The sequence below is a fragment of the Nocardia exalbida NBRC 100660 genome (assembly GCF_000308575.1).
In the GTDB taxonomy this organism is placed as follows: Bacteria; Actinomycetota; Actinomycetes; order Mycobacteriales; family Mycobacteriaceae; genus Nocardia; species Nocardia exalbida.
In genome coordinates this window covers 171081-214912 of the sequence record NZ_BAFZ01000007.1, presented here as the reverse complement: position 1 = coordinate 214912, position 43832 = coordinate 171081, and the positions used below count along the sequence as shown (strand labels likewise).

The 43832-nt window shown below is 67.6% G+C and carries 50 protein-coding genes (1 of these 50 only partly in view); 24 read left to right on the top strand and 26 right to left on the bottom strand.

The genetic code is table 11. From position 1 onward, the window contains the following. From ON29_RS03575 to ON29_RS03550, 6 genes are all read right to left on the bottom strand, one after another. The coding region (locus ON29_RS03575; RefSeq protein WP_040864645.1) for an MCE family protein at window positions 1–993 on the bottom strand (993 nt) is incomplete at its 3' end. Continuing rightward, window positions 990–2204 (bottom strand): MCE family protein, encoded by a 1215-nt coding sequence (locus ON29_RS03570; protein WP_083863206.1) that lies wholly within the window; start codon window positions 2202–2204, stop codon window positions 990–992. The genes ON29_RS03570 and ON29_RS03575, both read right to left, overlap by 4 nt. Window positions 2205–2208: 4 nt before the next feature. Then, window positions 2209–3060, bottom strand: coding sequence for an MlaE family ABC transporter permease (locus ON29_RS03565; RefSeq protein WP_040864644.1), 852 nt, complete (start codon window positions 3058–3060; stop codon window positions 2209–2211). A 4-nt stretch (window positions 3061–3064) separates the two neighbouring features. Beyond that, on the bottom strand, window positions 3065–3829 hold the full coding sequence (locus tag ON29_RS03560) for an MlaE family ABC transporter permease (RefSeq protein ID WP_040864643.1): 765 nt from the start codon (window positions 3827–3829) through the stop codon (window positions 3065–3067). Window positions 3830–4121: 292 nt separating this feature from the next. Then, the gene (locus ON29_RS03555) at window positions 4122–5024 is read right to left on the bottom strand and encodes a 3-oxoacyl-ACP reductase (RefSeq protein ID WP_040864642.1); all 903 of its coding nucleotides are present in this window, start codon (window positions 5022–5024) and stop codon (window positions 4122–4124) included. Between the two features lie 43 nt (window positions 5025–5067). Next, window positions 5068–5256, bottom strand: a complete 189-nt coding sequence (locus tag ON29_RS03550; RefSeq protein ID WP_040864641.1) for a ferredoxin — start codon at window positions 5254–5256, stop codon at window positions 5068–5070. A 207-nt stretch (window positions 5257–5463) separates the two neighbouring features. On the opposite strand from ON29_RS03550, the gene ON29_RS03545 reads away from it, so the two are divergent. Together ON29_RS03545 and ON29_RS03540 are read left to right on the top strand one after the other, a co-directional pair. Beyond that, entirely contained in the window at window positions 5464–6657 is a 1194-nt protein-coding gene (locus tag ON29_RS03545; RefSeq protein ID WP_040864640.1) for an acyl-CoA dehydrogenase family protein, read from the top strand. Window positions 6658–6676: 19 nt separating this feature from the next. Next, window positions 6677–7771, top strand: a complete 1095-nt coding sequence (locus ON29_RS03540) for an acyl-CoA dehydrogenase family protein (RefSeq protein WP_040864639.1) — start codon at window positions 6677–6679, stop codon at window positions 7769–7771. Between the two features lie 61 nt (window positions 7772–7832). Here the strand turns inward: ON29_RS03540 and ON29_RS35570 are convergent, their stop codons facing one another. Together ON29_RS35570 and ON29_RS03535 are read right to left on the bottom strand one after the other, a co-directional pair. After that, complete coding sequence (locus ON29_RS35570; protein WP_157172639.1) at window positions 7833–7994, bottom strand: hypothetical protein; 162 nt, start codon at window positions 7992–7994, stop codon at window positions 7833–7835. 20 nt (window positions 7995–8014) lie between these two features. Next, window positions 8015–8602, bottom strand: a complete 588-nt coding sequence (locus tag ON29_RS03535; protein WP_040864638.1) for a TetR/AcrR family transcriptional regulator — start codon at window positions 8600–8602, stop codon at window positions 8015–8017. Window positions 8603–8703: 101 nt separating this feature from the next. Here ON29_RS03535 and ON29_RS03530 point away from each other — a divergent pair, with 101 nt between their 5' ends. The 3 genes from ON29_RS03530 to ON29_RS03520 all read left to right on the top strand — a co-directional run bounded on the left by ON29_RS03530 (window position 8704) and on the right by ON29_RS03520 (window position 10824). Beyond that, window positions 8704–9891 (top strand): FAD-dependent monooxygenase, encoded by a 1188-nt coding sequence (locus ON29_RS03530; protein ID WP_040864637.1) that lies wholly within the window; start codon window positions 8704–8706, stop codon window positions 9889–9891. 118 nt (window positions 9892–10009) lie between these two features. Continuing rightward, window positions 10010–10474, top strand: a complete 465-nt coding sequence (locus ON29_RS03525) for a hypothetical protein (RefSeq protein ID WP_040864636.1) — start codon at window positions 10010–10012, stop codon at window positions 10472–10474. Then, complete coding sequence (locus tag ON29_RS03520; RefSeq protein WP_040864635.1) at window positions 10471–10824, top strand: hypothetical protein; 354 nt, start codon at window positions 10471–10473, stop codon at window positions 10822–10824. The genes ON29_RS03525 and ON29_RS03520 overlap by 4 nt, the downstream gene beginning before the upstream one ends. A gap of 69 nt (window positions 10825–10893) precedes the next feature. Here ON29_RS03520 and ON29_RS03515 read toward each other — a convergent pair whose 3' ends face one another. Then, window positions 10894–12543, bottom strand: coding sequence for an acyl-CoA synthetase (locus ON29_RS03515; protein WP_040864700.1), 1650 nt, complete (start codon window positions 12541–12543; stop codon window positions 10894–10896). Between the two features lie 60 nt (window positions 12544–12603). Between ON29_RS03515 and ON29_RS03510 the strand changes: the two genes are divergently transcribed. Further along, entirely contained in the window at window positions 12604–13386 is a 783-nt protein-coding gene (locus ON29_RS03510) for a crotonase/enoyl-CoA hydratase family protein (RefSeq protein WP_040864634.1), read from the top strand. Window positions 13387–13451: 65 nt separating this feature from the next. Here the strand turns inward: ON29_RS03510 and ON29_RS03505 are convergent, their stop codons facing one another. Then, window positions 13452–13871, bottom strand: a complete 420-nt coding sequence (locus tag ON29_RS03505) for a VOC family protein (protein ID WP_040864633.1) — start codon at window positions 13869–13871, stop codon at window positions 13452–13454. 183 nt (window positions 13872–14054) lie between these two features. Between ON29_RS03505 and ON29_RS03500 the strand changes: the two genes are divergently transcribed. Then, the gene (locus ON29_RS03500; RefSeq protein WP_040864632.1) at window positions 14055–15053 is read left to right on the top strand and encodes a sigma-70 family RNA polymerase sigma factor; all 999 of its coding nucleotides are present in this window, start codon (window positions 14055–14057) and stop codon (window positions 15051–15053) included. Window positions 15054–15160: 107 nt separating this feature from the next. Here ON29_RS03500 and ON29_RS03495 read toward each other — a convergent pair whose 3' ends face one another. Together ON29_RS03495 and ON29_RS03490 are read right to left on the bottom strand one after the other, a co-directional pair. After that, entirely contained in the window at window positions 15161–16699 is a 1539-nt protein-coding gene (locus ON29_RS03495; RefSeq protein ID WP_040864631.1) for an acyl-CoA synthetase, read from the bottom strand. A gap of 82 nt (window positions 16700–16781) precedes the next feature. Continuing rightward, entirely contained in the window at window positions 16782–17819 is a 1038-nt protein-coding gene (locus ON29_RS03490; RefSeq protein WP_040864630.1) for an LLM class F420-dependent oxidoreductase, read from the bottom strand. Between the two features lie 130 nt (window positions 17820–17949). Between ON29_RS03490 and ON29_RS03485 the strand changes: the two genes are divergently transcribed. Genes ON29_RS03485 through ON29_RS03465 form a run of 5 tightly spaced genes read left to right on the top strand, consistent with a single transcriptional unit; the run spans window position 17950 to window position 22448 of the window. Then, window positions 17950–18900: a Zn-ribbon domain-containing OB-fold protein gene (locus ON29_RS03485; RefSeq protein ID WP_245548810.1), complete on the top strand. Its 951-nt coding sequence runs from the start codon at window positions 17950–17952 to the stop codon at window positions 18898–18900. A gap of 12 nt (window positions 18901–18912) precedes the next feature. After that, complete coding sequence (locus tag ON29_RS03480) at window positions 18913–19950, top strand: thiolase family protein (protein ID WP_040864628.1); 1038 nt, start codon at window positions 18913–18915, stop codon at window positions 19948–19950. Continuing rightward, entirely contained in the window at window positions 19947–21113 is a 1167-nt protein-coding gene (locus tag ON29_RS03475) for a thiolase family protein (RefSeq protein ID WP_040864627.1), read from the top strand. The genes ON29_RS03480 and ON29_RS03475 overlap by 4 nt, the downstream gene beginning before the upstream one ends. Window positions 21114–21118: 5 nt before the next feature. Next, window positions 21119–22003: a TIGR03619 family F420-dependent LLM class oxidoreductase gene (locus tag ON29_RS03470; RefSeq protein WP_040864699.1), complete on the top strand. Its 885-nt coding sequence runs from the start codon at window positions 21119–21121 to the stop codon at window positions 22001–22003. A 25-nt stretch (window positions 22004–22028) separates the two neighbouring features. Next, complete coding sequence (locus tag ON29_RS03465) at window positions 22029–22448, top strand: nuclear transport factor 2 family protein (RefSeq protein WP_040864626.1); 420 nt, start codon at window positions 22029–22031, stop codon at window positions 22446–22448. 54 nt (window positions 22449–22502) lie between these two features. On the opposite strand, the gene ON29_RS03460 is transcribed toward ON29_RS03465, so the two are convergent. Next, complete coding sequence (locus ON29_RS03460) at window positions 22503–23804, bottom strand: cytochrome P450 (RefSeq protein WP_051174827.1); 1302 nt, start codon at window positions 23802–23804, stop codon at window positions 22503–22505. 102 nt (window positions 23805–23906) lie between these two features. On the opposite strand from ON29_RS03460, the gene ON29_RS03455 reads away from it, so the two are divergent. Together ON29_RS03455 and ON29_RS03450 are read left to right on the top strand one after the other, a co-directional pair. After that, window positions 23907–25070: a steroid 3-ketoacyl-CoA thiolase gene (locus ON29_RS03455; RefSeq protein ID WP_040864624.1), complete on the top strand. Its 1164-nt coding sequence runs from the start codon at window positions 23907–23909 to the stop codon at window positions 25068–25070. Window positions 25071–25429: 359 nt separating this feature from the next. Then, the gene (locus ON29_RS03450) at window positions 25430–25846 is read left to right on the top strand and encodes a helix-turn-helix domain-containing protein (protein WP_011207048.1); all 417 of its coding nucleotides are present in this window, start codon (window positions 25430–25432) and stop codon (window positions 25844–25846) included. Window positions 25847–26137: 291 nt separating this feature from the next. Here ON29_RS03450 and ON29_RS03445 read toward each other — a convergent pair whose 3' ends face one another. The 5 genes from ON29_RS03445 to ON29_RS03425 form a co-directional block, all read right to left on the bottom strand. Then, window positions 26138–27148, bottom strand: a complete 1011-nt coding sequence (locus ON29_RS03445; protein WP_040864623.1) for a hypothetical protein — start codon at window positions 27146–27148, stop codon at window positions 26138–26140. Then, the gene (locus tag ON29_RS03440) at window positions 27145–27660 is read right to left on the bottom strand and encodes an ImmA/IrrE family metallo-endopeptidase (RefSeq protein WP_040864698.1); all 516 of its coding nucleotides are present in this window, start codon (window positions 27658–27660) and stop codon (window positions 27145–27147) included. Before ON29_RS03440 ends, ON29_RS03445 begins: the two co-directional genes overlap by 4 nt. 11 nt (window positions 27661–27671) lie before the next feature. Further along, window positions 27672–28850, bottom strand: coding sequence for a TrbL/VirB6 family protein (locus ON29_RS33575; RefSeq protein WP_051174826.1), 1179 nt, complete (start codon window positions 28848–28850; stop codon window positions 27672–27674). Window positions 28851–28983: 133 nt separating this feature from the next. Beyond that, the gene (locus tag ON29_RS03430; RefSeq protein ID WP_040864622.1) at window positions 28984–29895 is read right to left on the bottom strand and encodes an SDR family oxidoreductase; all 912 of its coding nucleotides are present in this window, start codon (window positions 29893–29895) and stop codon (window positions 28984–28986) included. Between the two features lie 239 nt (window positions 29896–30134). Further along, window positions 30135–30917: an SDR family oxidoreductase gene (locus ON29_RS03425; RefSeq protein ID WP_040864621.1), complete on the bottom strand. Its 783-nt coding sequence runs from the start codon at window positions 30915–30917 to the stop codon at window positions 30135–30137. A gap of 63 nt (window positions 30918–30980) precedes the next feature. Here ON29_RS03425 and ON29_RS03420 point away from each other — a divergent pair, with 63 nt between their 5' ends. The 5 genes from ON29_RS03420 (at window position 30981) to ON29_RS35565 (ending at window position 35202) form a co-directional block, all read left to right on the top strand. Then, a complete protein-coding gene (locus ON29_RS03420) occupies window positions 30981–31745 on the top strand; it encodes an enoyl-CoA hydratase family protein (protein WP_039794869.1) in 765 nt (254 codons plus the stop codon). 12 nt (window positions 31746–31757) lie between these two features. Next, window positions 31758–32633: a CoA transferase subunit A gene (locus tag ON29_RS03415; RefSeq protein ID WP_083863205.1), complete on the top strand. Its 876-nt coding sequence runs from the start codon at window positions 31758–31760 to the stop codon at window positions 32631–32633. Continuing rightward, the gene (locus tag ON29_RS03410; protein ID WP_040864619.1) at window positions 32633–33391 is read left to right on the top strand and encodes a CoA-transferase subunit beta; all 759 of its coding nucleotides are present in this window, start codon (window positions 32633–32635) and stop codon (window positions 33389–33391) included. The genes ON29_RS03415 and ON29_RS03410 overlap by 1 nt, the downstream gene beginning before the upstream one ends. Further along, window positions 33388–34482 carry an NAD(P)H-dependent flavin oxidoreductase gene (locus ON29_RS03405; protein ID WP_040864618.1) on the top strand — a complete coding sequence of 365 codons (1095 nt, stop codon included), beginning with the start codon at window positions 33388–33390 and terminating at the stop codon, window positions 34480–34482. The genes ON29_RS03410 and ON29_RS03405 overlap by 4 nt, the downstream gene beginning before the upstream one ends. 255 nt (window positions 34483–34737) lie before the next feature. Then, window positions 34738–35202 (top strand): YbhB/YbcL family Raf kinase inhibitor-like protein, encoded by a 465-nt coding sequence (locus ON29_RS35565; protein WP_051174825.1) that lies wholly within the window; start codon window positions 34738–34740, stop codon window positions 35200–35202. A gap of 218 nt (window positions 35203–35420) precedes the next feature. Here the strand turns inward: ON29_RS35565 and ON29_RS03395 are convergent, their stop codons facing one another. From ON29_RS03395 to ON29_RS03375, 5 genes are all read right to left on the bottom strand, one after another. Continuing rightward, entirely contained in the window at window positions 35421–35645 is a 225-nt protein-coding gene (locus ON29_RS03395; RefSeq protein WP_157106555.1) for a hypothetical protein, read from the bottom strand. Continuing rightward, on the bottom strand, window positions 35621–36340 hold the full coding sequence (locus ON29_RS03390) for a hypothetical protein (protein WP_157172638.1): 720 nt from the start codon (window positions 36338–36340) through the stop codon (window positions 35621–35623). Before ON29_RS03390 ends, ON29_RS03395 begins: the two co-directional genes overlap by 25 nt. Window positions 36341–36597: 257 nt before the next feature. Then, window positions 36598–36945: a hypothetical protein gene (locus ON29_RS03385; protein ID WP_217999075.1), complete on the bottom strand. Its 348-nt coding sequence runs from the start codon at window positions 36943–36945 to the stop codon at window positions 36598–36600. Window positions 36946–37213: 268 nt separating this feature from the next. Then, window positions 37214–38602, bottom strand: coding sequence for an MFS transporter (locus ON29_RS03380; protein ID WP_040864614.1), 1389 nt, complete (start codon window positions 38600–38602; stop codon window positions 37214–37216). Window positions 38603–38652: 50 nt separating this feature from the next. After that, complete coding sequence (locus ON29_RS03375) at window positions 38653–39495, bottom strand: NAD(P)H-binding protein (RefSeq protein WP_040864613.1); 843 nt, start codon at window positions 39493–39495, stop codon at window positions 38653–38655. Between the two features lie 111 nt (window positions 39496–39606). On the opposite strand from ON29_RS03375, the gene ON29_RS03370 reads away from it, so the two are divergent. Continuing rightward, window positions 39607–40089 carry a MarR family winged helix-turn-helix transcriptional regulator gene (locus tag ON29_RS03370; protein ID WP_040864612.1) on the top strand — a complete coding sequence of 161 codons (483 nt, stop codon included), beginning with the start codon at window positions 39607–39609 and terminating at the stop codon, window positions 40087–40089. Window positions 40090–40265: 176 nt separating this feature from the next. On the opposite strand, the gene ON29_RS03365 is transcribed toward ON29_RS03370, so the two are convergent. Genes ON29_RS03365 through ON29_RS03355 form a run of 3 tightly spaced genes read right to left on the bottom strand, consistent with a single transcriptional unit; the run spans window position 40266 to window position 41576 of the window. After that, window positions 40266–40466, bottom strand: a complete 201-nt coding sequence (locus ON29_RS03365) for a DUF397 domain-containing protein (RefSeq protein ID WP_040864611.1) — start codon at window positions 40464–40466, stop codon at window positions 40266–40268. A gap of 19 nt (window positions 40467–40485) precedes the next feature. Then, a complete protein-coding gene (locus ON29_RS03360) occupies window positions 40486–40692 on the bottom strand; it encodes a DUF397 domain-containing protein (protein ID WP_040864610.1) in 207 nt (68 codons plus the stop codon). Next, the gene (locus ON29_RS03355; RefSeq protein ID WP_040864609.1) at window positions 40689–41576 is read right to left on the bottom strand and encodes a helix-turn-helix domain-containing protein; all 888 of its coding nucleotides are present in this window, start codon (window positions 41574–41576) and stop codon (window positions 40689–40691) included. Before ON29_RS03355 ends, ON29_RS03360 begins: the two co-directional genes overlap by 4 nt. Window positions 41577–41831: 255 nt before the next feature. Between ON29_RS03355 and ON29_RS03350 the strand changes: the two genes are divergently transcribed. From ON29_RS03350 to ON29_RS03335, 4 genes are all read left to right on the top strand, one after another. Next, the gene (locus ON29_RS03350; RefSeq protein WP_063825235.1) at window positions 41832–42353 is read left to right on the top strand and encodes a hypothetical protein; all 522 of its coding nucleotides are present in this window, start codon (window positions 41832–41834) and stop codon (window positions 42351–42353) included. Between the two features lie 138 nt (window positions 42354–42491). Further along, window positions 42492–42842, top strand: a complete 351-nt coding sequence (locus ON29_RS03345) for a DUF4254 domain-containing protein (RefSeq protein WP_245548809.1) — start codon at window positions 42492–42494, stop codon at window positions 42840–42842. Window positions 42843–43178: 336 nt separating this feature from the next. Continuing rightward, window positions 43179–43787 (top strand): DUF3558 domain-containing protein, encoded by a 609-nt coding sequence (locus ON29_RS34425; RefSeq protein ID WP_157172637.1) that lies wholly within the window; start codon window positions 43179–43181, stop codon window positions 43785–43787. Window positions 43788–43796: 9 nt separating this feature from the next. Then, window positions 43797–43832: the start of a hypothetical protein gene (locus tag ON29_RS03335; protein ID WP_083863202.1), read on the top strand. 345 nt of this gene lie beyond the right edge of the window; the window shows 36 of its 381 coding nt (coding positions 1–36); its start codon is at window positions 43797–43799; its stop codon lies beyond the right edge, outside the window.

Sequence of the window (43832 nt, the reverse complement as noted above, 5' to 3'; positions counted from 1 at the left end):
CCCGGGCATGTTGATCTTCATCGTCTGTCCGTTCGGGCCGTCCACCAGGAAGTTCGTCGAGCAGACGTAGAGCTGGAGGAAGGAGCCGTAGGAGCCGATGCGGATCAGCTGGCGATAGGTCGACGGCAGCCGTTCCAGGACCCACTGCACCGTGTCCGAGCCGGCGTCGAGGTTCGTGGCCAGTCGTCCGGTCTGCTCGATGGTGCCCCGCAGATCGGGGCGGGCCTGGGCGAGCAGGTCGGTCAGGTCGCCGGTGGCCCCGGCGATTCGCGGGATCGCGTCACCGATCTGGTCCTTGTCGGCCGCGAGTCCGCTGATCAGGCGCTGTAGTTCGGCGATCGTGGTGGCGAACTGGTCGCCGCGCTGATCGATGGTCTGCAGCACCGTGTTCAGGTTGTTGATCACGCTGCCGATCAGCGCGTCCCGGTCGGCGAGCGTCTTGGCGAACGAACCGCCGCTGTTGAGCAGGGACACCAGCGTGCCGCCCTGGCCCTGGAAGATCTGCAACAGCGCGTTGGTCAGGTCGTTCACCTGGCCGGGGTCGAGGCCGCGCAGCAGCGGCCGGAAACCGCCGAGCAGCATGTCCAGGTCGAGTGCGGGCGCGGTCTGTTCCTTGACGATGGTGCCGCCGGGCTGCAGGACGCGGTTCGAGCCGGGCCCCTCGGTCAGCTCGAGATAGCGGTCGCCGACCAGGTTCTCGTACTTGATCGCCGCCCGGGTGCTGGTGAGCAGCCGGTACTTGCGGTCGACGTCGAACTCGACGTGCGCCAGATAGTCCTTGCCCACCTTCACCGAGGTGACCGAGCCGACCGGCACGCCGGCGATGCGCACCTTCGCCCCGGGCAGCACGCCCGAGGAACTGGTGAACACGGCGTGGTAGCCGTTCTCCCTGGCGAACCGCATCTGGCTGAACACAACCGCCAGACCGGCGAAGATCAGCGCCATCACCAGCGTGAAGATCGCCAGTTTGACGGTGGTCGCGGTATTCCTCACGGGCGCGGCACCCCCGGTAGTCCGGCGAACAGGAGCTGGAAGATCTTCGGCGGGTTCACACTCAGCGTCGTCGACGGTGTGTACACGTGGCCTTCCGAGGTATCGGTGACGACATAGTCCGAGTGGCTGCCCGGCACCCGGTCCAGGATGCCCCCGCATTGCGGGCCGCCGGTCGCGTTGACCTTGGGCAGATCCTCCGGGTAGGTATACGGCTTCGCGCCGTACATGAAGCCGGTGTTCAGCGCGACGCCTTCCTGCAACCCGCCGAAGACCGCCTCACCCAGGGGCAGCGCCTTGCCGAGGCCGCCGATGAGGCAGTACAGCGCGGGCGCGTACTCGTCGAGCAGCCCGGTGGTCGGGCGCAGCAGATCCAGCGCGGTGCCGAGCTGATTCTCGTTGTCGCGCAAGACCGAGCCGGTGGTGTCGGCCAGGCCGGTGAGGTTCACCAGAACGTTGTCCAGGCTGTCCTGCTCCTGGGCCAGGGTCTTGCTGGTGACGGTGAAGTTGTCCACCGTGCGCAGCAGGTCGTTCACCGTGTCCGCGTACAGGTCGGTGACCTCGCCGGTCTTCGCCAGATCCTGTCGCAGCGTCGGCAGATACGGGTTGATGTCGCGCAGGTAGGCGTCGCTCTGCGTGAGCAGGTCACCGAGTTTCTGCCCGCGGCCCTGCAGCGCCGTACCCAGCGCGGACAGGGTGGCGTTCAGCTTCTCCGGCTCGATCTTGGCCAGCACGTCCGACAGGTGCTGGAACAGGGTGTTGAACTCGACGGTCACCCGCTGCGCGGTCACGGTCGCGCCCGGCCGCAGCGGGGTGGACGACGGCTGCTGCGGAACGATGAAGTTGATGTACTTCGCGCCGAACACCGTGGTCGACCGGATGTCGACGTCCGCGTTGGAGGGGACCAGTTTCAACAGGTCCGGGTCGAGGGCCAGTTTCAGCCTCGCGCCCTCGGTGGTGTGGTCGACGGACGCGACGCGGCCGATCTCCACCCCGCGCACCTTCACCTTGGCGTCCGGGTCAAGGACCAGGCCGCTGCGCGGCGCGTCCACCGTCACGGTGGCCGTGGGCGTGAACCCGCCGACGAACATGATCATCGCGACCGCGAAGATCGCGACCAGCGCGAGCACCATCGTGATACCGGCCAGTTTCAGGCCGAGCCCGCCGCGCAGCGCCCGCCCCAGGCGGCTTTCCGTTTGCTTCGATTCCGCCATGTCGCTATCCGGAGAGGTGGAAGTTGCCGGAGGTGCCGTAGATGGCCAGCGAGACCAGCAAGGTCACCGTGACGACCGCGACCAGTGAGGTCCGCACCGCGTTGCCCACCGCGACACCCACGCCGACCGGGCCGCCCGCGGCGTTGTAGCCGTAGTAGGTGTGGATCATCATGATCGCCAAGGACATGAGAATCGCCTGGGCGAACGACCACAGGATGTCGGTCGGGATGAGGAACGTGGAGAAGTAGTGGTCGTAGACGCCCGCCGACTGGCCGTAGATGACGACCGTGGCGAACCGGCTGGCCAGGAACGACGCGATCACCGCGAGCGCGTAGAGCGGGACGATCGCGATCATCCCGGCCAGCACGCGGGTGCCGACCAGGTAGGGCACCGGCCGGATCGCCATCGACTCCAGCGCGTCGATCTCCTCGGCGACCCGCATCGCGCCCAATTGCGCGGTCGAGCCCGCCCCGATGGTGGCCGCCAGGCCGATGCCGGAGATCACCGGCGCCGCGATGCGGACGTTGATGAAGGCCGCGAAGAAGCCGGTCAGCGCCTCGACGCCGATATTGCCCAGTGAGCTGTAGCCCTGCACGGCGATGGTGCCGCCCGCGAACAGGGTGAGGAACCCGACGATCACCACCGTGCCGCCGATCACCGCCAGCGCGCCGGTACCCATGCTGATCTCGGCGATCAGCCGGATGGTCTCGGTGCGGTAGTGCACCAGCGCGCGCGGCAAGGACCCGAGCGCCTGGGCATAGAACACCGCGTGCTTGCCGACCGAATCGAGCGAGTCCGACATCCTGCGCATTCGCCGGACCGTGCGGGGAAAGCGGGATTGGATTACAAAGGCCATCGCGTCACCGCGCCGTGAACTTGATGCCGACGGCGGTGACCACCACGTTCACCACGAACAGGGCCATAAAAGCGAAGACTACGGTCTGATTCACCGCATCACCGACACTCTTGGGTCCGCCTTTGACATTCAAGCCCAGATAGCAGGCGACCAGTCCGGCGATCAGCCCGAACAATCCGGCTTTCACCTCCGAAATGATCAGCTCGGGCAGATGGGTGAGCAGCGTGATGCCATTGACGAACGCGCCGGGGTTCACATCTTGCAGATACACCGAGAACAGAAATCCGCCGACGATGCCGATGGTGCACACCAGGCTGTTGAGCATCAGCGCGACGAACATCGACGCGAGCACCCGGGGCACCACCAAGCGCTGTACCGGATTGATGCCCAGCACCCGCATGGCGTCGATTTCCTCGCGAATGGTGCGCGCGCCCAGGTCGGCGCAGATCGCGGTGGCGCCCGCCCCCGCGACGATGAGCACGGTGACGATCGGCCCCACCTGGGTGACCGCGCCGAATGCCGCGCCCGCCCCGCTGAGGTCGGCCGCGCCGATCTCCCGCAACAGAATGTTCAACGTGAAGCTGACCAGAACGGTGAACGGAATGGCCACCAGCAATGTCGGCACGATCGAAACTCGCGCGATGAACCAGGACTGGTCGATGAACTCCCGCCATTGAAAGGGCCTGCGCACGCTGGCGCGTGCGACATCAGCGGTGAGTTCGAAGAATCCACCGACGGCCCGCAACGGCACGGCAAGGACCTCGTTCATCCACGATCCTCCTTGCTCAACCGGCGTACACAGCCCACGGCGCGAATCTCCACCGTGGCCGCACCGCCGGAACGATTAGAACACGTTCACCGTGTTGCCGGTAGCACTTTTCATACTTTTGAAGTGCAATTTCCCGAAAAGTCGGCATATAAATTTGGAACCGGTGTCATCGGGTGATGATCCCACCTTTGTGAGGTAGGACATAACCCGTCCCTATGTCTACCAAGCGCCGATCCCATGATCAACAGTTGGACAACTGATCAGTAGCGGGTCCGCGGCGAGCCTCCGCGGCTCACCCCAGCTCTGCCAGCGAAGACGCCGAGAAGGTGCGCCCATCCGGGCGATCGGCGAAGTAGCCGCCCAGCGTGTCGGCCAGATCCTTGGCCGACCACTCCCCCGCGGCCGCGTCGAACCGGCGTTCGACAACCGGCGCCGCCATGAGCGCCACCATTCCCCCGTAGACGACGAACAGCTGTCCATTGACCGCCTCGGCCGCAGGCGAGGCAAGGTAGGCGACCAGCCGGGCCACGTGATCGGGTGACAGCGGGTCGGCCTCGCCCTCCGGGGCCGGGCTGAACACCGCCTCGGTCATCGCGGTGCGCGCCCGCGGCGCGATCGCGTTGGCGCGCACACCGAAGCGCGACAGGGCCCGCGCGGCCGAGAGAGTCAGCGCGGTGATGCCCGCCTTCGCGGCACCGTAGTTGGCCTGCCCCTCCGGGCCGAGCAATCCGGCCTCCGAGGAGGTATTGATCAGCCTGCCGTAGACCGGCGCGCCCGCCTGCTTCGACTTGCCGCGCCAATAGGCGGCGGCATTGCGCGAGAGCAGGAAGTGGCCGCGCAGATGCACCGCGAGCACCGCGTCGAAGTCCTCGTCGGACATGTTGAACAGCATCCGGTCGCGGGTGATGCCCGCGTTGTTGACCACGATGTCGACCGATCCGAACGACTCCTCGGCGGTGCGGATCAGCGCGTCGGCGGTCGCGCGCTCGGCGATGCTGCCCGCGACGAACTCCGCCTTGGCGCCCAGCGCCCGGATCGAACCGAGCGTGCTCGCGACCGCCTCCGACTCCGCGAGGTCGTTGACCACCACCGACGCACCGGCTCCGGCCAGCGCGAGCGCTTCGGCCCGCCCAAGTCCGGCGCCGCCGCCGGTCACGATCGCTACACGGCCCGCAAGGCTCAGATCATTGCTCACGCGGCCGACTCTAGAACGTGTTCCAACTTACGGCAAGCATCGCTCACTGCAACCGCAACGCCGCCTTCGGACATTGCGCGACGGCGTCCTCGACATCGGCGAGCCGATCGGGGGGCACGTCCGCGTTCGCGATGTGCAGGACGTCCTCGTCATCGAGTTCGAACACGTCGGGGGCGATTCCGACACAGATTCCATTCGCTTCGCACTGGTCTGGATCGACACTGATCTTCATGGCAACTCCTTTACCACCACTCTGGCCGAAGCCTAACAAGCCGATCCGCTCCACCGGGGCGTCATCGGGGGGATTCAGTATCAATACTGGAACATGTTTCAGTCCATATGCAATGATCGGGGAAACCCGATTCGACGAAGACTCGTCCCACCCACCCCGCCGACTCCGCCAGCCCGGTCGGCCGACCATCCCCCAAGAGGTTCTGCCATGCGCATTGCGTACACGCCGCAACAGGAGCAGCTGCGCGCGGAGTTGCGCGACTACTTCGCGCGACTCATCACCCCTGAGCGCAGGGAGGCCCTGAGCGCGCAGACCGGCGAGTACGGCCAGGGCAATGTGTACCGCGAGGTGGTGCAGCAGATGGGCCACGACGGCTGGCTGGCGCTGGGCTGGCCCGAGGAATACGGCGGCCAGGACCGCCCCACCATGGACCAGCTGATCTTCACCGACGAGGCGGCGATCGCGGGCGCGCCGGTGCCGTTCCTGACCATCAACTCCGTCGCGCCCACGATCATGCACTACGGCAGCGCGGAGCAGAAGAAGTTCTTCCTGCCCAAGATCGCGGCCGGTGAACTGCACTTCTCCATCGGCTACTCCGAGCCGGGCGCGGGCACCGACCTGGCCAGTCTGCGCACCACCGCGGTGCGCGACGGCGACGACTACGTGATCAACGGCCAGAAGATGTGGACCAGCCTGATCGCCTACGCCGACTACGTCTGGCTGGCCGTGCGCACCGATCCGACCGCCAAGAAGCACAAGGGCATCAGCATGCTCATCGTGCCGACCACCGCCGAGGGCTTCTCGTGGACGCCGGTGCACACCATGGCGGGGCCGGACACCAGCGCCACCTACTACCAGGACGTTCGCGTACCCGCGAGCGCGCTGGTGGGCCAGGAGAACGGCGGCTGGGCGCTGATCACCAACCAGCTCAACCACGAGCGGGTCGCGCTCACCTCGGCCGCGCCGCTGGCGCTGGCGCTGCGCCAGACCGCCGAATGGGCGCGCGAGACCAAGGCGAGCGACGGCTCCCGCGTGATCGACCGCGAATGGGTGCAGCTCATCCTGGCCAAGGTGCACGCCAAGGTGGAATACCTCAAGCTGCTGAACTGGGAGATCGCCAGCCGGGCCGACGCGGGCGGTGACGCGGCTCCGCGCCCGTGGGACGCCTCCGCCTGCAAGGTGTACGGCACCGAGCTGGCCACCGAGGCCTACCGGTCGCTCATGGAAGTCCTCGGCCCGCAGGCCTACCTGCGCCAGGACTCCCCCGGCGCGCAATTGCGCGGCCGCCTGGAGCGGATGCACCGCGCCGCGCTCATCCTCACCTTCGGCGGCGGCACCAACGAGGTGCAGCGCGACATCATCGCCATGACCGCCCTGAAGCAGCCCGCCGCCGCGCGCTGACGAAAGCTGAGAGACCACCATGGATTTCACCCCCACCGAAGCCCAACTCGATCTCCGCCGGCTGACCGGCGAGGTGTGCGGGAAATTGGTCACCGCGGACCGGTTGCGCGAACTCGATACCGCCGAAGAGCGATTCGACCGGCCGCTGTGGAGTTCGCTGGCCGAGACCGGCGTGCTCGCGGCGGCGCTGCCCGAATCGGTCGGCGGCAGCGACCTCGGCTCGCTCGAGCAGACCGCCGTCCTGCGCGAGCTCGGCAAGCACCTCGCGGCCGTGCCGTACCTGTGGTCGATCGTGCTCGGCGCGGGTGCGCTGGCACGATTCGGCGATGCGGCGCAACAGGATCTGGCGACCCGGGCGGGCGCGGGCAGCGTCATCCTCACGGTGGCGCTGGCCGAGGAGCGCAACTGGGAACCCGCCGCGCCGACCACGAGCGCGGTCGAGACCGGCGACGGCTGGCGGCTGACCGGCGCCAAGACCACCGTGCCCTTCGCGAACCGGGCCGAGCGGATCCTGGTGCCCGCCACGGTCTCCGGAACCACCGCGGTGTTCCTGGTCGATCCCGCGGCGGCGACGGTGACCGCGCAACAGGTGGTCGACCGCAGCCCGGAGTTCGCGGTCGAGCTCACCGATGCGCCCGCCGAACTGATCGGCGCCGTGGCCGACGGGGCGGAGATCCTGGACTGGATCCTCACCCGTGCCTGGCTCGGCCTGAGCGCCCTACAGCTCGGCACCCTGGAACGGGCGCTCGAGCTGGTCGCCGAGTACGCCAGGGAGCGCGAGCAGTTCGGCAAGGCGGTCGGCAGCTTCCAGGCCGTCGCCCAACGGCTCGCCGACGCCTACATCGACGTGCAGGGCCTGCGCCTGGCGGTCACCCAGGCGGCGTGGTTGCTGTCGGAGGACCTGCCCGCCGCCGAGGCGGTGCACACCGCCAAGTTCTGGGCCGCCGACGCGGGCCATCGCGTCGCCCACACCGTTGTCCACGTGCACGGCGGCGTCGGCATCGACCGCGACCACATCGCGCACAACTACTTCACCGCCGCCAAACACAACGAGTTCGCCCTCGGCGCGAGCACCGACCACCTGCGCGCCCTCGGCGCGCTGCTGGCCACGTAACCGCACCCGAGCACATTCGGCCCGCACGGCACCATGCCCTGCGGGCCGAATCGCGTTGCGCTCAGACCAGTCGCCGGTTCAGTTCGCCGCTGACCCGCAACACATGCTCGGCCGCGTCTTCGAAAGCCGCGCGGCGCGCGTCGATCGTATTCGTGCCGGTGTCCTGAACGCGGGCGTAGCCGTCTCGCCGCGGCGCGGCGTAGCGGGGATCGAGGTCGGCCATGAGTCGAACGTACCGCGCTTTCAATCGGCCGGGATCGACGTCAGGTAGCGCTGGAGGGTGGGGCCTACCTCGGCGATGATCTGGTCGCGGGTCAGGGCGACGACCGGGGGCAGGCGCAGGACGTAGCGGCACAACGCGAGGCCGAGCATCTGGGTGACGATCAGGCCGCCACGGCGGGGGGCGTCGGCGGGATCGCCGAAACGCAGGACGGCGGGCAAGATCTGCTCGGCGAAGATGGCGCGGACGCGGTCGGCCACCGCCTCGTCGGTGATCGATGAGCGCAGCAGCGTCAGCAGCACCTCCTTGTTCGGCTGCTCTTCCCAGATCTCGAAGAAGCGGCGCACCAGCAGCTCGCCCAGGCTGTCCGGCTGCGCGGAGCCGAGGTCGGGCAGATCCAACCGGACGTCGACCGCGGCCGCGAAGAGTCCGTCTTTGCTGCCGAAGTACCGCATGACCATCGATGGGTCGATTTCCGCGTCGGCGGCGATGGCGCGAATGGTCGCCTTGCGGAATCCCTCGGCGGCGAACCGTGCGCGGGCCGCGTCCAGAATCGCCGCACGCGTCGCGTCCGAGCGGCGAACGGGGGCTCGAGCAGGATCTACGGTCATGCCAACAAGTGTAGGCCAACAACTGTTGACTTCCTAGCCCGAGCGGGACTACGGTTATGCCAACAAACGTTGGCCTACAAACGTTGACATGAGGAGTTCCGATGAACGCCACACCGAACCCGCTGCCCGCCACCACTTCCATCGTGATCGTCGGCGCAGGACCCGCCGGGCTGACCGCCGCCATCACGCTGGCCGACGCGGGTGTGGATTTCGTCCTGCTCGACCGGCAGAGCGAAGGCGCGAACACCTCCCGCGCGGCGGTCGTGCACGCCAGGACGCTCGAGGTGCTCGAGGAACTCGGCATCGCCGACGAGTTGGTCGCGGCGGGCGACATCGTCGCGCGCTTCACCGTCCACGACGGCGGCAAGACCTTGGCCACCATCGACTTCGACGGTCTCCCGACGCGCTACCCCTACACCCTGATGACGCCGCAGGACACCACCGAGGCGGTGCTGCTGAAGCGGCTGCGGAAGGCGGGCGGTGACGTGCAGCGGCCCTACCAGGTCGGCCGGGTCGCCCAGGATGGCGACGGCGTCACGGTGGAATACACCGACGCCACGGGCGCCGCCGGCAGCATCCGCGCCGACTACGTGGTCGGCACCGACGGCATGCACAGCGTCGTCCGCGAGCAAGCGGGCATCGGATTCACCGGCGCGTCGTACCCGGAATCCTTCGTTCTCGCCGACGTGCGGATGGACTGGCCGATCGCGCGCGACGAGGTGGCCCTGCACCTTTCACCGGAGGGCGTCACCGTGGTCGCGCCGCTGCCCGACGAGGCCGAGCCGAACCGCTACCGCGTGGTCGCCACCCTGGAAACCGCGCCCGAGCACTCGACCGCGGAACAGATCCAGGCCCTCCTGGACGCCCGCGGCCCCGGCGGCGCGGTGCGGGTTCGCGAGGTGCTGTGGAGTTCACGCTTCCGCGTGCACCACCGAGTCGCCGACCATTACCGCAACGGCCGCATCCTGCTCGCGGGCGACGCCGCGCACGTGCACAGCCCGGCGGGCGGGCAGGGCATGAACACCGGCATCCAGGACGCCGCCACCCTCGGCCCGTTGCTGGCGCGAGTCCTCGCGGGCGAGCCCGACACACTGCTGGACGAGTACGAGACCACCCGCCGCCCCGTGGCCCTCGGCGTCGTCTCGTTCACCGACCGCATGACCAAGATGGCGACCCTGCGCCGCCGCCCCGCCCGCACAGCGCGCAACCTGATCCTCACCACCGTCTCCCGCATCCCCGCCTTCCGCCACCGCCTCGCCTATCAGCTGGCCGAACTCGCCAACCGCTGAGGTTGCGCGAGCCCCAGCGAGCCGAGTCGGACAGCGCTCCGACAGTTGCACAGCAACTCGTATTTGCCATCGGTTCCGGATAACTGAACTACTTCAGAACTAGGCGTAAGATGGTCCCGTGACCTCGAAAAGCTTCCCGTTCAGCGACTTGATCCGTAAACAGACGTCGGTGTTTCCCGCATTGGACGACGCCGACGTCATCCTGGAGCGCCGGGACGCGGAGAATCTGGTGCTGTCTCGCTCCGAGCGATTCGAGGCCAAGGAGACGGCGACGCGACTGCTCGCCCGCACTCTCGCCATCATCGCCCGGTCGAACAGATCCCTCGCAGAGGAGGTCTTCGCCGAAGAACTCCCGTGGCTGAAATGGTTGCCCGAGACCGGTCGCACCGAGGCAGTGACCGAACTGCTGGATCAGTTGATCGCAGGGGCTGATACCGGACTGTTCATCCCGTTCGCCCGCGATCTGATCGCCTGGCGCAGCACCGCCGAGATCTACGCCCAACCGGAACTCGCGCGCCGACTGACCGGGCCGTTCGACCCGGAGGAATTCACCGAGGTCTCCCGGCCCGGAACAGCCGGATGAAGCTGCACCGTGGCGATGAGATACCGCGACCCAATCCCTGGCGTGTGGTCGTGCACAGCCTGAATGCCGCGCGAGGGTGGGCCGAGCTACTCGCTCAGGCACCCGGAAATCTCGACCGCGCATGGGTCGATATCACCAGTGACCCTCGCAGCACGGCGAATCCGTCCCGGCAGCACCGCCTGAAATATGACCTCGAATCGGTCAAACTCGGTGGCGCGGAATTGGAGCAATGGCAGTACGAGATCACCGGAGGCGGCCGGATCTGGTACGCGATCGATGACGCCAACCGGACGCTGTACCTGACACTCGCCGGTACCGGGCATCCCCGGCAGACCGATCGGCGGCGCTGATATCCCGGCGGATGCCTTCATGGTCGGCCACTGTCCGGGGAACGGGGGCCGACACATGAGGCCGGGTTGCTACTTCGCGCTCGCCACCGCGTGGTCGTCGGCGGGGCGGGACTGGGTTTGCTCCTTGGCCCAGCGATAGTCGGGCTTGCCCGCCGGGGAGCGCTTGATCTCGTCGACGAACCACAGGCTGCGGGGCAGTTTGTAGGACGCGATCTCCTGGGTGAGCATGGGGCGCAGTTCCTCCAGGGTGGGGCGGGACGCGCCGCGGCATTGCACGACCGCGACCACCCGCTGGCCCCAGCGCTCGTCCTCGATGCCCACCACCAGCGCGTCGAAGATCTCGGGGTGCGTCTTGAGCGCGCCCTCGACCTCCTCGGGGTAGATCTTCTCGCCGCCGCTGTTGATGCTGACCGAGCCGCGGCCGAGCATGGTGACCGTGCCGTCCTCCTCGACGCGCGCGTAGTCGCCGGGGATTGCGTAGCGGATCCCGTTGAACTCCTTGAAGGTCGCGGCGGTCTTCGCCTCGTCCTTGTAGTAGCCGAGCGGGATGTGCCCGCGACGGGCCAGGATGCCGACCTCACCGGAGCCGGGCCGCACCGGATTGCCGTTCTCGTCGAGCACATCGGTGGAAGCGTCGATCTTCACCCGCGGTCCCCCGGTGTGCGTCGCGCCCTTGGCCACGATGGCGATACCGCCGAAACCGGTTTCCGAGGAGCCGATCGAATCGGAGATCATCCGGTTGGGCAGCAGCTCGAGGAACTGGTCCTTGAGCGAGGGCGAGAACAGCGCCGCGCTGCTGGCCATCACGTACAGGCTGGAAAGGTCGTAGGGCTGACCGGTCTCCGGGTTGCCTTCGATGAGCGCGTCGAGCATCGGGCGCGCCATCGCGTCACCGGTGATGAAGATCAGGTTGATCTTGTGCTTGTCGATCGCCCGCCACACGCCGTGCCCGGAGAACTCCGGGATCATCACGGCTTTACCGCCGCCGAACAGGCTGTGGAACGTGGCCCACTGCGCGCCGCCGTGGATCATCGGCGGGATCGGGAAACGCACCATCGGCGGGCTGCCCGCGCCGACCTTCGCCAATTCCCACTCGTCCTGGACGTATTCGCCGGTGATGAAGTTGATGCCCGCGCCGAGCACGCGCCAGACGTCCTCCTGACGCCACATCACGCCTTTGGGCATGCCGGTGGTTCCGCCGGTATAGACCATGTACAGGTCGTCCGGGGAACGTTCGCCGAAGTCGCGCTCGCCCGAGGACTGCGCGAGCACTGTCTCGTAATCCACCGAATCGGCTGCGGTGGCGATCGTGCCGGTCGTATCGTCGTCGACGACGACGACCGTGCGCAGCTGCGGCGTCTTCGCCCGGACGGCAGCGACCTTGTCGCTGTAGCGCCGCTCATGGATCAGCGCGACCATGTCCGAGTTGTCGAAGATGTACTGCAACTCGTTCTCGACATATCGGAAGTTCACGTTGATCATCACGGCCCGTGCCTTGAAGATCGCGACCATGGCCTCGACGGCCTCGATCGTGTTGCGTGAGTAAATGCCTACCTTGTCACCCGGCCGGACTCCCTGTTTTTGCAGGTAGTGAGCGAGTTTATTGGCCCGCTCCTCCAACTGGGCGTAGGTGACCTCGCGGCCGTCGTCGGCCAGCGCGACGCGGTCGGGCATCAGGTCGACGGCATGTTCGACAAGGTCCGCTATGTTGTAGCTCACAACCATAAAAATAGAACGTGTTACTGTTTCTGACAAGGCTCGAAGTCAGGAGAATCAGCGATGCCGCACTGTCTCGTCGAGAAGCGCGACCATGTCCTCATCGTCACCATGAACCGGCCCGAGGCGCGCAACGCGCTGTCGGGGGAGATGATGGCGATCATGAAAGACGCCTGGAGTCAGGTGGACGCGGACCCGGAGATCCGGGTCGCGATCCTGACCGGCGCGGGCGGGGCGTTCTGCGCGGGCGCCGATCTCAAGGGCATGACCTCCGAGCACCCCGGCGACACCATCGAGGGCGGCGGCTGGAATCCGGCCAAGCTGGAGGCGCTGCTCAAGGGCCGCAGGCTGACCAAGCCGCTGATCGCGGCGGTCGAGGGCCCGGCCATCGCGGGCGGTACCGAGATCCTGCAGGGCACCGACATCCGGGTGGCCGGGGAGAGCGCGAAATTCGGTGTGTCCGAGGCACGGTGGGGCCTGTTCCCGCTGGGCGGCTCGGCGGTGCGGCTGGTCCGCCAGATCCCCTACACCGTGGCCGCGGAAATCCTGCTCACCGGCCGGCACCTCACCGCCGCCGAGGCCAAGGAGATCGGCCTGATCGGCCACGTCGTCCCGGACGGCACCGCACTGGACAAGGCGCTGGAGATCGCGGGGCAGATCGCCGCCAACGGACCCCTCGCCGTGCAGGCCATCCTGCGCACCATCCGGGAGACGGAGGCCATGCCGGAGGAGGACGCCTTCGAGATCGACGCCAAGCTCGGCATGTCGGTGTTCCGCTCGGCGGATGCCAAAGAAGGGCCGCGCGCGTTCGCGGAGAAGCGCAAGCCCTCTTTCAACGGAAACTGAGAATCCCGGCGGAGCCCAACGCCCCCCGATGCGCTCCCGCATCCGGGGGCGACCCCTCGCCGGGCTCAGTCGGCGCCCGGGTAGTCCATCCAGAACGGCTCCCACTGATGGCCGTCCGGGTCGATGAAGGTGCGGCCGTGCATGCCGACCTGCGCCTCCTGCGCCCGCTTGTCCTCGTTCACCTCTTCGGTCGCGCCCGCCGCGACAGCGGCTTCGGTCAGGCTGTCGACCTCTGCGGCGCTGCCGAGCGCGAGCGCGTACGCGGCGTTGATCGCCGTCTTGGTATCGGCCACCGGCCGCTTGCTGAAGGTGGTGAAGAAATCCTTGATGAGCAGCATCAGGCAGATGTTGTCGTCCACCACGATGCAGGCGGCGTTGTCGTCGGTGAATTCCTGGTTGACCTTCCACCCCAGCGCCTCATAGAACGCCATCGACCGGTGTAGATCCGCGACCGGGAGATTGATGAAGATCATCTTGCTGCTCATGGCCTCTTCCTCTCGAGCAAGTCCGTTCGTGTCACTGGATAGGACGTGCCCCGGACGGCGAACTCATCGCGGAAGCGTCGGTGTCACATCCCACACGCCGGGCAGGTTTAACGATCTTGATCAGCGCCGCCCTCGAGTTCGCGGTCCTGTTCTGTGTCGGTGGCCTGTGGCATGGTGACACCCATGAACGACTCGCCCGGCTCCTCCGCCGGCCTCGCTCCCGAGGTGCTCGCCGCGTTCGAGACCCATCGCCGAGAGCTGTGCGCGTACGCCTACCGCATGCTCGGTTCCTCCTTCGAAGCGGAGGACGCGGTGCAGGAGACCCTGACCAGGGCGTGGAAGTCCTACGACTCGTTCGAGGGCCGCGCCAGCCTCCGCTCCTGGCTGTACAAGATCACCACGAACGTCTGCCTGGACATGCTCGACGGCCCGCAGCGCCGGGCGAGGCCGATGGACCTGTCCGGTCCGTCGCGGCCGGATTCGCCGCTGCCCGCACCGCAGCCGGACTACGTGTGGATCGAGCCCATCCCGAACGCGCTGGCCTTCGGCGCCGATCCGGCCGATCACGCCAGCGCGAAAGACACCCTGCGCCTGGCCTTCGTCGCGGCCTGCCAGCATCTGCCCGCCACCCAGCGCGCGATCCTGATCATGCGCGAGGTGCTGCGGTTCTCCGCCAACGAGACCGCCGAGGCGCTCACCATGTCGCCCGCGTCGGTCAACAGCGCGCTGCAACGGGCGCGCGCGACCATGTCCAAGGTCCAGCCCGCCGCCACCGACACCTTCGACGAGTCCGACGAAGATCAGCGCAGACTGGTGGACAACTTCGTCAAGGCGTTCGAGTCCTACGACATGGACACCCTCACCACCCTGTTGAAAGCGGATGTGGCGCTGTCCATGCCGCCGATCGAGCTGTGGATCTCGGGCCCGGAGAACGTGGCCGCGTTCATGCTCGGCCACGGAAGCGCTTGCCGCGATTCGCGACTGGTCCGCCTGGAGGGCGCCAACGGCTTGCCCGCCTTCGGCCACTACAAGCCGGGCGACGAGCCGGGGGTATGGGTGCCGTGGTCGATCACCGTGCTGGAACTCGATGGCGACACCATCGCCGGGCTGAACTTCTTCCTCGACACCGAGAAGCTGTTCCCGCTCTTCGGCCTCGCGCCCGAACTGCGCGAGAGTATCTGACCCCGAACGCGCGAATGCGCCCTTCGTGAAGGGCGCATTCGCTTTCGGCGTCGTCGCGCGGCCGGGCCGCAGCCCCAGCAGACCGGCTACACGGCCGCCTCGTCTCCTCAGGACGCGGGGATGTACCGCTCACGCAGCTTGCGCTTGTAGAGCTTCCCGTTCGGGTCGCGCGGCAGTTCCGGCAGATAGTCGATCGACTTGGGCATCTTGTACTTCGCCAATTGCGTGGCGGCGAAGGCCAGCAGTTCCTCGGTGAGCGCGTCGCCGCCCTCCGCTCCGGCGGCCGGCTGCACGACCGCCTTCACCTCCTGGCCCCAATCCGGATGCGGCACACCGAAAACCGCCACGTCGACGACCTTCGGGTGGGTGATCAAGACGTTCTCGACCTCCGCGGGGTAGATGTTCACGCCGCCGGAGAGGATCAGGTCCGAGCGCCGGTCGTGCAGGTAGAGGTAGCCGTCCTCGTCGAGGTGCCCGATATCCCCCACGGTGAACAGGTCACCGACGCGCGAGTCGTCGGTCTTGGCCTTGTCGTGGTGGTACTCGAAACTCGAAGCGCCCATCCGCATGTACACCAGGCCGGTCTCGCCGGCAGGCACCTCGGAGCCGTCTTCCTCGCTGAGCACCTTGATCACCGACCACGGCCACGCCTTACCGACCGAGCCCGGCTTGCGCAGCCACTCGGCGCCGTTGATCACCGTGCCGCCGCCCTCGGTGGCCGCGTAGTACTCGGTGACCGTCGGACCCCACCACTCGAGCATCTGCCGCTTGGTCTCCTGCGGGCAGGGCGCCGCGCCGTGCACCATGCTGCGCAGCGAGGACACGTCGTACTTGGCGCGCACCTCCTCCGGCAGGGCCAGCAGGCGGTGGAACTGGGTGGGCACCATGTGGCTGTGCGTCACCCGGTGCTTGTCGATCAGCCGCAGCATGTCCTCGGCGTCCCAGCGATCCATCAGAACGAGCTTGTGGCCCAGCTGGATCGAGATGGTGGCGAAGTTCAGCACCGCCGTGTGGTACAGCGGCGAGCCGCAGATGTGCACGTGGTCGTCGTAGGGCGCGAGCTCGAACAGGCCGAAGAACGCGGTGGTGTGCGGCGGGACGACATCGGGGTCCGCGCCGGTGAGCGGCCGCCGTACTCCCTTGGGCCGCCCGGTGGTTCCGGAGGTGTAGAGCATGGGCGCGCCCGTGCTGCGGTCGGACGGACGCCCGGTGTCCGCGGCGCCGAGCCAGGCCACCGACTTGAAACCCTCGATCTCGCCCACCGCGAAGCGCGCCGTCGCGGGCAGCCCCGCCTCGTCGGCGGCGGCCTGGGCGGCGGCGGCGAAGCGATCGCTGGCGATGAACGCCTTCGCCTCGCTGTCGGCCAGGATGTAGGCGACCTCCGGACCGGTGAGATGCCAGTTCACCGCGACGATGTACAACCCGGACTGGTAGGCCGCGAAATACGCCGCGATCGCCTCCACGCAGTTGTGCACCATGCTCACCAGCACGTCACCGGTTTGCAGGCCGAGCCCGCGCAGGCCGGTGGCGTAACGATTGGCGAGCGTGGCCAATTCGCGATACGTCACCTCCCGGCCCGAGGGATCGACCATCGCAATCCGATCGGGCTCGGCTTCGGCGATGTTCCACAGACCGAGAATTTTCACTGACTCCTGCGCGGGGGGATGGTGAGGAGGCGGAGCCGACGGGGCGGGTGAGGCAGTCACCCCATTGAATCTAGAACGTGTTCTACTGTTCGACAAGGGGGGCCAGCCGATGCAATTGCGCGACATCGGGAACCGACACCAGCATCATGGTGACGCCCGCGGACTCCCAGACCCGCAGCTGCTTGCGGACATGCTCCTCGTCGCCGATGATCGCGGTGTCCAGAATCAGCTCGTCCGGCACCACCGCCGCCGCCTCGGCCTTCTTGCCGGACTGGAACAGCCGGCCGATCTCGTCGACCTCGCGCTCGTACCCCATCCGCCGGTACACCTGGGCGTGGAAGTTCAGCTCGGGCGCGCCCATGCCGCCGATGTAGAGCGCCATGATCCAGCGCATCCGCTCCAGCTCACTCGCCGGGTCGTCGGTGATCACCACCTGACAACTGGCGGCGATCTCGAAATCGTCGCGGCTACGCCGCGCCCCTGCCCGCGCGAAGCCCTCGTCGAGCCAGTCGTTGTACATCCCGGCCAGCCGTGGCGCGTAGTAGATGGCCAGCCAGCCGTCGGCGATCTCGGCGGTGAGCGCGACGTTCTTCGGCCCCTCTGCGCCCAGCCAGATCGGCAGATCCGCACGTAGCGGATGCACGATCGGCTTCAGCGGCTTACCGAGCCCGATCGAGCCCGGCCCGGTATAGGGCAGCGGGTAGTGCGGGCCGTCGCTGGTGACCGGCGCCTGCCGGGCCAGCACCTGACGCACGATCCCGACGTACTCGCGGGTGCGCTGCAACGGCTTGGCGAACGGCTGGCCGTACCAGCCCTCCACCACCTGCGGACCCGAGACGCCCAGGCCCAGGATCGCGCGGCCGCCGCTGAGGTGATCGAGGGTGAGCGCGTGCATGGCCGTCGCCGCGGGCGTGCGCGCCGACATCTGCACCACCGACGTGCCGAGGCGCACCCGCCGCGTCGCCGAGCCCCACCAGGTGAGCGGGCCGAAGGCGTCCGACCCCCACGATTCGGCGGCGAACACGGCGTCGAACCCGGCTTCCTCGGCCGCCGCCACCAACTCCCCCGCGTTCGCGGGCGGCTGGGCCATCCAGTACCCGAGTTGCAATCCGAACTTCACGCCGGACCCCTTTCCAGTCAACTGCTTGCCACCAGAGTTAGAACCTGTTCTACTCGATATCGTGACTCAGGGGAATACTGCATCCACGGCAATCGCTGGTGGTAGCGGCACGGCATTGAACACAGCGGCCGTGCCCGATGTACTCAGCGCGCCCCTACGGGTGCGTTTCGATTACACCCGCTCCGTCGGCTCCACCATCGGGACGTTTCTGACGCGGTTGCGCGATCACAAAATCGTCGGCGCGCGCGGCTCGGACGGACGGGTGATCGTGCCGCCGCCGGAATACGATCCGATCACCGCCGAACCGCTGACCGAATTCGTCGACGTCGCCGACACCGGCACCGTCGAATCCTGGACCTGGGTGCGCGAGCCGCTGCCCGGCCAGCCGTTCGACCGCCCCTTCGCCTGGGCGCTGATCCGATTGGACGGCGCGGACACGACGCTGCTGCACGCGGTCGACGTGGCCGGGCCGGAGGACATCCGGAAAGGCTTGCGGGTCACCGCCCGGTGGGCCGAGCAGACCGAGGGCAGCATTCGCGACATCGTCTGCTTCGAGCCGGGCGAGAAGCCCGCCGTGCCGGTGGCGTCCGCCGGGGCCGATCCGGTCACCATGCTCGTCACGCCGGTCGATCTGTCCTACAAGCACACCGCCTCGCCGCAGGAGACCGTCTACCTGCGCGGACTCGCCGAAGGCAAGCTGATCGGCGCGCGCACCGACGCCGGGGGCAAGGTCTACTTCCCGCCGCGCGGCGCGAATCCGACCGACGGCAGGCCGACCGACGAGTACATCGAGTTGTCCGACCGCGGCACGGTGACCACCTTCTGCATCGTCAACGTGCCGTTCCTGGGGCAGCGGATCAAGCCGCCGTACGTCGCGGCCTATGTGCTGCTGGACGGCGCGGACATCCCGGTGCTGCACCTGGTGCTCGGCTGCGACGCGAGCGAGGTGCGCATGGGCATGCGGGTGGAGGCGGTGTGGAAGCCGCGCGAGGAGTGGGGCTACGGCCTGGAGAACGTGGACCACTTCCGTCCCACCGGCGAGCCGGACGCCGATTACGAGACCTACTCCCATCACCTCTGAGAGAGGCGCACGTTGACTGACAACGCCACCGACATCGCGGTCGTGGGTTTCGCCCACGCGCCGCACGTGCCGGAGACCTTCGGCACCACCAACGGTGTCGAGATGCTGGTGCCCTGCTTCCAGCAGCTCTACGGCCGGCTCGGCATCACCAAGTCCGATATCGACTTCTGGTGCTCGGGCTCGTCCGATTACCTTGCCGGACGGGCCTTCTCGTTCATCTCCGCGATCGACGCCATCGGCGCGGTGCCGCCGATCAACGAATCGCACGTGGAGATGGACGCGGCATGGGCGCTGTACGAGGCGTGGGTGAAACTGCGTTCGGGACAGGCGAAGACGGCGCTGGTGTACGGCTTCGGCAAGTCCTCCGCGGGCACGCTGCGCCAGGTGCTCACCATGCAGCTGGACCCGTACGTCGTCGCGCCGCTGTGGCCGGACGCATGGTCCATCGCGGGCCTGCAAGCGCGCGCGGGCCTCGACGCGGGACGCTGGACCGAACGGGACATGGCGGCCGTGGTCGCCGGGGCGTCCGGTGACGCGGACAGCCTGCTCGACCGGCCCTATGTCGCCGATCCGCTGCGCGCGCACGACATCGCGCCGATCACCGACGGCGCGGCCGCGATCGTGCTCGCCGTCGGCGACCGCGCTCGCGAACTGTGCGAGCGCCCGGCGTGGATCACCGGCATGGCGCATCGAATCGACACTCCCGTGCTCGGTGCGCGCGACCTCACCGTCTCGCCGTCGACGGCGGCCGCGGCCAAGGCGGTCACCGGCGGTGACGTCAGCGATTTCGACGTCGCCGAGTTGCACGCGCCGTTCAGTCATCAGCAGCTGATCCTCGCCGAGGCGATCGGGCTGAAGAACGGCACGAAGGTGAATCCGTCCGGCGGCGCGCTCGCGGCCCACCCGATGTTCGCCGCGGGCCTGGAGCGCATCGGCTTCGCGGCCGAGGCGATCATCGCGGGCTCGGCGGATCGTGCGTTGGCCCATGCCACCAGCGGCCCCGCGCTTCAGCAGAACCTTGTGACCGTCTTGGGATCGGAGAACCGATGAGCTTGCCAGCGGCGGTGCTCGGCACCGGACAAACCCATCACGTGACGAAACGGACCGACGTGTCCATGGCGGGGATGTGCCGCGAGGCCATCGATCGTGCGCTCGCCGACGCCGGTCTCACCATCGCCGATATCGACGCGGTCGTGGTCGGCAAGGCGCCGGACGGATTCGAGGGCGTCATGATGCCCGAGCTGTTCATGGCGGACGCGCTCGGCGCCACCGGAAAGCCGCTGCTACGGGTGCACACCGCCGGTTCGGTGGGCGGCTCCACCGGCATCGTCGCGACCAATCTGGTGCAGGCGGGCGTGCACAAGCGCGTGCTCGCGGTGGCGTGGGAGAAGCAGTCGGAGTCGAACGCCATGTGGGCGTTGTCGATTCCGGTCCCGTTCACCATGCCGGTCGGCGCGGGTGCGGGCGGGTACTTCGCTCCGCACGTGCGCTCCTACATCCGGCGCTCCAACGCACCGGGCCATATCGGCGCCATGGTCGCGGCGAAGGATCGCCGCAACGGCGCCAAGAATCCGCTCGCGCATCTGAAGCAGCCCGACATCACGATGGAATCGGTGCTCGCCTCGCAGATGCTGTGGGATCCGATCCGCTTCGACGAGACCTGCCCCTCCTCCGACGGCGCGTGCGCGATCGTGCTCGGCGACGCGGAGGCCGCCGAAGCGGTCGAGGCCACCGGCCGGAAGGTCGCCTGGGTGCACGCCACCGCGATGCGCACCGAGCCGACCACCTTCGCCGGGCGCGACCAGGTCAATCCCCAGGCGGGCCGGGACGCGGCCGCCGCGCTGTGGGAGGCGGCGGGTATCACCAACCCGCTCGAAGAGATCGACGTGGCCGAGATCTACGTCCCGTTCTCCTGGTTCGAGCCGATGTGGCTGGAGAACCTCGGCTTCGCGCCGCAGGGCGACGGGTGGAAGCTCACCGACAAGGGCGAGACCGAGATCGGCGGCGCTCTTCCGGTCAATCCGTCCGGCGGCGTGCTCTCGTCCAACCCGATCGGCGCCTCCGGACTGATCCGGTTCGCCGAGGCCGCCAAGCAGATCATGCAGCGGGCCGGGGACTATCAGGTCGAGGGCGCGCGTAAAGCGCTCGGCCACGCCTACGGCGGCGGGTCACAGTACTTCTCGATGTGGGTGGTCGGATCGGAGCGGCGGTGATGCCGCTGAAGTTCACCGTCGGCATCGCGCTGAGTCCACTGGACCAGCTGACCGAACTCGCGAAAACCGCCGAGGAGTGCGGCTTCTCGTCGATCGCGCTGCCGGATTCGCTGTTCTACATGAAGTCGGCGGCGGCGAAGTACCCCTACACCGCCGACGGCAGCAGGTTCTGGGGCCCGGACACGCCGTGGGTCGACCCGCTCATCGGCGCGACCGCCATGGCGGCCGTCACCAGCCGCATCCGCTTCTACACGAACGTGCTCAAGCTGGGTTCCCGCAATCCGCTGCTGCTGGCCCGGCAGGTCGGCTCGGTGGCCAACCTGTCGGGTAACCGCTTCGGCTTCGGCGTCGGAATCGGCTGGGCGCCCGAGGAATTCGAGTGGTGCGGGGTGCCCTTCGCGCGGCGCGGCGCCCGGGTGGACGAGATGATCGAGGTCATCAAACTGGTACTGGCCGGTGGCATGGCCGAGTACCACGGCGAGTTCTTCGACTTCGATCCGTTGCAGGTCAGCCCGGCGCCGAGCGAGCCGGTGCCGTTCTACATCGGCGGGCACACCGACGCGGCACTGCGGCGCGCGGCGCGGGTGGGCGACGGCTGGACCTCGGCGATGATGACCTACGAGGAGCTGCGCGGCACCATCGGCAAGCTCGACGCGCTGCGCGCCGAGTGCGGCCGATCCGGCGAGCCGTTCGAGATCCAGGCGGTGTGCGTCGACCGGTTCGGGCGCTCCGGCTATCAGGACTTGGCCGACGCGGGCGTCACCGACGCGATCGTGGTGCCCTGGCTGGCCGACGGCATCGGATTCGACGGCGAACTGTCCGCCAAGCAGGACTCGCTGCGCAAATTCGCCGAGCAGTACATCGCCGAACCCGTCCTTGCCGAACGATGACGACCCGCTGGCCGAGGGAGGCCGTATGACCACCGCAACCGAGCATCCGGCCAGGGCTGCCGGCCTGGCCTCACAGGCCGCCGTGCGAGCGCGGGACAAACAGGCCTGGGTCGCGCTGTTCGCCGAGGACGGCATCGTGGAGGACCCGATCGGCCCGTCCGGCTTCGATCCGGAGGGCAAGGGCCACCGCGGCACCGACGCCATCGCCGCGTTCTGGGACATGGCCATCGCGAAGACCGAGCTGATCGAGTTCCTGTTCGGCGACTCGTTCGCCTGCGGCAACGAAGTCGCCTTCACCGGCACCATCCGCAGCACCATCGGCGGTCACCTGATCGACGCCGACGGCGTGTTCACCTACCGGGTGGACGACGACGGCAAGATCACCGCGCTGCGCGCGTTCTGGGAGGTCGATCGCGCCATGAAGACCGCGCGTCCGGTCGGCTGAGGTCATACGAAAAGGCCCTCGCACCGTGCTGGTGCGAGGGCCTTTTCTCGTGTCTCAGTGTGCGACCGGGCAGGTCTTGTACTCGACCGGGAACTCCTTGATCCCGTTCAGCCAGCCCGAACGCAGCCGCTTCGCGTCGGCGACCTTGCTGATGTCGGGGAGGTGATCGGCGATGGCGTTGAAGATCAGATCGATCTCCAGCCGGGCGAGGTTCGCCCCGATGCAGAAGTGCGCGCCGGTGCCGCCGAAGGCCAGGTGCGGGTTGTCCGTGCGCATGATGTCGAACTTCTCCGGGTGGTCGAAGACGTCCTCGTCGAAGTTGGCCGAGCGGTAGAGCATGACCACCCGCTGGCCCTTCTTGATCTGCACGCCGCCGAGCTCGGTGTCCTCCAGCGCGGTCCGCTGGAACGAGGTGACCGGCGTGGCCCACCGGATGATCTCGTCGGCGGCCGTGGCCGGGCGCTCCTTCTTGAACAGCTCCCACTGGTCGGGGTTCTCCAAGAACGCCATCATGCCGTGCGAGATGGCGTTGCGGGTGGTCTCGTTGCCCGCGACCGCGAGCATGATCACGAAGAAGCCGAACTCCTCCTCGCTGAGCTTGTCACCGTCGACATCGGCCTCGATCAGCGTGGTGACGAGGTCGTCGGCCGGGCACTGCTTGCGGGAGGCCGCCATCTGGTAGGCGTAACCCAGGATCTCGGCGGACGCCGCGACCGGGTCGGCGGTGCTCTCCGGGTCGTCGTAGCCGGTCATGTCGTTCGACCAGGTGAAGACCTTCATCCGGTCTTCCTGCGGGACGCCGATCAGCTCGGCGATGGCCTGCAGCGGCAGTTCGCACGCGATCTGGGTGACGAAATCACCGGAGCCCGCCTCGGCGGCCGCCTTCACGATGGATTCCGCGCGGGCCGACAGCTCCGCGCGCAGGCCGTTGATGGCGCGCGGGGTGAAGCCGCGCGAGATGATCTTGCGCAGCTTGGTGTGCTCGGGCGCGTCCATGTTCAACAGGACGATCCGCTGCAGTTCGATCTGCTCCCGGGCGATGTCGTCGTTGAAGCGCGGGATCGCGGTGTTCTCGTAGCTGGAGAACACATCGCTGCGCCGCGAGACCTCCTTGACGTCGGCGTGCTTGCTCACCACCCAGAAGCCCTCGTCGTGGAAGCCGCTGACGTCCGGCGATTGCGGGTTCCACCAGATCGGCGCCGTCCGGCGCAGTTCGGCGAACTCTTGGACCGGAACACGCTCGGCGTAGATGTCGGGGTCCGTAACGTCGAACCCGTCCGGGAGATTCGGCCGGGCATTCCGAGTGTCTACCACCAGATGTCTCCTTCGACAAACTGAAACACGTTCTATAATCATTGAAGCACAGGAGCGAGAATGAGGAAAGAAACCGGACAGATCCGCCCCTGGCAAGTGCTATGAACGCGTTTCAGTTTTCTGTCCCGTAAAGAGAGGTTGGACATGGGCACACCCGTGATCGTCGAGGCCGCACGCACCCCGATCGGCAAGCGCGGCGGCTGGCTGTCAGGGCTGCACGCGGCCGAACTGCTGGGCGCGGCCCAGCGCGGGCTGCTCGAGCGCGCACATCTGGACCCCGCATCGGTCGAACAGGTCATCGGCGGCTGCGTCACCCAGGCCGGCGAGCAGTCCAACAACGTCACCCGGGTCGCCTGGCTGCACGCGGGCCTGCCGTGGCAGGTCGGCGCCACCACGATCGACACCCAGTGCGGATCGGCCCAGCAGGCCAACCATCTGATCGCGGGCCTGATCGCGGCCGACGCCATCGAGATCGGCATGGCCTGCGGCGTGGAGGCGATGAGCCGGGTTCCGCTGGGCGCCAACGTCGGCGAGAACGCCGGGCCGCGCAGGCCCGCCTCGTGGAACATCGACCTGCCCAACCAGTTCGAGGCAGCCGAACGAATCGCCAAGCGGCGCGGCATCACTCGCGCGGATGTGGACGCGTTCGGCGCGCGCTCGCAGCGCCTGGCCGGGCAGGCATGGGCGGAAGGCCGGTTCGATCGCGAGGTGCTCACCGTCACCGCGCCCGCCGTCGACAAGGAAGGCAACCCCACCGGCGAAAAGCTCGATGTGTCGCGAGATCAGGGCCTGCGCGAGACCACCGTCGAGGGCCTGGCGAAGCTGAAGCCGGTACTGGAGGGCGGCGTGCACACCGCCGGATCGTCCTCGCAGATCTCCGACGGCGCCGCCGCCGTGCTGCTGATGGACGAAAAGGCCGCGCAGCGAGCCGGATTGCGGCCGCGAGCGCGGATCGTCACCCAAGCGGTGGTGGGCGCGGAGCCGGAGTTCCACCTCGACGGCCCGGTGCAGGCGTGCAGCAGGCTGCTGGAGCGGTCCGGCATGAATATCGGCGACATCGACCTCTTCGAGATCAACGAAGCGTTCGCGTCGGTCGCACTTTCGTGGGCCTCTGTACACCAGCCCGACATGGACCGGGTTAATGTCAACGGTGGTGCCATCGCCCTCGGACATCCGGTCGGCTCCACCGGATCGCGTCTCATCACAACGGCTTTGCACGAACTGGAGCGCTCCGATCGCAGTACCGCAATGGTTCTCATGTGTGCCGGTGGCGCACTCGCGACAGGAACGATCATCGAACGTTTGTGACTTCAACCATTTCGCGCGCGTTGGTTGAACGTTCATCCCCCACGGGCGCAAACGTGTCGTACGCCACACAAACCCATGTACCGCCCAGTTCATGAGATGTCAGCTATCTTGCGGCTATCAAGACCCCCTCTCCCGAGACCGCAGCGACGGGCCAGAACCGGTTCGTACCGCGGGTTCTCGAGAGGCCTTGGGGTGACCCGCAAACCCGACCGTCCCAGCCCCTTCGCCGCCATCCGACCTAGAAGCTTCAAGGAAATCCGGAATCAGGCGTAGGTTTTCAGTTACTGAGCCGCTAATATCAATGATACGTATCCGAGATAACGACTGTTAGTACAGCGAAGGGAATTGGGCGGCTCACAATGGCTGATTTCGCGGCGCGGCTGAACAAGCTGTTCGAAACCGTGCATCCCCCGGGGCGTAAGCCGCACACCAACGCGGAGGTTGCGGCGGCGCTGACGGCCTCCGGACATCCGATCTCGAAACCGTACCTGTCGCAGTTGCGGTCGGGACAACGGACGAACCCGTCGGATGAGACGGTGGCCGCCCTGGCGAAGTTCTTCAAAGTCAAGCCGGACTACTTCTTCAACGACATCTATGCCGCCAAGATCGATCACGATCTGGAGCTGCTGTCCCAGCTGCAGGGCTATGGACTGCGACGGCTGTCGAGTAGAGCGTTCGACTTGTCCGAAGAATCACAGAATCTACTCACGTCTATGGCGGAGAAGTTGCGGGCAAGCGAGGGCTTGCCCGAAATTCCTCCGGACGGCACCGAATAGGTTCTCCTGCACGGCAGCACAGTGCGGCCCCCAGGGTCGCACTGTGCTGTGTTATGCGCGCGTAAGCGGGCACAGCACACAACCGGCGCGCGTCGGTGCCCCGAGAAATTGGGGCGCGGACGCGCGTCGGTTAGTGCTGCGCTTCGGATCGGGCGTCGGATAAGTACATTCGGGGGTGGTTCGTCGGCCGCGCTTAGCCCTGAAGGAGATTCCCGATCCAACCGGTCTGTCCGAATAGTCCGATCGGTCGCGCGCATTTGCGTCAGATTGATCGGATTCGCGCGAAGTTGATCAATTTCGCGCGGGTGCGGATGCGCTCGCCCGATAGGCCCGTGCTACGGCCTGGACCCAGCCGCGGGGACTAATGCCTTCGGGCGGAGCAATCCACCGTGCGTCTACAAGGGTCTCCCCCGCCGGGTCGTGCGCCCACCGCGCCACCCGGGCGGCCCGGTCGGCCACCGAGGAAGGCGGCGGCGCCAGTTCCGCGAGCACGAGACCGCCGCCGGACTGTAGATACAGTGCGTCGATGATCTGCGCCACCTGGTCGGAAGCTTTGAGCTGCGTGGAGAATCCGCTCTGTTCGTGGGCGACCACCTCGGGGAAGCGACCGACCATGGTCCGGTGCAGCGAGCGGATCCGGCGCAGCAGCACCCGCGCGCGCACCCAGAGTTCCACCACGATCCACACCGCGCCGAGCGCGATGAGCAGGCTTGCGAGCCCCCAGAGCGGCCATGCCCAGGCGGGATTACCGGGCGCGGCCGGGGGCGCGTGCTGGAACGCGCGCCGGACCCGACCTGCCGCGAGCAGCGCGACCACCGCCGTGCCCGCCGTGTAGAGCGCGATACCGCGGCCGAGCGCGGTCCAGTCCAGCGTGCGCAGACCGGTGACGACGACGAACACGCTGCCCGCGGCCACCGCCGACCACCCGAAGGTGTACGACCAGGTCAGCATGACCATCGCCGCGCAAAGGCCGACGCCGTAGACGACCAGGGCGACCTGCCGCAGGTTGCGCCGCGACACCACCGGCCAGGCGGCCGAGGCGACCACCGAGGTGGCCGTGGTGAACGCGATCCAGCTCGCGGTGACGACGCCGTCCGACAGTCGGCCCGCGGGCACGCCGTCCGGGGCGAGATCGTCCAGCGCGACAGCGATCTCGGGCACCGCGACGGTCGCGGCGAGCGCGACGGCGGCGACCGCGACGACGATGGCCACCCGGGCCGTGGTCGCGGGCTTGACCAGGACGCGACCCACCCGAGCGCCGGCGGCCATCCAGACCAGCAGAGCCGTCGACCACAGGATCATCCGAGCGCCTCGTCGAATCGGAGAACCGAGACGCCCGCGCCCCGGCTGTTGAACACGCGCAATCGGGTCATCAGCATGGCGGCGAACGTCTCGGCCTCCCATTCGGCGAGCTCGTCGGCGCCGTCGTCGACGATCCGCTGATGCGCGCGCTGGCTGAGCATGTAGGCGATCAGGTCGTCGCTCGCCTCCAGCGTCACTTCCGGCGCGGGGGCGCCTTCGTGGTCGAAGACGATGTGACCCAGTTCGTGCGCGAGGGTGTGCTCGCGGCTCGGCAGTGTCTCGGCGAGCACGATCACGTCGCGGTCGGGGTAGAGCCGGCGCTGCCCGCATATGCCGGGACCCAGTCGCGCACTGGCGATTTCGATGTCACGACGCCGCTCGCCCGCGATCGCGTGCACGACTTCGTCGAGGGTGGTCGCGTCGAAGTCGGCCGCCACCGCGCACACCGCGTCGACGGCGGCGGCGACTCGGCGGTAGGACCGCAGGTCACCGCGTATGCGGCTCACGCTCATCGGCTGCCCCCTCACGGCCTCGGGAAGAACTGGGCGCGGGCGGCGTCGATCCTGGCTTGCGCGGCCGCCGCGCTCTGGAAGCTGATCACGCCGGACCCCGCTCCCGCGAGGCCGAGCGCGATCAGGCCGCCGATCACCGGCAGTAGTTTCGTCGCGGGAAGGGCGTCGGTGGAGCCGGTCGGAAGGACCGCCGGAGTCGCGGGCTGCTGCGGCGGCGCGGCGAGATCAGACGCCGGGGCGGCGAGATCGGGCTCCCGCGCGGCGAGCGGTGGAAGTGTCGACACGGCGATCGGAATCGGCGAGGTCCCCGGTGTCACCGGGGCGGGCGCCGGAGGAACGGTCACCGGTGGCAGCGCGGGGGCGGGCGGAGCGGTCACCTGCGGGAGCGGAATCAACAACAGCAGTAGGGGACTCGCGGATCCGACGGCAGCAGACCCCAACGCGGCGGAACCCGTTGCGGCCGAACCCGTTGCGGCCGAACCCGTTGCGGCCGAACCCGTTGCGGCCGAACCGGTCGCGGCCGAACCCGTTGCGGCCGAACCGGTCGCGGCCGAACCGACACCTGCGGATCCGAGGCCTGCCGAGCCGACCGCGGCGGAACCGGTGCCGCCGAGGATGGCGGAACCCGTGCCCAACGCGGCGGAGCCCGTACCCAGTACAGCCGAACCGGTACCACCCACAACCGCCGAGCCCGCACCCAACGCGGCGGAACCCGCACCCAACGCGGCAGAACCCGTACCGCCCAGCAAGACGGAACCGGAACCCAGTGCGGCGGAGCCAGTCGCCAGTGCGGCCGAACCGGTCCCGAGGACAGCGGAGCCGGAACCGCCCGCAGCGGAACCGAGGGCCGCAGACCCGGTGCCGAGCACTACACCGAGACCGGCGGAGCCGGAACCCAGCACCACACCCAGCCCGGCGGAACCGGCGGCGGATCCAGCCGCCGCCGAACCCGCTGTGGCCAAACCGGTTTCGGCGGTCGCATGGGCCGGAGGCGCGCTGATCTCCGCCTCCTGCCCGGGCACGGTCAGCGAATACCAGGAATCACCGCTGTCATAGGGCGGCGGGGCGGGGTCCGCGACGCACGAGGGGCAGGAAGGTTGCGCGGCGGCGACGGCCGGGCCGCCGAGCAGGGCGCAACCCGCGACGGCGCAGGCTGCTGCCAGCGCACGGAATGCGCGACCTCCTGCCATGCGCCGAGCCTTCCCCTCATCAGTCGAAGCGCAGTTCTGTGCCCGGTCGCCACTCTCACACGGGACTTTCCGAACGGATGGGTGCCCATATTAGACCCCGTGCCGCGAACGCGCCTCGGAAGGGCGAAGCCGATCAGGCCCCGTACACCGGCTCCGGCGGAGTCGCCTTGGCGATCAGATCGGCCACGACGGGGCCGAGTTCGGCCGGATCCCAGCGCGCGCCGCGGTCCACGGCCACCCCGTGCCGCCAGCCGTCGGCCAGCGCCACCTTGCCTCCCTCGACCTCGAACACCCGTCCGGTCACCGCCGCGGACTGGGTGCTGCCCAGCCACACCACCAGCGGCGACACGTTCTCCGGCGCCATCGCGTCGAAGCCGTCCTCCGGTCTGGCCATCATGTCCGCGAACACCGTCTCGGTCATCCTGGTGCGCGCGGACGGGGCGATCGCGTTCACCGTCACGCCATAGCGCGCGAATTCGGCCGCCGCGGTCAGCGTCAGGCCCGCGATGCCCGCCTTGGCGGCGCCGTAATTGCTCTGCCCCACGCTGCCTTGCAGACCCGCTCCGGAGCTGGTGTTGATGATCCGGCCCTCGACCGGACGGCCCGCCTTGGCCTCCGCGCGCCAGTACTCGATCGCGTGCCGCATGGTGGCGAAATGCCCCTTCAAGTGCACGCGGACCACCGCGTCCCACTCGTCCTCGCTCAGGTTGACCAACATCCGGTCGCGCACGAAACCGGCGTTGTTCACCAGCACATCCAGCCTGCCGAAGGTGTCGACGGCCTGGCGGACGAGATTGCGGGCGCCTTCCCACTCGGCGACGTCGTCTCCGTTGGCCACTGCCTGGCCGCCGAGCGCCTCGATCTCCGCGACCACCTGAGCGGCGGGCGTTTCCGCGGTGGCCGCGCCGTCCAGCGTCGAACCGATGTCGTTGACCACCACGCGGGCGCCCGCCGCGGCGAAGGCGAGGGCGTGCGCCCGGCCGATGCCCCGGCCCGCGCCGGTGACGATGACGACGCGCCCCGCGCAGATCTGCTCGGTGTCCATACTTTGTCCCTTTCCGATGTGAGCGGGGCTCCTCGTGGTCAGCTCCGCTGCCGATGGGCCTGACCGCTCATGCTGCTTCCGATTTCGGCATGAGCGGGGCCCTCCGTGGTTACGCTCCGCTCCCGGCTCCCGACCCGACCGCTCGCGCTCGGTGGCCCTTTCCGCTATGAGCGGGACTCTTCATCGTCCCGCTCCGCTGCCGCGACCGACCGCTCATGACTGCTCCCCCTCCGGTGTGTTCAGGACTGCTGGTCGGCGGTGGAGGCGGCGAGGAAGGCGGGCCGCTCACCCCCGCCGTGCACCAGCAGAGTCGCGCCGCTGACGTAGGCGGCCAACGGCGAGGCCAGGAACACCGCGCAGCGGCCGACGTCGTCGGGGCGGGCCATGCGGCCCAGCGGGATGGTCCGGCCCACCGCGTCGACGCCGTCCTGATCGCCGTAGTGCAGCTGACTCAGTTCGGTGTTCACCGGGCCCACCACCAGCGAGTTCACCCGCACTTTCGGGGCCCACTCGACGGCGAGCGAGCCGGTGAGGCTGTCCATGCCCGCCTTGGCCGCACCGTAGGCCGCGGTGCCCGGCGACGGACGGTGCCCGCTGACGCTCGAGACATTCACGATCGAGCCGCCCTCGTCCTGCCGCTGCATCACCGCGTTGGCGGCCTGCGCCATCAGCAGCGGAGCGAGCAGGTTCAGCTCGACGATCTTGGTGTGGAAGTTCTTGCTCGCGTCGGCGGCGAGCGCGAAGGGAGCGCCACCGGCGTTGTTGACCAGATGGTCGAGGCGGCCGTGGCGCTCGACGATCCCATCGACCAGCGCGCGCACCGCGTCCGCGTCCCGCACATCGCAAGGCATGTACTCGATCGCGCGCCCGTCGACTTCGACGGGCGCGTCCGCCGGTCGCCGCGCGCACGCCACAACGGTCGCGCCCGCGGCCAGGAACGCCTTGCTCACGCCCGCGCCGACGCCGCGCACGCCGCCGGTCACCAGAACGACGCGCTCGGCCAGATCGATTTCGAGTGCCACCGTGCTAACCTACCAAGCAACTGCTTGCTTTGCCAATGCGTTCACCACACGACGGGAAGTGCCATGGGGATCAACCGCCACTCCGAATCGACCGGCATCAGCGTGGTCACGGTGGACTATCCGCCGGTCAACGCCATCCCTACCGACGGCTGGTTCGCCATCGCCGACGAAGTGCGCGCGGCGGGCCGGGATCCGGACACCAAGGTGGTGGTGCTGCGCGCGGAGAACCGCGGGTTCAACGCGGGCGTGGACATCAAGGAGATCCAGAGCAAGCCGGGCCACCAGGCGCTGATCGACGCCAATCACGGCTGCTTCGAGGCGTTCGCCGCGGTGTACGAGTGCCAGGTGCCGGTGATCGCGGTGGTCCAGGGCTTCTGCCTCGGCGGCGGCATCGGACTGGTGGGCAACGCGGATGTGGTGATCGCCTCCGACGACGCCACCTTCGGGCTGCCCGAGGTCGACCGCGGCGCCCTCGGCGCGGCGACCCACCTCGCGCGGCTGGTACCCCAGCACCTGATGCGGGCGCTGTTCTACACCGCGAGCACCATCACCGCACAGCAGTTGCACCACTACGGCTCGGTCTACCAGGTGGTGCCGCGCGCCGAACTCGACGCCGCCGCCTTGGAGCTGGCCAAGAACATCGCGGCCAAGGACGGCCGGGTGATCCGGGCGGCCAAGCGGGCACTGAACGGCATCGACGTGCAGGACGTGCACCGCAGTTACCGGTACGAGCAGGGATTCACCTTCGAACTCAACCTCGCCGGCGTCGCCGACGAGATCCGCGCCCGGTTCGACGACGATCTCGCGGCGCGCAAGAGCGGGCAGTAGAGAGGAATTTCCATGCGAGACAAGCGGATGTCGCTCGACGAGGTCGTCGGCGAGCTGCGCAGCGGGATGACCATCGGCATCGGCGGCTGGGGGTCACGGCGCAAGCCGATGGCGCTGGTGCGAGCCATCCTGCGTTCGGACATCACGGATCTGACCGTGGTCGGCTACGGCGGACCCGACCTGGGGCTGCTGTGCTCGGCGGGGAAGGTTCGCAAGGCGTACTACGGCTTCGTGTCGCTGGATTCGCCGCCGTTCTACGACCCGTGGTTCGCCAAGGCGCGCACCTCCGGCGCGTTGACCGCCCGTGAGATGGACGAGGGCATGCTCAAGTGCGGGCTGGAGGCGGCCGCGGCGCGACTGCCGTTCCTGCCGATCCGCGCCGGGCTGGGCTCCGATGTGCCGAACTTCTGGGAGGGTGAGCTGAAGACGGTCGAATCGCCCTACCCCGTCGACGGCGCGCCCGAGACTCTGATCGCCATGCCCGCGCTGAATCTCGATGCCGCGCTGGTGCACCTGAACCTGGGCGACGCGCACGGCAACGCCGCCTACACCGGCGTCGACCCGTACTTCGACGACCTGTTCTGCCTGGCCGCGCAGCGCCGCTACGTCTCGGTCGAGCGCGTGGTGGCGACCGAGGAGCTGGTGAAAACCGTTCCGCTGCAAGCGCTGCTGCTCAACCGCATGATGGTGGACGGCGTGATCGAGGCGCCGGGTGGCGCGCACTTCACCCTGGCCGGAGACGACTACGGCCGGGACGAGCGGTTCCAGAAGCACTACGTCGAATCCGCGAAGACGCCGGAGGCGTGGCAGCGGTTCGTCGACACCTACCTGGCCGGCTCCGAGGAGCAGTACCAGGCCGCCGTCCGCCGATTCGCCGAGGAGGCGTGATGACCAGCACCGAAACCGTCACCCGCGCCGAGATCTGCGCCGTCGCCTGCGCCGAGATCTTCAGCGGCGCCGGGGAGATCATGGCCAGCCCGATGTCGCCGATGTCGATCATCGGCGCGCGCCTGGCCAAACTCACCACCGAACCGGATCTGCTGCTGTCCGATGGCGAGGCGCTGCTGTTCGCCGACACACCCCCGCTGGGCGGAAAGGCACCGATCGAAGGCTGGATTCCGTTCCGGAGGGTCTTCGACGTGGTGGCCTCCGGCCGGCGGCACGTGGTGATGGGCGCCAACCAGATCGATCGGTTCGGCAACCAGAACCTCTCGGCGTTCGGATCGCTCCAGCAGCCGACCCGGCAGATGTTCGGTGTGCGCGGCGCACCGGGCAACACGATCAACCACGCCACCAGCTACTGGGTCGCGCGGCACACGAATCGCGTCTTCACAGACGGTGTCGACATCGTCTCCGGTGTGGGCTACGACAAGGTCGACGCCGCCGACCCGGCCTACCGCTTCCACCACCTGCACCGCGTGGTGACCAATCTGGGCGTCTTCGATTTCGAGGGCCCCGGCCACACCATGCGCGCCCGCAGCCTGCATCCCGGCGTCACCGCCGACGAGGTCGCCGAGAACACCTCGTTCGAGATCGCCGGTCTCGCCGAGGCGGGCGAGACCCGGCAGCCCAGCGCGGAGGAGCTGCGGCTGATCCGGGAGGTGCTCGACCCCGAGAAGATCCGCGAAACCGAGGTCCCGTCATGAGCCCGCGCCTGCGCACCGCGCTGACCGATCTGGTCGGCATCGAACACCCGATCGTGCAGACCGGCATGGGCTGGGTCGCGGGCCCGAGTCTGGTGTCGGCCACCGCCGAAGCGGGCGGGCTCGGCATCCTCGCCTCCGCCACCATGACCTTCGCCGAGCTCGAGGCGGCCATCGCGAAGACCAAATCGCACACCGCGAAGCCGTTCGGCGTGAACATCCGCGCCGACGCGGCGGACGCGCCCGAGCGGATCGATCTGCTGATCCGGGAGAAGGTGGCGGTCGCGTCGTTCGCGCTCGCGCCCAAGCAGGACCTGATCGCGAAGTTGAAAGACGCGGGCGTGGTGGTCATCCCGTCCATCGGCGCGGCCAAGCACGCGATCAAAGTGGCGTCCTGGGGCGCGGACGCGGTGATCGTGCAGGGCGGGGAGGGCGGCGGGCACACCGGCCCGGTCGCCACCACCCTGCTGCTGCCCTCCGTGCTGGACGCGGTGGACATCCCCGTTGTCGCGGCGGGCGGGTTCTTCGACGGGCGCGGCCTGGCCGCCGCCCTGGCCTACGGCGCGGCGGGTGTCGCGATGGGCACCCGGTTCCTGCTCACCCAGGAGAGCACCGTTCCCGACGCGGTCAAGCAGGAGTACCTGCGGCGACAGCTCCAGGACACGGTGGTGTCCCTCAAGGTCGACGGCATGCCGCACCGCGTGCTGAACACCGAATTGGTGCAGCGGCTGGAGCATTCGGGCCGCTGGCGCGGGCTCACCGCCGCCGTGGGCAACGCGGCCCGGTTCAAGAGCATGACCGGCATGAAGTGGTCGACCATGATTCGCGACGGCCTGGCCATGCGAAAGACCAAGGACCTCAGCTGGTCCCAGGTCGTGATGGCCGCGAACACGCCGATGCTGCTGCGCGCCGGATTGGTCGAGGGCAACACCCAGGCGGGCGTGCTCGCCGCGGGTCAGGTCACCGGGATCATCGACGACCTGCCGACGTGCAAGGAGTTGATCGACAGGATCGTCACCGACGCGGTGGGGCGGATCGAGACGATCGCGGCGCTCGCCGGAACGAAACAAGGGGCGGCGAGGGGGTCCGACTGACAGATGGCGGCCGCCATCACCTATCGGCATAGGGCCAGAAGTGCCAGAACAGGCGACGGCCCGCGAAGCCCGCCGGTAACGGCGTGTTTGCGGCCGTGCCTGGTCGGTCGGGCCTCGTCGGCTTACGCTGGACTGACAACGACATACCGGGTTCGCCTGGTATCCGCCGCCGTCGCGCGCCGGGCTCGTCCGCACGGACAGGGACAGGCGAATCGCAGGACTCGACTCCTATCCTCGACCCGAGCGGAGGCCGCGATGCCCGCGACGACCGAGATCTCGGTGCGTAGTTCCGCTTTCAACCATGGCGATCCGATCCCCGCGGTCTACACCTGCGAGGGCAGAAACGAGTCGCCCCCGCTGGCCTGGACAGCTCCCCCGCAGGCCGCCGGGCTCGCCCTCATCGTGGACGATCCCGACGCCCCCAGCGGCCTGTTCACCCACTGGGTGGTCAGCAATATCCCACCGGCCACCACGTCCGCGGAAGAGGGGCAGACGCCCGCGGGCGGGGTGGTCAGCCTGAACAGCGCCGACCGAGCCGAATACTTCGGCCCGTGCCCACCGGCGGGAACCGGCACCCACCACTACCGCTTCATCGTGTATGCCCTCTCCCACCCCGTCCGGGTCGACTCCCAGACCTCACCGGCCGACGCCAGATCCGCCATCGTCGACGCCAGCATAGGAGACGGCCGACTCATCGGTACCTATACCGTCGACGGGTAGCAGCCCGCATCCCGACACCTTTGGCTGTCGACACCACCTGGCACGGAGCGCTTTCGAAGCAGACCGTGCCAGGCGCTGCTCCGGCACTCGGATGGTGGGTGCCGGTCCGGACTCGCGGCTTCCGGACCGGCGAGAGAATCCTCCAAGAGAAACTTGTGTGCGCGCTGGGCCGTATCCAGGTGTGCGCTGTGAACCGGAGCATCAGATCCGGGTGACGTTCACAGGCCGAAGGTTTCGCGGGCGCGGTTTTTCCATTCCTCGATGAGTCGGCGTGCTTGCCGGTCGAATTCTTCCCGGTCGGCCGCGGGCCAGGTATCGGGGTCGGTGTCGAGGCCGCGTTCGGTGACGAACCGCATGAAGTGGGTGGAGGTCGCCTTGCCGCGGGCCTCGATGAACTCACGTTCTTCCGGGGTGGGAGTCACAGTTTCTTCATCCCGTGCCATGACGATCCTTTCATCAGTTGCTCGCCGAGTTTCAGGTTGTCACCGGTGAGCATGACCAGTTCCCTGGGTGAGGGGAACCCCACCGGCGGTCCGTCGAATCGTGTGCGCATGTCCTGAAGTAGCGCTGTGTCGGCGGGGCTCAACGTGCCTATTTCCCCGTCGAGCAGTGAGTCGATCCTGGATCTCATGCTGTTGACGGACTTCGCCAGTTTCCCGGGATCCGGGTTCCAGTCGTAGCCGGCCTTGGCCCAGGCGACCGCGCCGTCGAGTGAGCTGTCTTGCCGCAGTCTCGTGGCGGTCAGCTCTATTCTGTCCACGCCCGATCGGCGGAAGTAGTCCTCTGTGGATGCGGCGAAGGCAGTGGAGAATCCTTTGCCGGTGAAACCTTCGTTCAGTTCGGTGAGATCATGGGTGACTACGAGCCTCCCGTCGTTGTCGCGCGTGAAGCTGTAGAGCAGCGATCCGGCGTCTTCTCCGCCGGGGCCGGAGATCTTCGCGGTGAACCCCACGTTGTCGGGGTGAATGCTTCCGTCCTCGCGTTCCCAGGACCGTTCGTACCAGGCGCCGAGATCCTCGAGGTGATAGGGGCCGTACTTGCGCTGTAGTCCTCCCAGCTCCCGGGTCAGGTCGTAGTCGTCGAGATCGCCGCGCCGAGCGCCGTCGAAGAGGTCACCCAGCGGCCGCATATGCGACAAATCGGTGAGCGGCGTCCGCCCGGAGCGTGCGGCGACAGGAGCCGAACCATCCGCGGCATCGCTTGATTTTCGGGTACCCGCGATCCGGTCGTGTCCGTCCTGGTCGCTTCTCCGGATGACGCGATCAGTTTCTCTGACGCCTTCGGCTTTGCCGTGTATCCAAGCGTTGTGGCCCTCCGCCTGGCGGCGCAGCATTCCGCGCAGATCGTCGCGGAGTCGCCTGAACAACTCCCTGACAGCATTGGCGCCCGGACCCCTCACCGGATCGGCGAACCCTGCCCCGGGTCGCGTACGTACTCGTACCACCTCATGCGGGAGACAACCAGACGTCGTGTGATCGACGACACCGACTCGTCGGGCCCGGTAAGCGGAGCGCGGGCTTGGCGGACCTGTTCGTCGGGCACCGCCGGACGCAGGCCGAGGCGTTGCCCGCGGGCCGGTGCGGCGGCCAGGCGTCCGGCGGCTTTCAGGGCGCGGGTCTCCCGGTCCGAAGTCTGGTCCTGAGTCGAGACGCGGGCGTACCCGATCAGCGCTCCGCTCCCGCCGATCGCGTCCAGGGCATCACAATCGAAGGAAAGCGATTCGAGCGCAACGGTGTTCGCCATCCCCGCGATTTTACAGAAGAGGATGATCATTACTCGTTGAACAGTCCGACGTTACGACACGTTTGCGATCAATGCCGGACCCTGGCGACTCGGGCGTTCTCCGACCGGTCGGCATCCCCACTCATCGGCCTGATACCGACCCGACACATGCGCTGACACGGCGTCCTCCCTGGTCACCGTGCATAAATGGCAATAGACCACAATCTCACGGATGGCCCACACCCCGCGCCCGTCCTGCTGGCACGACGGGCGCGGGGTACAGAAGGTCTCAGCGAGATTGCGGTGGCGCATGTCGTGGTAGCAACGGGACCACGACGCAGCACAGCGCGGTGATGGCGACGACCGCGGCCAGGGCGGTGGCTGTGCCGGTGGTGTGGAAGTACACGGTGGTGACAGCGGCCGCGCCGAGGCTGTTGGCCAACTGCTGGACAGCGGACAGTGAACCGCTGGCGCTGCCGGATTCACTCGGATCGATGTCGCCGAGGGTGACCTGGTAGATGCTGCCGAAGCAGGCTCCCAGACCGAGGCCGGTGAGGAATGCCGGCACGATCAGCATCGGTGGTGTGGGATCGATCGCCGCGACGAGGGCCAGTAGCGTGAGCGTGCCGAGCAGGGTGAGCAGGAGCCCGACGGTGACCAGTGTGCGACCGAGCCGTTCGATCAGTTGATGTGCCGCGATGGAAGAGACGATGATCCCGACGGCGACAGGCGCGAGTCCGAGTGAGGCCTGGGTTGGGCTGCGGCGCAGCACTTCCTGTAGGTACAGCGACAGTACGAGCAGCAACCCTGACGTCGCGGCGAAATAGAGAAAGCCCAGCGACAGGCCCGATGTGAACCCGCGGTTGTGCAGCAGCGAGGGCTCGATCAAGGGGCTTGCGGCACTGTGCTGGCGTAGCCCGAACAGCGCGAAGAAGACGAGTCCGGTAAGGAATGACAGGATCGGCGCGGCCGACCATCCGTGTGTTGAGCCCTCGATCAGCCCGTAGAGCACGCCGAACATGGCGGTTGCGAGCAGAACAGAACCGAGTCCGTCCACGGTGACAGAGCGATCGCCGTCGCCCCGGGGCAGCAGCCGGGCGGCCAGCGCGACGGCCAGGCCGCCGAGCACGATATTGATCAGGAACATCGACCGCCAACCGAATCCGAAAAGGTCTGCGTCGATGAGAAACCCGGCGAGAAGCGGTCCGCCGACGGCGGACAGGCCGAGAGCGGGTGCGAAGACACCGAAGGCCTTGGCCAGTTCATCGCGGGGGAAGACAGCGGTGAGTATGCCGAACCCCTGCGGAATGAGCAGTGCGCCGAAACCACCTTGCAGAACGCGAAACACGACGACGGAGGCGGGACCGACCGCAAGCCCGCAGGCGATGGAAGCGAAGGTGAAGCCGATGATGCCGATGAGGAATAGTCTGCGGCGCCCGAACTTGTCGCCGAGCCTCCCGCCGACCACCAGCAGCACCCCCATGGCAAGGGAATACGAGGCGCCGAGCCATTGCACGAGAGCCGCCCCGCCACCGAGATCGGCGGCGATAGTGGGTGCGGCGATATTGGTGATGGTGGCATCCAGCAGGTCGAGGACGGACGCGAACAGGATGACAGCGAGAACGGCCCAGCGAGCGCGCGCCGCGGCGCGGAGGTCGGGGGCCAGGTCTGTGGACATGGAAATGCCTTTTCAGGACACGAGCCTCGGATAGGAGGCACGAGGTTGGATCAAGCCGGGAAGAAAGCGCCGACGTTCTCGCGCACCCACTGCTCGAAGCCGCGAGCAGGCGTGCCGAGCAGGGATTCGGTGGTCTCGGCGACAGGGGCGGGTCGTTCGGTGGCGGTGGCCCAGTAGTCGAGCAGGGAGCCGACGAAGGTGGGCGGCATGTGCCGGCTCATCTGCTGCTCGGCCGCGGCGCGGGTGATGGGAACCATGGGGATGTCGCGTCCGAGGACGTCGCAGACGATGGCGAGCTGTTCGCGGAAGGTGAGCAGCTCCGGGCCGGTCAGGGTGACGGTTCGGCCGCGCAGTTCGTCCGCGGTGAGGGCGGCGACGGCGATATCGGCGATGTCGGTGGGGTGGATGACCGCCATGGCGGCATCCGGGTAGGCGTGCTCGACGGACATGCCGTTGCTGATGAGATGGGCCCAGCCGAGGGCATTGGTGGCGAAGCTATCGGGGCGCAGCACGGTGGCGGTGAGATTCGAAGCAGCCAAGACCCTTTCGACGGCAAGGTTGTGGGAGGCGAGGGGGTCGTCTTCGGCGGCGGGGGACAGGACAGCCGAGGACGACAGCAGCACGATGTGTTCGACACCGGCGCGCTGGGCGGTGGTGATGAAGGCGTCGATGCCGGCGGGTTCGGGATAGAGAAAGACCCCGGTGACACCCTCCAGCGCGGGGCAGAAGGTGCGGGGGGCGTCGAGGCGCAGTTCGGCGACTTCGACTCCGGCGGGGACGGTGAGGGCGGCCGGGTCGGCGCTGGCGGCGCGGACAGGCAGGTCGGCGGCATGCAGGGCGGTGATGATCGCCTGGCCGATCCGGCCGCGGGCGCCGGTGACAAGGAAGGTCATGAGTGCTCCGGTTCGAGGAATGATCTGTGCGCTTGCACAAATACATGTTGCTATGCACGCATTTGCTTGTCAACACACATTGAAACTTGGGCATGGAGTTACCATGTGCACATGACTGCGAAGGATGGGCCCACCGCCGACGACCTGCTCAACGCGGTGGGCCCGGCGTTCGGAAAACTGCGGCGGACCTCGATGCTGGATGTGGCAAACCCCATCTCCGCTAAGGATCTGAACCGCACACTGGTGCTCAATCTGGTACTGGAGCACAGTCAGGGCAACGAGATCACCGTTGGCATGATCGCCGAGATGCTCGGCGTCGACCCGTCCGTGGCCAGCCGCATGGTCAGCGACAACATCAAAGCCGGCTATCTCATACGCGCCGCCTCACAGCAAGATGGCCGCCGCACGATCCTCGAACTGAGTGACGCCGGCCGCGACCTGATGGCCCGGTTCCGTAAACACCAGCGCGACGCCTACGACTACATCACCGCCGAATGGTCGGAGCACGACCGCCTGGAACTGGCCCGCCTCCTGCTTCAGTACGTGGATTCACTCGCGGAGCTGAAGGACCGGGGCCCGGAGAAAAACGCCTAGAACCCCGGGCCATATCCCCGAGACGGCGGGCACTCATGAGGTTGCGTCGCGGGCACAGTTATGAGCTGTTCACTGCTGTGCCGTGAACAGCTGTGGCGCCCCAGAAATGCTGATGCCCCGGATCCGTCTGGAATCCGGGGCATCATCGACCAGCATCCGTCCCTGGCCCTATCCGTTCAGGCAAGCTCGGGAGCGAACTCCCCAGAATGTACTGCTGCCGTAGAGGCGTCCCCCTCGCTCGGCGTGAAGACGAGCGTGAAGCCGCCGGGGTTCTTGGAATCCCGCACACCGACGTCACCGCGCGAGAGGAAAGCGACCTCGACACAATCAGCTTGGGTCCCACTGTGCCTGCTCTTGGACCGCTGAATCCCCCTCATTGAGCTTGCCTACCGACGACTATTGCCACCGAAAGTCACCGGCGACCAAGCTCGCGGTAAACGCGTCCCACGCGCCGCGACCGAACCTGAGCGCTGGACCGGCTTGGTTCTTGGAATCCCGAACGCCGACAGTACCGCTGCCGATGAAGGCGACTTCGACACAGTCGGAATGGGTGCCGCTGTAGCTGCTCTTGAACCAGTTGGCCGCTGATAGGTCGACAGTCATGCTGAAATCTCCTTCGCTATCAGCCGGAGCAGGCTCCTGCTGTCCGTCTCGTCCAGCGCTGCCCGCCGGAGACTGTCATGCACTCGATCGTAGCGCTGCAGGTCATTTGATTTCTCCAGATACATACAGCCGGTGAAGGTTTCGAGGTAGACAACCGGAGGAAACACACCGGCGCCCCTGGCATCCTCGTCGAACTCCAGAATCGCGAACTGACCCACGGGATCGCCGACCGGTGCGCCAGCCGAGCAAGGCAGAATACGGATCGTCACGTTGGGCAGCTTCCCGACCTCAGCCAAGTATCGAAGTTGCGGTGACATCACATCCGCTCCGCCTACGGTGCTGCGCAGGACCGACTCGTGAAACACCATGTCGAGCACGATCGGCCGATGCCTTCTGGTGACCATCGCTTGGCGTTTCATCCGAAGTTCGACACGTCGCTCATGGTCGCGGCTGTCTTCCGTGGGGTTGGCCGCTCGGATGAGGGTGCGGGCGTAGTCGGGAGTTTGAAGTAGGCCGTGCACCAACGAGGGCTGGTACACCGACAGCTTCCGTGCCGCCGTCTCCAATCCGACATACACGTCGAAATCTGCAGGTATCACCGTTCCGTACTCGTGCCACCAACTCTTCGCGGCGCCTTGCTGATGTAGTCCGACCATGGCTGCCGTCATGTCCTGAGTCATCCCCAGCACATCGCAGAGCGCTTCGACATCACGCACCCTCAATCGAGTCGCTGCCCCCTTTTCCAATCGTTGCAGCACCGACGAACTCAAGTCCGCCAGCTCGGCGAGCCTTTCCAACGACAGATTCAGCGCTGTCCGTGCGTCACGCAGGTAGTACCCGAGCTGACGCCTCGGCAGGGTCGAGCCGGTGTCGTGCTCGTCCATGGGATCCCCTCTTCTAGTGCGAATTCGACCCGTACCGGGTGACGACTACGACCCGGCACGGGATTTGCTCTGGACCTTCGGCCGAGTTCGGCTGGGAAACCCAGACTTCGAACTCCGCGCAGGTCAAAGGTGTTTTGCTGACTTCGCGCCCAGTAGGGGGCCACCCCGATCTCCCACCACGCCCCCGCCCCTGGGTTCTGCCGACTTCCAGGGCTGGGCGCACCCTAGCTCACCGACTCGCGCAGAGGTCTGGAAATGAACCAATCGGAGTTCGGGGACACGCCTGTGTCCCGCTGCCGGTATTACCGGCAGGTGTGCGGCCTGCCCGCGATCGTCGACCCACCCGAGTTGGGCCGCATCGTGATTCGGGCCGGAATCGTCTGGGCGCTGATGATGCCCGCCCACCTGGGGCAACTCGTGAAGATCGACCTACAGCGCCGTGGGCACGGTATCGGCCCGATCATGTCCCACCCGCGTTCACAACGGTGGAGCTACTTGGTGCGTCCCGATCTGCCGAACGACGACAGCCTGTTCGCGGAAATGTTCCGCCTCGACGTCTCCATAGTGCGCGCGGGCGGTGAGATCGCGCTCCCTTCCCCCACCGACCGATGTGCCTTGTTCCGCCATTGGATCGAACCTCCGCGCTCGGCGTACCGCCCGTCCGGCCAGTTGGTCTTGGCGGCGATCCGGCACCTGGCACTCGGAGCGTCCACTCGACACCCGCGAAACCGGCACACGGTGGCGAACGGCGAATCCGGAAAGGGTCTGAGCGCGTGACCTTCCCGCTTCGCCGCATTGCCCATCCGCAGATGGACCGACCTCCCCCGGCGGCGCGCGATGACACCGGAACCTTTACCCCCCAAACACCGCCTGTTGGCCGCCTGTCGCGGCGACGCTCGAGACGACCATCCCCTCTTGACCGCAGCTCGAGACCTCACCGCCCTTCACGAAAGCCGCCTCTCCGCAGGACTGGCGCAAGCCGAGTCGATCGATCAATGCCGCGCCCGCCTGGTCCGCGACATCGACCGCTGGGTCACCGCCCAGCTACGACCATCTCTCGGCGCGGCCCGCGTCCACACCGAGACGGTCGGCTCGGTGGTAGACCGCCTCGCCGAGTACACCGCACTCGCCTACGCGGCGTTGGCAAGCAGCTCGAATCGGGTCCTCGGCGACGCATGGGAACGTCTGGCGGAACTGGCGGTCGGCTACGAAGACTTGAAGGACGAAGTGGGGACGGGACAACGCCGCCTGCCGGGCGGGCCGTAGCGCGGTACGGCTCCCAGCGGGTCGGCGAAGGCTGGACCCAACCACCGAACTCACGTGGAGTTCGTATAGGGGAGCTCGCCTGTCGCGCAGGTTAGAGCTGACGCCGCCTGCTGCGATGCCCGCGCCGAAGAAGGCCAGTTTCCCGGCCGAGCCGTAGACAGCACTGAGGGCGTGAGGCGCTCACCCTTGCACCCGATCGTGGCTGGTGACGTGTATTGCACAACTTCACAACTGCGATGGCGTGAATCAGCACCGACCTGGTTGCACCCGTGGGGACCGGCCAGTAGCGTCGATCCCAGCTTGCAGGGGGCGGATAAGCCGGTCCGGCCCCCGTCGATGCGTTACGGCACCGGCGGTGAGGAACCGATGACGAGCTGGGGGAAGTTGCTGCGTGGCGCCGCACTCGCGATGGGTGCGGTGGTGGTGCTGGCTGGATGTGAGGACAGCACCGGCGACACTCCGCCTTCCACATCGGTGGCGGCCACGTCGACCTCCGCCCCTACGAGGTCAACCGATCCCGATGCCGCACTTTGGAACCCGTGTAACCTATCGGATTCAGCGATATCGGCTACTGGGCTGGATCCTGCCAGCAAGAACAAGGACGCGGCCGGCGTTGACTTCACTGGATGGAAGGTATGCGGGTGGCGAGCCAACTCTCGTTGGTACGACTTGACGGTCTTCTCAGGCACGCCCACTCTGCAGGACGTCCAAAAACGTCGTGATTTCGAATCCTTCACACCACAGTCGGTGGGAACCCGTAATGCCGTCGAGTTCCTCGATGTAGGCGACAGCAAGCAGCTCAAGTGCAGCATCGCGGTCAAGGTGGCACAAGGCACCGTGTTGTTCCGGGTTGTCACCCGCTACTCCATTGGCAAGCAAGGCGATCCGTGCATAGAGGTCCGTCGCCATGCCTCCGAGCTGGCGCAGTATCTGCCGAGGAACTAAGGAGGGGACGTGTCTGTCGGCGTCGACCCAATGGACTGGCGGAGG

Excerpts from the sequence above, each read along its gene's own strand:
- ON29_RS03570 (WP_083863206.1), bottom strand. The coding sequence starts at position 2,204 with ATGGCGGAATCGAAGCAAACGGAAAGCCGCCTGGGGCGGGCGCTGCGC.
- ON29_RS03565 (WP_040864644.1), bottom strand. The coding sequence starts at position 3,060 with ATGGCCTTTGTAATCCAATCCCGCTTTCCCCGCACGGTCCGGCGAATG.
- ON29_RS03560 (WP_040864643.1), bottom strand. The coding sequence starts at position 3,829 with ATGAACGAGGTCCTTGCCGTGCCGTTGCGGGCCGTCGGTGGATTCTTC.
- ON29_RS03550 (WP_040864641.1), bottom strand. The coding sequence starts at position 5,256 with ATGAAGATCAGTGTCGATCCAGACCAGTGCGAAGCGAATGGAATCTGT.
- ON29_RS03545 (WP_040864640.1), top strand. The coding sequence starts at position 5,464 with ATGCGCATTGCGTACACGCCGCAACAGGAGCAGCTGCGCGCGGAGTTG.
- ON29_RS03540 (WP_040864639.1), top strand. The coding sequence starts at position 6,677 with ATGGATTTCACCCCCACCGAAGCCCAACTCGATCTCCGCCGGCTGACC.
- ON29_RS35570 (WP_157172639.1), bottom strand. The coding sequence starts at position 7,994 with ATGGCCGACCTCGATCCCCGCTACGCCGCGCCGCGGCGAGACGGCTAC.
- ON29_RS03535 (WP_040864638.1), bottom strand. The coding sequence starts at position 8,602 with ATGACCGTAGATCCTGCTCGAGCCCCCGTTCGCCGCTCGGACGCGACG.
- ON29_RS03530 (WP_040864637.1), top strand. The coding sequence starts at position 8,704 with ATGAACGCCACACCGAACCCGCTGCCCGCCACCACTTCCATCGTGATC.
- ON29_RS03520 (WP_040864635.1), top strand. The coding sequence starts at position 10,471 with ATGAAGCTGCACCGTGGCGATGAGATACCGCGACCCAATCCCTGGCGT.
- ON29_RS03510 (WP_040864634.1), top strand. The coding sequence starts at position 12,604 with ATGCCGCACTGTCTCGTCGAGAAGCGCGACCATGTCCTCATCGTCACC.
- ON29_RS03505 (WP_040864633.1), bottom strand. The coding sequence starts at position 13,871 with ATGAGCAGCAAGATGATCTTCATCAATCTCCCGGTCGCGGATCTACAC.
- ON29_RS03500 (WP_040864632.1), top strand. The coding sequence starts at position 14,055 with ATGAACGACTCGCCCGGCTCCTCCGCCGGCCTCGCTCCCGAGGTGCTC.
- ON29_RS03475 (WP_040864627.1), top strand. The coding sequence starts at position 19,947 with ATGAGCTTGCCAGCGGCGGTGCTCGGCACCGGACAAACCCATCACGTG.
- ON29_RS03465 (WP_040864626.1), top strand. The coding sequence starts at position 22,029 with ATGACCACCGCAACCGAGCATCCGGCCAGGGCTGCCGGCCTGGCCTCA.
- ON29_RS03460 (WP_051174827.1), bottom strand. The coding sequence starts at position 23,804 with ATGATTATAGAACGTGTTTCAGTTTGTCGAAGGAGACATCTGGTGGTA.
- ON29_RS03455 (WP_040864624.1), top strand. The coding sequence starts at position 23,907 with ATGGGCACACCCGTGATCGTCGAGGCCGCACGCACCCCGATCGGCAAG.
- ON29_RS03450 (WP_011207048.1), top strand. The coding sequence starts at position 25,430 with ATGGCTGATTTCGCGGCGCGGCTGAACAAGCTGTTCGAAACCGTGCAT.
- ON29_RS03445 (WP_040864623.1), bottom strand. The coding sequence starts at position 27,148 with ATGATCCTGTGGTCGACGGCTCTGCTGGTCTGGATGGCCGCCGGCGCT.
- ON29_RS03440 (WP_040864698.1), bottom strand. The coding sequence starts at position 27,660 with ATGAGCGTGAGCCGCATACGCGGTGACCTGCGGTCCTACCGCCGAGTC.
- ON29_RS33575 (WP_051174826.1), bottom strand. The coding sequence starts at position 28,850 with ATGGCAGGAGGTCGCGCATTCCGTGCGCTGGCAGCAGCCTGCGCCGTC.
- ON29_RS03430 (WP_040864622.1), bottom strand. The coding sequence starts at position 29,895 with ATGGACACCGAGCAGATCTGCGCGGGGCGCGTCGTCATCGTCACCGGC.
- ON29_RS03420 (WP_039794869.1), top strand. The coding sequence starts at position 30,981 with ATGGGGATCAACCGCCACTCCGAATCGACCGGCATCAGCGTGGTCACG.
- ON29_RS03415 (WP_083863205.1), top strand. The coding sequence starts at position 31,758 with ATGCGAGACAAGCGGATGTCGCTCGACGAGGTCGTCGGCGAGCTGCGC.
- ON29_RS03410 (WP_040864619.1), top strand. The coding sequence starts at position 32,633 with ATGACCAGCACCGAAACCGTCACCCGCGCCGAGATCTGCGCCGTCGCC.
- ON29_RS03405 (WP_040864618.1), top strand. The coding sequence starts at position 33,388 with ATGAGCCCGCGCCTGCGCACCGCGCTGACCGATCTGGTCGGCATCGAA.
- ON29_RS35565 (WP_051174825.1), top strand. The coding sequence starts at position 34,738 with ATGCCCGCGACGACCGAGATCTCGGTGCGTAGTTCCGCTTTCAACCAT.
- ON29_RS03395 (WP_157106555.1), bottom strand. The coding sequence starts at position 35,645 with ATGGCACGGGATGAAGAAACTGTGACTCCCACCCCGGAAGAACGTGAG.
- ON29_RS03385 (WP_217999075.1), bottom strand. The coding sequence starts at position 36,945 with ATGGCGAACACCGTTGCGCTCGAATCGCTTTCCTTCGATTGTGATGCC.
- ON29_RS03380 (WP_040864614.1), bottom strand. The coding sequence starts at position 38,602 with ATGTCCACAGACCTGGCCCCCGACCTCCGCGCCGCGGCGCGCGCTCGC.
- ON29_RS03375 (WP_040864613.1), bottom strand. The coding sequence starts at position 39,495 with ATGACCTTCCTTGTCACCGGCGCCCGCGGCCGGATCGGCCAGGCGATC.
- ON29_RS03370 (WP_040864612.1), top strand. The coding sequence starts at position 39,607 with ATGACTGCGAAGGATGGGCCCACCGCCGACGACCTGCTCAACGCGGTG.
- ON29_RS03365 (WP_040864611.1), bottom strand. The coding sequence starts at position 40,466 with ATGAGGGGGATTCAGCGGTCCAAGAGCAGGCACAGTGGGACCCAAGCT.
- ON29_RS03360 (WP_040864610.1), bottom strand. The coding sequence starts at position 40,692 with ATGACTGTCGACCTATCAGCGGCCAACTGGTTCAAGAGCAGCTACAGC.
- ON29_RS03355 (WP_040864609.1), bottom strand. The coding sequence starts at position 41,576 with ATGGACGAGCACGACACCGGCTCGACCCTGCCGAGGCGTCAGCTCGGG.
- ON29_RS03350 (WP_063825235.1), top strand. The coding sequence starts at position 41,832 with ATGAACCAATCGGAGTTCGGGGACACGCCTGTGTCCCGCTGCCGGTAT.
- ON29_RS34425 (WP_157172637.1), top strand. The coding sequence starts at position 43,179 with ATGCGTTACGGCACCGGCGGTGAGGAACCGATGACGAGCTGGGGGAAG.